General features: G+C 71.7%; 55 protein-coding genes, 1 tRNA gene and 1 pseudogene (1 of these 57 cut by a window edge). 34 read left to right on the forward strand and 23 right to left on the reverse strand.

The annotated features are described in order from the left end of the window. A partial coding sequence (locus N798_RS08635; protein ID WP_035947806.1) for a PD-(D/E)XK nuclease family protein occupies positions 1–1,479 on the forward strand: 1,479 nt, incomplete at its 5' end. Next, the gene (locus N798_RS08640) at positions 1,476–4,778 is read left to right on the forward strand and encodes an ATP-dependent helicase (RefSeq protein WP_035947867.1); all 3,303 of its coding nucleotides are present in this window, start codon (positions 1,476–1,478) and stop codon (positions 4,776–4,778) included. The genes N798_RS08635 and N798_RS08640, both read left to right, overlap by 4 nt. Here the strand turns inward: N798_RS08640 and N798_RS08645 are convergent. Beyond that, positions 4,744–6,273 (reverse strand): macrolide 2'-phosphotransferase, encoded by a 1,530-nt coding sequence (locus tag N798_RS08645; protein ID WP_084100359.1) that lies wholly within the window; start codon positions 6,271–6,273, stop codon positions 4,744–4,746. The two genes, N798_RS08640 and N798_RS08645, sit on opposite strands and share 35 nt — an antisense overlap. A gap of 41 nt (positions 6,274–6,314) precedes the next feature. Between N798_RS08645 and nudC the strand changes: the two genes are divergently transcribed. Continuing rightward, complete coding sequence (nudC, locus tag N798_RS08650) at positions 6,315–7,256, forward strand: NAD(+) diphosphatase (protein ID WP_035947807.1); 942 nt, start codon at positions 6,315–6,317, stop codon at positions 7,254–7,256. 30 nt (positions 7,257–7,286) lie between these two features. On the opposite strand, the gene N798_RS08655 is transcribed toward nudC, so the two are convergent. Further along, complete coding sequence (locus tag N798_RS08655; RefSeq protein ID WP_035947808.1) at positions 7,287–7,547, reverse strand: mycoredoxin; 261 nt, start codon at positions 7,545–7,547, stop codon at positions 7,287–7,289. Positions 7,548–7,604: 57 nt separating this feature from the next. Between N798_RS08655 and N798_RS08660 the strand changes: the two genes are divergently transcribed. From N798_RS08660 to N798_RS08685, 7 genes are all read left to right on the forward strand, one after another. Further along, positions 7,605–9,800, forward strand: a complete 2,196-nt coding sequence (locus tag N798_RS08660) for an ATP-dependent DNA helicase UvrD2 (RefSeq protein ID WP_035947809.1) — start codon at positions 7,605–7,607, stop codon at positions 9,798–9,800. Between the two features lie 130 nt (positions 9,801–9,930). Then, entirely contained in the window at positions 9,931–10,152 is a 222-nt protein-coding gene (locus N798_RS08665; protein ID WP_035947810.1) for a hypothetical protein, read from the forward strand. Positions 10,153–10,294: 142 nt separating this feature from the next. Then, positions 10,295–10,582: a WhiB family transcriptional regulator gene (locus N798_RS08670; RefSeq protein WP_035947812.1), complete on the forward strand. Its 288-nt coding sequence runs from the start codon at positions 10,295–10,297 to the stop codon at positions 10,580–10,582. Between the two features lie 80 nt (positions 10,583–10,662). After that, a complete protein-coding gene (locus N798_RS18875) occupies positions 10,663–10,794 on the forward strand; it encodes a hypothetical protein (protein WP_268234554.1) in 132 nt (43 codons plus the stop codon). A 325-nt stretch (positions 10,795–11,119) separates the two neighbouring features. Beyond that, positions 11,120–11,617: a cysteine dioxygenase gene (locus tag N798_RS08675; protein ID WP_052117082.1), complete on the forward strand. Its 498-nt coding sequence runs from the start codon at positions 11,120–11,122 to the stop codon at positions 11,615–11,617. Next, positions 11,614–12,051, forward strand: coding sequence for a rhodanese-like domain-containing protein (locus N798_RS08680; protein ID WP_035947813.1), 438 nt, complete (start codon positions 11,614–11,616; stop codon positions 12,049–12,051). The genes N798_RS08675 and N798_RS08680 overlap by 4 nt, the downstream gene beginning before the upstream one ends. A 30-nt stretch (positions 12,052–12,081) precedes the next feature. Further along, complete coding sequence (locus N798_RS08685) at positions 12,082–12,657, forward strand: HhH-GPD-type base excision DNA repair protein (RefSeq protein ID WP_035947814.1); 576 nt, start codon at positions 12,082–12,084, stop codon at positions 12,655–12,657. Positions 12,658–12,723: 66 nt separating this feature from the next. Here N798_RS08685 and N798_RS08690 read toward each other — a convergent pair whose 3' ends face one another. The 3 genes from N798_RS08690 to N798_RS18355 form a co-directional block, all read right to left on the reverse strand. Next, complete coding sequence (locus tag N798_RS08690; protein WP_035947816.1) at positions 12,724–14,058, reverse strand: ABC1 kinase family protein; 1,335 nt, start codon at positions 14,056–14,058, stop codon at positions 12,724–12,726. Further along, complete coding sequence (locus N798_RS08695) at positions 14,055–14,702, reverse strand: TOMM precursor leader peptide-binding protein (protein WP_035947817.1); 648 nt, start codon at positions 14,700–14,702, stop codon at positions 14,055–14,057. The genes N798_RS08690 and N798_RS08695 overlap by 4 nt, the downstream gene beginning before the upstream one ends. A 135-nt stretch (positions 14,703–14,837) precedes the next feature. Continuing rightward, positions 14,838–14,999, reverse strand: a complete 162-nt coding sequence (locus N798_RS18355) for a DUF5679 domain-containing protein (RefSeq protein WP_009775774.1) — start codon at positions 14,997–14,999, stop codon at positions 14,838–14,840. 294 nt (positions 15,000–15,293) lie between these two features. Here N798_RS18355 and N798_RS08700 point away from each other — a divergent pair, with 294 nt between their 5' ends. Continuing rightward, positions 15,294–15,836: a M48 metallopeptidase family protein gene (locus N798_RS08700; RefSeq protein WP_052117092.1), complete on the forward strand. Its 543-nt coding sequence runs from the start codon at positions 15,294–15,296 to the stop codon at positions 15,834–15,836. Positions 15,837–15,983: 147 nt separating this feature from the next. Here N798_RS08700 and N798_RS18695 read toward each other — a convergent pair. Next, positions 15,984–16,274, reverse strand: a pseudogene (locus tag N798_RS18695) (NUDIX domain-containing protein); the annotation flags it as partial. Between N798_RS18695 and N798_RS18700 the strand changes: the two are divergent. Further along, positions 16,206–16,457 carry a hypothetical protein gene (locus N798_RS18700; RefSeq protein WP_229708333.1) on the forward strand — a complete coding sequence of 84 codons (252 nt, stop codon included), beginning with the start codon at positions 16,206–16,208 and terminating at the stop codon, positions 16,455–16,457. The pseudogene N798_RS18695 and the gene N798_RS18700 overlap by 69 nt on opposite strands. 8 nt (positions 16,458–16,465) lie before the next feature. On the opposite strand, the gene N798_RS08710 is transcribed toward N798_RS18700, so the two are convergent. After that, the gene (locus N798_RS08710) at positions 16,466–17,923 is read right to left on the reverse strand and encodes a zinc-dependent metalloprotease (RefSeq protein WP_052117083.1); all 1,458 of its coding nucleotides are present in this window, start codon (positions 17,921–17,923) and stop codon (positions 16,466–16,468) included. Between the two features lie 88 nt (positions 17,924–18,011). Here N798_RS08710 and N798_RS08715 point away from each other — a divergent pair, with 88 nt between their 5' ends. Together N798_RS08715 and N798_RS08720 are read left to right on the forward strand one after the other, a co-directional pair. Next, complete coding sequence (locus tag N798_RS08715; protein ID WP_052117084.1) at positions 18,012–18,467, forward strand: molybdenum cofactor biosynthesis protein MoaE; 456 nt, start codon at positions 18,012–18,014, stop codon at positions 18,465–18,467. Beyond that, positions 18,464–19,594 (forward strand): YlbL family protein, encoded by a 1,131-nt coding sequence (locus N798_RS08720; protein WP_229708330.1) that lies wholly within the window; start codon positions 18,464–18,466, stop codon positions 19,592–19,594. Before N798_RS08715 ends, N798_RS08720 begins: the two co-directional genes overlap by 4 nt. 15 nt (positions 19,595–19,609) lie before the next feature. Here N798_RS08720 and N798_RS08725 read toward each other — a convergent pair whose 3' ends face one another. After that, the gene (locus N798_RS08725; RefSeq protein ID WP_035947820.1) at positions 19,610–20,146 is read right to left on the reverse strand and encodes a PPA1309 family protein; all 537 of its coding nucleotides are present in this window, start codon (positions 20,144–20,146) and stop codon (positions 19,610–19,612) included. A gap of 93 nt (positions 20,147–20,239) precedes the next feature. Here N798_RS08725 and N798_RS08730 point away from each other — a divergent pair, with 93 nt between their 5' ends. Together N798_RS08730 and N798_RS08735 are read left to right on the forward strand one after the other, a co-directional pair. Next, positions 20,240–23,359 (forward strand): UPF0182 family membrane protein, encoded by a 3,120-nt coding sequence (locus N798_RS08730; RefSeq protein ID WP_035947822.1) that lies wholly within the window; start codon positions 20,240–20,242, stop codon positions 23,357–23,359. A 208-nt stretch (positions 23,360–23,567) separates the two neighbouring features. Next, positions 23,568–23,644 (forward strand) — tRNA-Met (locus tag N798_RS08735). An 85-nt stretch (positions 23,645–23,729) separates the two neighbouring features. Here the strand turns inward: N798_RS08735 and N798_RS18095 are convergent. Next, entirely contained in the window at positions 23,730–24,347 is a 618-nt protein-coding gene (locus N798_RS18095; protein ID WP_156971677.1) for an SRPBCC family protein, read from the reverse strand. Between the two features lie 117 nt (positions 24,348–24,464). On the opposite strand from N798_RS18095, the gene N798_RS08745 reads away from it, so the two are divergent. From N798_RS08745 to N798_RS08755, 3 genes are all read left to right on the forward strand, one after another. After that, positions 24,465–25,865 carry an NAD(P)/FAD-dependent oxidoreductase gene (locus tag N798_RS08745; RefSeq protein WP_052117087.1) on the forward strand — a complete coding sequence of 467 codons (1,401 nt, stop codon included), beginning with the start codon at positions 24,465–24,467 and terminating at the stop codon, positions 25,863–25,865. Between the two features lie 79 nt (positions 25,866–25,944). After that, a complete protein-coding gene (locus N798_RS08750) occupies positions 25,945–27,231 on the forward strand; it encodes a M16 family metallopeptidase (RefSeq protein WP_035947823.1) in 1,287 nt (428 codons plus the stop codon). Further along, a complete protein-coding gene (locus N798_RS08755; protein WP_035947824.1) occupies positions 27,228–28,586 on the forward strand; it encodes a M16 family metallopeptidase in 1,359 nt (452 codons plus the stop codon). The genes N798_RS08750 and N798_RS08755 overlap by 4 nt, the downstream gene beginning before the upstream one ends. Positions 28,587–28,673: 87 nt before the next feature. Here N798_RS08755 and hisN read toward each other — a convergent pair whose 3' ends face one another. Then, positions 28,674–29,456 (reverse strand): histidinol-phosphatase, encoded by a 783-nt coding sequence (gene hisN / locus N798_RS08760; RefSeq protein WP_052117093.1) that lies wholly within the window; start codon positions 29,454–29,456, stop codon positions 28,674–28,676. 195 nt (positions 29,457–29,651) lie between these two features. Between hisN and N798_RS08765 the strand changes: the two genes are divergently transcribed. The 5 genes from N798_RS08765 (at position 29,652) to N798_RS08785 (ending at position 35,699) form a co-directional block, all read left to right on the forward strand. Then, entirely contained in the window at positions 29,652–31,310 is a 1,659-nt protein-coding gene (locus tag N798_RS08765; RefSeq protein WP_035947826.1) for a peptide ABC transporter substrate-binding protein, read from the forward strand. A gap of 276 nt (positions 31,311–31,586) precedes the next feature. Continuing rightward, positions 31,587–32,516 carry an ABC transporter permease gene (locus tag N798_RS08770; protein ID WP_035947827.1) on the forward strand — a complete coding sequence of 310 codons (930 nt, stop codon included), beginning with the start codon at positions 31,587–31,589 and terminating at the stop codon, positions 32,514–32,516. Further along, positions 32,509–33,432 (forward strand): ABC transporter permease, encoded by a 924-nt coding sequence (locus N798_RS08775; protein WP_035947828.1) that lies wholly within the window; start codon positions 32,509–32,511, stop codon positions 33,430–33,432. The genes N798_RS08770 and N798_RS08775 overlap by 8 nt, the downstream gene beginning before the upstream one ends. Continuing rightward, a complete protein-coding gene (locus N798_RS08780) occupies positions 33,395–34,480 on the forward strand; it encodes an ABC transporter ATP-binding protein (protein ID WP_371870443.1) in 1,086 nt (361 codons plus the stop codon). Before N798_RS08775 ends, N798_RS08780 begins: the two co-directional genes overlap by 38 nt. Then, on the forward strand, positions 34,473–35,699 hold the full coding sequence (locus N798_RS08785) for an ABC transporter ATP-binding protein (protein ID WP_035947829.1): 1,227 nt from the start codon (positions 34,473–34,475) through the stop codon (positions 35,697–35,699). Before N798_RS08780 ends, N798_RS08785 begins: the two co-directional genes overlap by 8 nt. A gap of 92 nt (positions 35,700–35,791) precedes the next feature. Here N798_RS08785 and rsgA read toward each other — a convergent pair whose 3' ends face one another. Genes rsgA through N798_RS08800 form a run of 3 tightly spaced genes read right to left on the reverse strand, consistent with a single transcriptional unit; the run spans position 35,792 to position 38,644 of the window. Then, positions 35,792–36,820, reverse strand: coding sequence for a ribosome small subunit-dependent GTPase A (gene rsgA, locus N798_RS08790; RefSeq protein WP_035947830.1), 1,029 nt, complete (start codon positions 36,818–36,820; stop codon positions 35,792–35,794). Beyond that, the gene (aroA, locus tag N798_RS08795) at positions 36,820–38,118 is read right to left on the reverse strand and encodes a 3-phosphoshikimate 1-carboxyvinyltransferase (RefSeq protein WP_035947832.1); all 1,299 of its coding nucleotides are present in this window, start codon (positions 38,116–38,118) and stop codon (positions 36,820–36,822) included. The genes rsgA and aroA overlap by 1 nt, the downstream gene beginning before the upstream one ends. After that, entirely contained in the window at positions 38,105–38,644 is a 540-nt protein-coding gene (locus tag N798_RS08800; RefSeq protein ID WP_035947833.1) for a DoxX family protein, read from the reverse strand. Before N798_RS08800 ends, aroA begins: the two co-directional genes overlap by 14 nt. Before the next feature lie 105 nt (positions 38,645–38,749). Between N798_RS08800 and N798_RS08805 the strand changes: the two genes are divergently transcribed. Then, positions 38,750–39,592, forward strand: coding sequence for an SOS response-associated peptidase (locus tag N798_RS08805; RefSeq protein ID WP_035947835.1), 843 nt, complete (start codon positions 38,750–38,752; stop codon positions 39,590–39,592). Next, positions 39,589–40,221: an alpha/beta hydrolase family protein gene (locus N798_RS08810; protein WP_052117089.1), complete on the forward strand. Its 633-nt coding sequence runs from the start codon at positions 39,589–39,591 to the stop codon at positions 40,219–40,221. Before N798_RS08805 ends, N798_RS08810 begins: the two co-directional genes overlap by 4 nt. Here the strand turns inward: N798_RS08810 and N798_RS18880 are convergent. After that, a complete protein-coding gene (locus N798_RS18880) occupies positions 40,218–40,550 on the reverse strand; it encodes a ferritin-like domain-containing protein (RefSeq protein WP_084100370.1) in 333 nt (110 codons plus the stop codon). The two genes, N798_RS08810 and N798_RS18880, sit on opposite strands and share 4 nt — an antisense overlap. A 161-nt stretch (positions 40,551–40,711) precedes the next feature. Between N798_RS18880 and N798_RS08820 the strand changes: the two genes are divergently transcribed. Beyond that, positions 40,712–41,338 (forward strand): sigma-70 family RNA polymerase sigma factor, encoded by a 627-nt coding sequence (locus N798_RS08820; protein ID WP_035947879.1) that lies wholly within the window; start codon positions 40,712–40,714, stop codon positions 41,336–41,338. Continuing rightward, on the forward strand, positions 41,335–41,640 hold the full coding sequence (gene rsrA, locus N798_RS08825; RefSeq protein ID WP_035947838.1) for a mycothiol system anti-sigma-R factor: 306 nt from the start codon (positions 41,335–41,337) through the stop codon (positions 41,638–41,640). The genes N798_RS08820 and rsrA overlap by 4 nt, the downstream gene beginning before the upstream one ends. Before the next feature lie 181 nt (positions 41,641–41,821). Here the strand turns inward: rsrA and N798_RS18985 are convergent, their stop codons facing one another. Further along, a complete protein-coding gene (locus N798_RS18985; RefSeq protein WP_009775747.1) occupies positions 41,822–41,896 on the reverse strand; it encodes a 50S ribosomal protein bL37 in 75 nt (24 codons plus the stop codon). Positions 41,897–42,054: 158 nt separating this feature from the next. On the opposite strand from N798_RS18985, the gene N798_RS18885 reads away from it, so the two are divergent. From N798_RS18885 to N798_RS08835, 3 genes are read left to right on the forward strand one after another with little or no spacing between them, the layout of a single operon-like run. After that, positions 42,055–42,186 carry a hypothetical protein gene (locus N798_RS18885; RefSeq protein ID WP_268234553.1) on the forward strand — a complete coding sequence of 44 codons (132 nt, stop codon included), beginning with the start codon at positions 42,055–42,057 and terminating at the stop codon, positions 42,184–42,186. Between the two features lie 19 nt (positions 42,187–42,205). Next, positions 42,206–43,453 carry an HD-GYP domain-containing protein gene (locus tag N798_RS08830; RefSeq protein ID WP_229708438.1) on the forward strand — a complete coding sequence of 416 codons (1,248 nt, stop codon included), beginning with the start codon at positions 42,206–42,208 and terminating at the stop codon, positions 43,451–43,453. Next, the gene (locus N798_RS08835) at positions 43,450–44,742 is read left to right on the forward strand and encodes an HD-GYP domain-containing protein (protein ID WP_035947840.1); all 1,293 of its coding nucleotides are present in this window, start codon (positions 43,450–43,452) and stop codon (positions 44,740–44,742) included. The genes N798_RS08830 and N798_RS08835 overlap by 4 nt, the downstream gene beginning before the upstream one ends. Positions 44,743–44,833: 91 nt before the next feature. Here the strand turns inward: N798_RS08835 and sodN are convergent, their stop codons facing one another. Together sodN and N798_RS17780 are read right to left on the reverse strand one after the other, a co-directional pair. Then, positions 44,834–45,235 carry a superoxide dismutase, Ni gene (gene sodN / locus N798_RS08840; RefSeq protein ID WP_035947842.1) on the reverse strand — a complete coding sequence of 134 codons (402 nt, stop codon included), beginning with the start codon at positions 45,233–45,235 and terminating at the stop codon, positions 44,834–44,836. A gap of 61 nt (positions 45,236–45,296) precedes the next feature. Continuing rightward, positions 45,297–45,662, reverse strand: a complete 366-nt coding sequence (locus N798_RS17780) for a S24/S26 family peptidase (RefSeq protein WP_198030729.1) — start codon at positions 45,660–45,662, stop codon at positions 45,297–45,299. A gap of 175 nt (positions 45,663–45,837) precedes the next feature. On the opposite strand from N798_RS17780, the gene N798_RS08850 reads away from it, so the two are divergent. Further along, entirely contained in the window at positions 45,838–47,001 is a 1,164-nt protein-coding gene (locus tag N798_RS08850) for an NAD(P)-dependent malic enzyme (RefSeq protein WP_035947845.1), read from the forward strand. Between the two features lie 29 nt (positions 47,002–47,030). Here the strand turns inward: N798_RS08850 and mmuM are convergent, their stop codons facing one another. Beyond that, a complete protein-coding gene (mmuM, locus tag N798_RS08855) occupies positions 47,031–47,915 on the reverse strand; it encodes a homocysteine S-methyltransferase (protein ID WP_035947846.1) in 885 nt (294 codons plus the stop codon). Positions 47,916–47,964: 49 nt separating this feature from the next. Between mmuM and N798_RS08860 the strand changes: the two genes are divergently transcribed. Next, a complete protein-coding gene (locus N798_RS08860) occupies positions 47,965–48,933 on the forward strand; it encodes a zinc-binding dehydrogenase (RefSeq protein WP_035947848.1) in 969 nt (322 codons plus the stop codon). Between the two features lie 18 nt (positions 48,934–48,951). Here the strand turns inward: N798_RS08860 and N798_RS08865 are convergent, their stop codons facing one another. From N798_RS08865 to N798_RS08880, 5 genes are all read right to left on the reverse strand, one after another. Next, positions 48,952–49,644: a GDSL-type esterase/lipase family protein gene (locus tag N798_RS08865; protein WP_035947850.1), complete on the reverse strand. Its 693-nt coding sequence runs from the start codon at positions 49,642–49,644 to the stop codon at positions 48,952–48,954. Positions 49,645–49,647: 3 nt separating this feature from the next. Further along, entirely contained in the window at positions 49,648–49,824 is a 177-nt protein-coding gene (locus tag N798_RS18360; protein ID WP_188450360.1) for a DUF6104 family protein, read from the reverse strand. A 73-nt stretch (positions 49,825–49,897) separates the two neighbouring features. Further along, positions 49,898–53,803 carry a multifunctional oxoglutarate decarboxylase/oxoglutarate dehydrogenase thiamine pyrophosphate-binding subunit/dihydrolipoyllysine-residue succinyltransferase subunit gene (locus N798_RS08870; protein ID WP_035947853.1) on the reverse strand — a complete coding sequence of 1,302 codons (3,906 nt, stop codon included), beginning with the start codon at positions 53,801–53,803 and terminating at the stop codon, positions 49,898–49,900. Positions 53,804–54,051: 248 nt separating this feature from the next. Then, positions 54,052–54,852: an ABC transporter permease gene (locus N798_RS08875; protein ID WP_035947855.1), complete on the reverse strand. Its 801-nt coding sequence runs from the start codon at positions 54,850–54,852 to the stop codon at positions 54,052–54,054. Continuing rightward, positions 54,852–55,829, reverse strand: a complete 978-nt coding sequence (locus N798_RS08880; protein WP_035947856.1) for an ABC transporter ATP-binding protein — start codon at positions 55,827–55,829, stop codon at positions 54,852–54,854. Before N798_RS08880 ends, N798_RS08875 begins: the two co-directional genes overlap by 1 nt. A gap of 164 nt (positions 55,830–55,993) precedes the next feature. Here N798_RS08880 and N798_RS08885 point away from each other — a divergent pair, with 164 nt between their 5' ends. Next, on the forward strand, positions 55,994–56,467 hold the start of the coding sequence (locus N798_RS08885; RefSeq protein ID WP_035947857.1) for a hemolysin family protein. It continues 867 nt past the right edge of the window; the window shows 474 of its 1,341 coding nt (coding positions 1–474); it begins with the start codon at positions 55,994–55,996; its stop codon lies beyond the right edge, outside the window.

Genomic DNA, 56,467 nt, shown 5'->3' on the forward strand with positions numbered 1-56,467 from the left:
CTCGCGGGTGGGGCGGCGGGCGCCCGCGCCGACCGTGACCTCGACGCGGTGCTCGCCATCCTGCGCGCGGCCGCGACCTTCGGCGAGCGCCTGCCGGGCTCCTCGCCGGAGGCCTTCCTCGAGCACGTCCTCGGCCAGGCCGTCCCCGGCGACACCCTGGCCGCACGAGCGCCGGCTGGTGACGCCGTCTCGCTCCTCACGCCCCAGGCGGCCGCCGGTCGTGAGTGGCCGCTCGTCGTCGTCGCCGGTGTCCAGGAGGGGAGCTGGCCCGACCTCCGGCTGCGCGGTTCGCTCCTCGGCTCGACCGACCTCGTCGACGTCTGCCGGGGGCGCGCCGGCGGGCACCGCGCCGCCCTCGCCGCCGTCCGTCACGACGAGACCCGGCTCTTCCACGTCGCAGTGTCGCGGGCCACCCGTCGACTCCTCGTCACCGCCGTCCGGAGCGAGGACGAGCAGCCGTCGCCCTACCTCGACGTCGTCGACCCGCTGCCCGACGAGCTCGAGCGGCGCGAGGTGAGCGACTGGACGCGGCCGATGACCCTCCCGTCGCTCGTCGGCACGCTGCGCCGCGACGTCGTGTCGGACGACCCGGGACGGCGTGGGGCCGCCATCACCGCCCTCGCTCGCCTCGCCCGTGAGGGCGTCCCGGGCGCCGACCCGGCGACGTGGTGGGTGCTGCACGGGCTGTCCGACGACCGCCCGCGCCGGGGCCCCGGCGACACCGTGCGCGTGCGTCCGTCGACCATCGACGCCTTCGGCTCGTGCCAGCTCAAGTGGGCCCTCACGACCGCGGGCGGCGACGGCCCGATGATTGGGCAGCGCGACGTCGGCACGCTCGTCCACGAGATCGCCGCCGAGGGTGACGCCGACGCGGCCACGATGCGCGGGCTGCTCGACGAGCGCTGGTCCCGCCTCGGGCTGCCGCCGGGCTGGGCGACCGATCTCAAGAAGCGCGAGGCCGGCAAGATGCTCGACCGGCTCGCCCGCTTCTTCGACGAGAACACCGCCGCCGGGTGGCGACGGCTCGCCGCCGAGGAGTCGATGCGCGTCGAGCTCGGACGCGTCCAGCTGCGAGGCAGCGTCGACCGGCTCGACGTCGGCCGGGACGGTGGCGTGCGCGTCATCGACTACAAGACCGGCTCGAGCAAGCCCCGGACCGACGACGTGCCCCGTCACGCCCAGCTCGGCGCCTACCAGCTCGCCGTGACGTCGGGTGCCTTCGGGCACCTCGGCGTCGAGCCCGTGTCCGCCGGTGCTGCCCTGCTGCACCTCGGCAAGGCGGCCAACCAGAAGACGACGATCCAGGTCCAGCCACCGCTCTCGCGCGACGAGGACCCGGGGTGGGCTGAGGAGCTCGTCCGCGGGACGGGAGCGGCGATGGCCGGCGCGACGTTCACGGCGACCCCCACCGACGAGGTGTGCCGCACGTGTCCGGTGCGCAGCTCCTGCCCGGCGCAGCCCGAGGGGAGGGCCCTGTGACCCTCGCACCCGCAGCGGTCCGCTGGTCGGCCGTCGACGTCTCGCGCGCCATCGGGCTGCCGCACCTGCCGACGCCGGAGCAGACGGCCGTCATCGAGGCGCCCCTGCGGCCACTGCTCGTCATCGCGGGCGCAGGCTCGGGCAAGACCGAGACGATGGCCGCTCGAGTCGTGTGGCTCGTCGCCAACGGGCTCGCCCAGCCCGACGAGGTCCTCGGACTCACCTTCACGCGCAAGGCGGCGACCGAGCTCGCCGAGCGCATCGGCAACCGGCTCGCCCAGCTCGAGCGGGTCGGCCTCTGGACCCCCGCCGCCGAGGACGGGGCCCCCGCGCTCGGGGCTGCGGTCTCCGTCTCCACCTACCACTCGTATGCCGGCCGGCTCGTCCGCGAGCACGGCCTCCGCCTCGGCTACGAGGCCGACACCCGGCTCCTCTCGGAGGCTGCTGCGTGGCAGACGGCCCACGAGGCGGTCTCCCGCTACGACGGACCGATGGACGGCGTCGAGAAGGCGGAGTCGACGGTGACCGCCGCCGTCGTCGACCTCGCCGGCGAGATGGCCGAGCACCTCCAGTCCCCGGAGTCGGTCGCCGCGCACCTCGACGAGGTGATCGCGCACCTCGAGGGCATGGAGCGCGGGGACACGAGGAAGAAGGTCCACCCCGCGCGCGGCGAGCTCGACAACCTGAGGCTGCGGCGCGCGGTGGTCCCGATCGTCGAGGACTACGCCCGGCTCAAGCGGTCCCGCGACGCGATGGACTTCGCCGACCAGATGGCCCTCGCCGCCCGGCTGGCCATGACCTTCGACGACATCGGCGCCATCGAGCGCGCCCGCCACCGCGTCGTGCTGCTCGACGAGTTCCAGGACACGTCCGAGGCCCAGCTCGCCCTGCTCAAGGCGCTCTATGCCGCACCGGGCGAGACCTCCGCCGTCACGGCCGTGGGTGACCCGCACCAGTCGATCTACGGCTGGCGGGGTGCGAGCGCGACGACCCTGACGAGGTTCGCCGACGAGTTCGCCGACCCCGAGCCCGCTCGCCAGTGCGACCTCTCGACGAGCTGGCGCAATGACGCGGCGATCCTCGACGTCGCCAACCACGTCGCGGGCCCGCTGCGCGCGACCTCGCGCGTGCCCGTGGAGCCGCTCGCGGCCCGTCCCGCAGCGGGCGTCGGGTCGGTCGAGGCAGCGCGCCTGCTCACCTCCGCGGACGAGGCCGACCACCTGGCGCAGTGGCTCCTGGCGCAGCGCGCCCGGGGCCCGGTGAGCGCCGCGGTCCTGTGCCGCAAGCGTGCCGAGTTCGCCACCGTCACCGCAGCGCTCGAGGAGCACGACATCCCGCACGAGGTCGTCGGTCTCGGTGGCCTCCTTCTCACGCCCGAGGTCGAGGACGTCGTCGCCCTGCTCCACGTCGTCCAGGACCCCTCCCGAGGCGACCACCTCGTGCGACTGCTGTCCGGACCGATGATGCGGCTGGGCATCGCCGACCTCGATGCGCTCGCCGCCTGGTCGCGCGAGCAGCAGCGGCGCCGTGGCGGCTCCGTGGCCCGCCACGAGCGCGACCTCGCACCCGACGCCGCCGACGCGCCCAGCATCGTCGAGGCGCTCGACTCGCTGCCTCCCGCTGGCTGGGTGGGAGACGAGGGGGAGCGGCTCTCCGACGTCGCGACCGCCCGGCTCGCCGGTCTCGCGTCGACGGTCCAGCGGCTCCGCGGGCTGACCTTCCTCCCGCTCGCCGACCTCGTCCTCGAGGCCGAGAAGGCACTCGGTCTCGACATCGAGGTCCTGGCGCGGCCCAACTACACCCCGGCGACCGCCCGGGCCCACCTCGACGCCTTCGGCGACGTCGCCGCACAGTTCTCGAGCAGCGCCGACCGGCCCACGCTCGGTGGCTTCCTCGACTGGGTCAAAGCAGCCATCGACGAGGAGCGCGGGCTCGACCGCGGCTTCGCCGACTCGACGCCCGACGCCGTCCAGGTGATGACGATCCACGCCGCGAAGGGTCTCGAGTGGGACGTCGTCGCCGTGCCCGGCATGGTCGAGAGCACCTTCCCGGCCCACAGCCTGCACACCTCGTCCTTCAAGGACGGCACGTGGCGGATCTCGGATCCCAAGGACAAGGGCTGGCTCGCGGGACTCCAGGACGGAGGACTGCCCTACGCCCTGCGCGGGGACCGTGACGGCCTGCCGGACCTCGGCTGGCGCAGCGCCGACGGCTGGGACGAGCTCGCCCGCCGGCTCGAGGACTTCGCTGTCGCCGGCGGACGCCACGCGGTCGCGGAGGAGCGGCGCCTCGCCTACGTCGCGGTGACCCGGGCCCGCCACGCGCTGCTGCTCACCTCGAGCGTCTGGGGCCGGCCGAAGACGCCGCGCGTGACGTCGCGCTTCCTCGACGAGGTGGTCGAGGTCGCGGAGTCGGGCACGGCCGGTGACGCGGTCCGTCGTGGACCGTGGGCCGAGATGCCGGAGCCGCCCGACGACGGCACGGTGCTCCTCAAGCCCGGGTCCGAGGACGGCGCCGAGTTCCACTGGCCTCTCGACCACCTTGCTCACCGTCGTCGCCGCGCCGAGCCTGCGGCCAGAGCGGTCCGTGACGCCGTCGAGCGGGGGCCCGAGCCGGCCGCCGACGGGCCCTGGGGGCGTGAGCTGCGCGTGCTCCTCGCCGAGCGCGCCGCCCGGGCCGCCCGTCACGGTGACGCCGTCGAGCTCCCGTCGCACCTGTCGACCTCGGCGCTCGTCTCCTTCGCGGCCGACCCCGAGAGGTTCGCCTCCGAGCTCCGGCGCCCGATGCCCTCGGCGCCTGCGCAGGCAGCCCGTCGCGGCACCGCGTTCCACGCCTGGGTCGAGGAGCACTACGCACGAGCGGCGATCGTCGACATCCTCGAGCTCCCCGGAAGCGCCGACGAGGACCCTCTGGGTGACGACGAGCTGCCGGCCATGCGGGCGCGCTTCCTCGACAGCCCGTGGGCGACCCGCGAACCGGCCGAGATCGAGACCTCGCTCGAGACCGTCATCGACGGGGTCGCGATCCGTGGCCGCGTCGACGCGGTCTTCCGCGACGTCGAGGGCGCCGAGTGGGTCATCGTCGACTGGAAGACCGGAAGCCGGCCGACCGGTGAGGTGGCGCGCGTCCGCGCGCTCCAGCTCGCGGCCTACCGGATCGCGTGGGCGCGTCTGCGGGGGATCGAGCCCGAGCGGGTGCGCGGCGCGTTCTACTACGCCGGCACCGGCGAGACGGTCTGGCCGGACCTCGCCGACGAGGCCGGGCTCAGCGCAGTTCTGGAGGCAGTTCCTCGTCGGTGAGGTCGTCGTCGTGGGTGACGTCCGCGTCGTCGACGGGTCGCACGGCAGGACGCTCGGTGAAGGAGCGGGGGGTCCACGCCACGTCGTCCTCGTCGTCCTCGTCGACGGGCTCGGCGGCGCCGGCCGGTGCGCTTACGGAGTCGTCGGAGTCGGCCGCAGCCTCGTCGCCGTCGTCCATGGCGTGCACGGATGTGTCGCGTTGGAACGTCCCGGCCGCGCCGGTCTCGGCGCCGTCGCTTCCGGTGCCGACTCCGGGGTCGCTTCCGGCGTCCTCGCTCGCAGGACCGTCCGGCCGGGTCGGTGCGGTTTCCGCATCGACGCTCTCGGAGACAGTGGCCTCCGGCTCGTCGGTCGCGGTGTCGTGAGCAGGGTCGTCGAGCTCGACGTCGTCGGACCGCGCGCCGTCCGACACGGTGTCGACCGATGCGGGGTCGTCCGTCGAAGATGACGTCGGGGGAGTGATGTCGGTGTCGTCGTCGTCCTCCTCCGCGACGACCGGCGGTGGGGTCGTGCGGCCGCGCAGCGCCACCGGGGTGAGCGAGCCACGGTGGTAGTCGTCGCCGGGTTGCTCGGCGTGGACCTCGTCATCGAGCCTGCGCAGACGTCCCGAGAGCCCCTCGACCGCCGCCGCGTCGCCCCGGGCGTCGGCACGCATGAGCTCCGCGAGGATGCCGAGCTCGGAGGCGAGCCGCGCCCGCACGACGAGGTTGGCGTCCGGGCGCTCGACCCGAGCGTGGGCATAGGCCTCGAGCACCGTCTCGAGGGCGGCGGGGTCGGCCTCCTCGACGAGCGCGGCGAAGTCGTCGGCAGGGTCCGCGACCTTGGCGTCCTCCCAGCCGGTGATGCCCCGGATGCGCCCGGTCGAGGAGTCGCTGTCGTCCTCGAAGACCGCGAGCACCTGGTCGCCGGTGAGGTCGCCGTGCACGCACGTCGGCGCGAACCGCCACAGAGCGACGTCCTCGAGTGCGCGCTCCCACCTCGCGAGCAGCGCGGTGGGGACCCGTCCCGACTCGGCCGCGCGGTCGAGCTCGGTGAGGCGCCGCCGTCGGTAGGAGTCGGTGTCGTAGGTCGGCATCCCGGCCTCGTCGAAGAGCCGGACGTCGGTGTTGTGCAGCGCGGCGAGCGCCCGGCCCAGCTCGGCCGCCGGCCCCGGCCCCGCCGGGAGCTCGTCGAACGCGAGGTTGTGGCCCGGCAGGTAGGGATAGATCATCGCCCGGCCGCCACCCTTGAGCTCGACGAAGCCGCGCGGCGACGGAATCGTGAACGGCAGTCGGCGGGCGAGCATCTGGAGCAGGGTCACGGTGAGGTCCATGCGGGCGCCGGCGGCCTCGCTGCGAGGGGCGCGAACGACCCACCGACGGTGCTCACTGTCCTGCACGAAGGCGACGTCGTAGTCCTGGTCCGGGACGCTTGGCAGCGCCTCGACGCTCACCGGGTTCAGCCCCGGCACGCCGGCACTGGCCAGGGCTGCCAGGAAGGTCGGTGTGCGCTCCACCCGTTCACCGTATGCCGTGGGCGCGCTCTAGGGTGGGCAACGTGGCCCGAGCAGCGAGTCTTCCGTCCCTGGCCCTCTCCCGCGGCAGCCTCGAACGCCGGAGCGACCTCCGCTCCGAACCCGGCCTCCTCGAGACCCTGCTCGGCGACCCGTCGACCCGTGTCGTCGAGCTCGTCGACGGTCGTGCGCTCGTCCGTGAGGACGCGGACGGACACATCGCCCTCACCTACCGGTCACCAGTGCCCGCGGACGCAGGCCGGTTCGTCGCCTATCTGGGGCACGACGCCGAGGTGGGCGGGACGGCATACGTGCTCTCGGTCGCGGAGGCGGCCGACGCGAGCGGTGACGACTCCGCGCGGCACGGGCTCCGCAGCGTCGGCGCGCAGATGGGCGACCTCGACGCAGGCGTGCTGACGACGGCCACCGGGCTCGCGAACTGGCATGCGCGACACCGCTTCTGCCCGCAGTGCGGGGCTCCGACCGAGCCCGCACAGGCCGGCTGGATCCGGGTGTGCCCGAGGGACGGCAGCGAGCACTACCCGCGCACCGACCCCGCCGTCATCATGTCGGTCGTCGACGAGCACGACCGCCTGCTGCTCGCCCGTGGTGTGGGCTTCGCGGCCCAAGGGATGTCGGTGCTGGCCGGGTTCGTCGAGCCGGGTGAGAGCCTCGCCGCCGCCGTCGCCCGCGAGGTCCACGAGGAGGTCGGCGTGCGGGTCACCGACGTCACCTACCTCGGCGACCAGCCGTGGCCGTTCCCGTCCTCGCTCATGGTCGGCTTCACCGCGCGCGCCCTCTCGACCGACCTCGTCCTCCAGGAGAACGAGATCGAGGAGGCGCGGTGGTTCGACCGCGACGAGCTGGCCCGCGCGGTCGCCGACGGGTCGTTGCGGATCTCGCGGCGGATCTCCATCGCGCGTCGGCTCATCGAGCACTGGTACGGCGAGGAGATCGACGCCCCCGAGGTGACGTTGCGGGGCTGACGCCCGTCGGCGGGCCCGGAACGCGGGCGCTCAGGCGCCGAGGCGCTGCTTGACCTCGCCGATCGAGGGGTTCGTCGCCGCCGAGCCGTCGGGGAAGACGACGGTCGGGACGGTCTGGTTGCCACCGTTGACCTGCATGACGTAGACAGCCGCGTCCTCGTCGCGCTCGATGTCGACGACGTCGTAGGCGATGCCCTCGCGGTCCATCTGCGAGGAGAGGCGCCGACAGTAGCCGCACCAGCTCGTCGAGTACATCGTCACGGTGCCCGCAGCGGGGGTCTGGGTGCTCATGGGTCTCCTGTGGAAGGCGTGGACGGACGGTCGGTCCCGACACCTAGGATCGCACCGATGTCCTCCCTGCCCGCATCCCCGTCCGCCGACGCCGTCCTCGACGGCCTCGACCCGGAGCAGCGCGAGGTCGCCGCCAACCCGACCGGCCCCATGGTCGTCCTCGCGGGCGCCGGCACGGGCAAGACCCGCGCCATCACCCACCGGATCGCGTATGCCGTCCTCTCCGGCGCGCAGCAGCCGCAGCGCACGCTGGCGGTCACCTTCACCGCGCGTGCGGCAGGGGAGATGCGCACCCGCCTGCGCGACCTCGGGGTCGGCGGCGTGCAGGCGCGCACCTTCCACGCGGCCGCGCTGCGGCAGCTCCACTACTTCTGGCCGCAGGCCATCGGCGGGGCCGCCCCCGAGGTGATGCCGCACAAGGCCGGTGCCGTCGCCGAGGCCGCCGGGCGGCTGCGGATGCGCTTCGACCGCACGGGTATCCGCGACCTCGCCGCCGAGGTCGAGTGGGCGAAGGTCAGCATGCTTACCTCCGAGACCTACGCGGCGGCGGCCCGCGCCGCGGGCCGAGAGGCCCCCGGTCTCGACCTCACCGCCATGGCCCGCGTCCTCGCCGCCTACGAGGAGGTCAAGGCCGAGCGCGGGGTCATCGACTTCGAGGACGTGCTCCTCGTCCTCGTCGGGATCCTCGAGGAGAACGACACCGTCGCGCGGGCGGTGCGCGAGCAGTACCGCAGCTTCGTCGTCGACGAGTACCAGGACGTCAACGCGCTCCAGCAGCGGCTGCTCGACCTCTGGCTCGCCGACCGCCACGACATCTGCGTCGTCGGTGACCCGGCACAGACGATCTACTCCTTCACGGGTGCGTCGCCGGCCCATCTCCTCGGGTTCCGCTCGCGCCACCCCAAGGCGCGCCAGGTCGAGCTGGTCCGCAACTACCGCTCGACTCCCGAGATCGTGGGGCTCGCCAACCTCGTGCTGCGCTCGCCCTCGGGTGGTCGGCGCAGCGGCTCGGTCGTCCTCGAGGCACAGCGCGAGACCGGCCCGGCACCGACGCTCGTCAACCACGACGACGACCCCGCCGAGGCAGCGGCGGTGGCCGCGCAGATCGCCGACCTCGTCTCCGGCGGCACGGCCCCCGCAGACATCGCCGTCCTCTTCCGCACCAACGGCCAGTCCGAGGTCGTCGAGTCGGCTCTCGCCGAGCGCGGCATCCCCTACCTCGTCCGCGGGGGTGAGCGCTTCTTCCAGCGCAAGGAGGTGCGTGACGCCGTCGTCCTCATCCGCGGCGCCGCGCGCTCCGACGACGGGTCGGTGCCCCTCCCCGAGCTCGTCCGTGACGTCCTGCTCGGCGCCGGCTGGTCGCGCGAGGTCCCCGTCGCCGGGGGAGCGGCGCGCGAGCGGTGGGAGTCGCTCGCCGCCCTCGCGGCCCTCGCCGACGACCTGCACTCGGCCGACCGTGAGGCGCGCATGCCGGCGTTTGTCCGCGAGCTCGACGAGCGCATGGCCGCGCAGCACGCACCCTCGGTGCAGGGCGTCACCCTCGCCTCGCTCCACGCGGCCAAGGGCCTCGAGTGGGGCACGGTCTTCCTCGTCGGCTGCTCCGACGGCTACCTGCCGATCACCATGGCCGACACCCCCGAGGCGATCGAGGAGGAGCGCCGCCTCCTCTATGTCGGCGTCACCCGGGCTCGCGACCGGCTCGTCCTCTCGTGGGCCGGCGCCCGCACGCCCGGCGCCCGGGCGACGCGTCGTCCCTCCCGCTTCCTCGACGGGACGGCGAGCATCCTCGGCGAGGGCGCCCGCTCCCAGCCCAAGCGCTCCTCTCGCGTCGGCGGATCGGGCGGGTCCGGCGGCCGGGGAGCCAAGGTCGTGCGGCGCAGCACCTGCCGAACCTGTGGCAAGGACCTCGAGTCCGCGGGCGAGCGCACCGTCGGTCGTTGCTCGACGTGTCCCGCGACCTACGACGAGGCCGTGTTCGAGAGCCTGCGTGAGTGGCGTCTGGCGACCGCGCGGGCGGCGAGCGTGCCGGCATACGTCGTCTTCACCGACGCGACGCTCACCGCGATCGCCGAGCAGGCGCCGAGCGACGTCGCCGGCCTCTCCGCGATCAGCGGCGTCGGGCAGCGCAAGCTCGACCTCTACGGAGCCCAGGTGCTCGCGATCCTCGGTGGCGCCACTCCCGCCGACGCCATCGACGGTGCAACAATTTTTACGGACCAATCCGGTTCTGCCGCAACGGAATCCGGCGCCTGACGGCACTTCCGGGGAAATCAACTCATTAATTCCGTTGCACGCCCTCCGAGCGCTCCCCTAACCTGATCTCACATAGCACGACGAACGTCGTGCCCAGACAGACCTACTGAGTGAAGGAGGGTTGGCCGCTATGGAGACCACGAAGAGCATCGCGACGGACTACACCGTCCCGTTCCGCACGCGTGAGCGCCAGGGCGCACTGCCGACCCTTGCCCCCATTGCCTCGGTTCAGGGGACCACTGTGTCCGCTGCCGGCATGGGTGCCCCGCTCGGCGCCGGTGTCCGCGCCGATGCCCCCTTCGGCTTCACCACGGGTGATCTGTCCGCCTCCTGTCAGGCGTCGCCGCTGTAGTCCACAGCGCGATTGGCCTCCAGGCCGCGGAACCCACCCGGGATCCGCGGCCTTTTTCGTTGTCCGTCGATCCACCGACCACCACACAACCGACGCAACACAACCCCCACCCCGACCGGGTGGGAGAAGGAGGTGACACCCCGTGCAGCTGACCGACCTCATCGACGCGCAGGAGTGCACTGCAGAACTCGGTGACTCCGTGCCCTGTCGCGAGAACGACGCGGAGATCTGGTTCGCCGACACCCCCGCCGGAGTCGAGTTCGCCAAGGCGCTCTGTGCGACCTGCCCCATCAGGGAGGCCTGCCTCGCGGGTGCCCTCACCCGGCAGGAGCCCTGGGGCGTCTGGGGAGGCGAGCTCTTCGAGCAGGGCGTCGTCATTCCCCGCAAGCGGCCCCGTGGCCGCCCGCGCAAGGAGACCGTCGCCGCATGAGCGGCAACCCGCAGCACCCGATCGACACCGTCGACCGGCCCCAGACCTCATGACCACCCACCTGGATCCTTGGAGGAACCATGTACCGCAGGCGAATGCACCAGGTTCGTCGCCAGCTGCACGAGCGCAACGTGCACGAAGCACAGCGCAAGGCGCAGGCGCACCTCGAGCGCGAGCGGATGCTCGCCGAGGTCCGCATGATCGTGCGATGAACGACCAGGATCGGCGCCGCTCCCACGCCGGGGGCGGCGTCGTTCCATGTCCGGACCCGGCGTGGCCGACTCCCACCCCCGTCGTATGCCGTCCGCTGACCACGTCCTGAGACGCGCGCCATCCGTGGTGGACGCGTCGGTGCCGCCGTGGTTCGCTCGTCCCATGTCGTCGACCGCAGCCGCCCGGACCCTCCCGGTGATGCCCGCTGCCGTCATGTGCTGTCGCTGTTGCCGCTGACGCGTTCCCTCGTTCGACACCCGTCACCCGCACCCAGCACCCGGTCGCCCCCGCCCGCGACCTCCGACGACATCCCCGGAGACACCCATGACCCTCGCCCGACCCGCCTCGGCCCTGCCCGGCGTCAACACCTTCACGCCCGTCCAGCTGCTGCGCGTCGCGCGGCTCTTCGCCGCCGACCCCGAGCTGCCCGACCTGCTGCCCGAACGCGCCGAGGAACCCGGCGGGCGCCGGTGGCACCAGCTCGCGCAGACCCACCACCTCCAGCTCTGGGTCATCGAGTGGCCCGTCGGTGCCGGCACCGGCTTCCACGACCACGGGGGCTCGCGCGGCGCCTTCACCGTCGTGCGCGGGGCGCTCACCGAGCGCCAGCTCGTCCACGGCGACCTCCACGAGCGGATCCTCACCGAGGGGGAGGGACGTGCGTTCGGTCCCAAGCACCTCCACGACGTCACGAACGAGGGCGAAGTCACCGCGCTCAGCGTCCACGCCTACTCGCCCCGGCTCGACCAGATGACGCACTACGACCTCGTCGACGGCGCCCTCGTGCCGTCCGGCGTCGAGCAGCGGGGAGTGGGCTGGTGACGGCCCAGCAGGCGACCCACCAGCCGGGGACGGGCATCGACGAGCTCCTCGCGCAGGCGCGCAGCCGGCTCGACCGGCTCTCGGCGCGCGACGCCTGGCGCGAGGTCCGCTCCGGCGAGGCATGGCTCGTCGACATCCGGCCCGCGGCGCAGCGGGCGGAGGAGGGCGAGGTCGCAGCTGGCCTGTCGCCGCTCGTCGTGGAGCGCAACGTCCTCGAGTGGCGCTTCGACCCGCGTCAGGACGTCGCGCTGCCCGGGGTCGACTTCGACACCCGCGTCATCGTCCTGTGCCAGGAGGGCTACACCTCGAGCCTCGCCGCCCATGCCCTCCGCTCGCTGGGGCTCGACCGCGCGACCGACGTCGTCGGCGGGTTCGCGGCGTGGCGCGGCGAGGGCCTGCCGGTCGCCCGCACCGCCCACCGCATCGGCGCCTGACCCCGTCGACCCGCGTCCTAGGCTGGGGCCATGCCCACGCTGACGATCGCCCAGGACCCGGCCGCCGACAAGGTGCTCAGCGAGGACCCGTTCGCGCTCCTCACCGGCATGCTCCTCGACCAGCAGTTCCCGATGGAGCGCGCCTTCGCCGGACCTGCCAAGGTGCTCGAGCGGTTCGGCACCCTCGACGTCTCCGAGATCGCCGCCGCCGACCCCGAGGGCTTCGCGGACCTCTGCGCCACCCCGCCGGCGGTGCACCGCTACGGCCGGTCGATGGCCGCCCGCATCCAGGCGCTCGCGACCGTCGTCCGCGACGACTACGCCGGCGACGCCAGCCGCATCTGGTCCGACGCGTCCTCCGGTGCCGAGCTCCTCGCCCGGGTCAAGGCGCTCCCGGGCTTCGGCGAGCAGAAGGCCAAGATCTTCGTCGCCCTCCTCGCCAAGCAGCTCGGCGTCCGTCCCGAGGGCTGGGAGAAGGCCGCCGGTGCCTACTCCGAGTCCGGCAGCTTCCGCTCGGTCGCCGACGTCGTCGACGCCGAGTCGCTCCAGAAGGTGCGCGACTTCAAGAAGTCGGCCAAGGCGGCGGCCAAGGCCGCAAAGGCCTGAGCCGAGCCGGTCCCGCGAACGCGGGCCACCGGCATACGCGCGTCATTCAGACGGTATGCCGTCCGCTCACCGAGGCGGTGGCAGCGCGTCCTCGTCGACGCCCGGCACGTGTGCGAGGACCATCTCGCGCATCGGCACCGTCCCGCCGACCTGGCAGAGGACGCCGATGCAGCCCAGCCACACCCGGTGGATGAGGAGGTACTCGGGCGGCAGGTTGAAGCGCAGCCCGACGAGGAACTCCTCGCGTCGCGGGTCCTGGATCGTCGCCGACACCGAGCGCAGCCAGCTGCGGCTGAAGGTGAACGACTCGTGCTCGAGCGGCTCGACGAACGTCTGGAGGTAGTGCAGCAGCGCGGTGTCGGAGACCTCGACGCCCGGACGGATGAAGCCGGCCCGGCGGAGGACTGTCCCGAGCGCGGCCTCGTCGCCGGCGAGCGTGTGGGTGATGAGCTCCCCGAGGGAGTCGGGCATGCCGTTCGGCAGCCGGTTGACCGCGCCGAAGTCGAGGACGCCGAGCCGGCCGTCGGGCGTGATGCGGAAGTTGCCGGGGTGCGGGTCCGCGTGGAGGAGGCGTGCCCGGTTGGGGCCCCGGAGGAGGAACTCGAGGTAGAGCGAGGCGGCCTGGTCGCGCTCGGCCGGCGTGCCGTCGGCGATGACCTGCGACAGCGGCCGCCCCTCGACCCACTCGGAGACGATGACCTGCGACGAGTGCGCGAGGACGTCGGGGACGAACGCCTCCTCGTCGTCGCGGAAGGCCCGGGCGAACGCCCGCTGATGGGTTGCCTCGAGGTCGTAGTCGAGCTCCTCGCTCATGCGCTCCTTGACCTCGTCGAGGATCGGGCCCATCGCGATGCCGGGGATCCAGGCCCCGGCGAGCCGCGCCACGCGCGAGAGCTGGTTGATGTCGGAGAGCAGCGCCTCGCCGGCCCCGGGGTACTGCACCTTGACGGCGACCTGGCGCCCGTCGCGCCACACGGCCCGGTGCACCTGCCCGATGGACGCGGCGGCGACGGGGCGGTCCTCGAAGGACTGGAACTTCGACGTACGCCAGCGCGGGCCCAGCTGGTCGGCGAGGATCGCGTGCACGCGCTCACCCGGCATCGGGGGGGCGGCGTCCTGCAGCTTGGTGAGCGTCGCGCGGTAGGGCCCGGCGAGCTCCTCGGGCATCGCGGCCTCCATGACCGACAGGGCCTGGCCGAACTTCATCGCCCCGCCCTTGAGCTCGCCGAGCACGGCGAAGAGCTGCTCGGCCGTGCGCGCCTGGAGCTCGGCCGCGATGGCCTCCGCCGGTGCGCCCCCGACCCGTCGACCCAGGCCCACGGCGGCCCGACCGGCGTGCCCCAGCGGCAGGCCGACGAGCTTGGCCGTGCGGGAGAGGGAGCGTCGGGGGATGTCACTCACCCCGCCATTGTGTCGTGACCCCCTGACGCCCGTGCGCGGACTCCCGAACCCGTGCCCGATGAGGACGGCCTGCGCGCCCGCGACGGTGAGCAGGACGCGCACAACGGGTGGCGCTCCCAGTGCCGGTGGGTCACGGTCGGGCCGGCGACCTCGAGCTCGGTCGACACCCCCACGAGTCGCGTGGCACCGGCGACGGCACCGAGCGCGACCGTCGCCGTCACTGCGGCGGTGAGGACGCCGAGACCACCGGGCGGGAGGGCGACGGGGTCGAGGGCGAGGCGGCTGCTCGGCAGGGCGCCCACGGCGTCGAGGTCGTGGGCGGTGAGGGCGTGACAGCGCCAGCACGCGCCGCCGCCCGGCGCGACGAGGGGGCCCACCGTGGCGACGTCGCCGTCGCACGTCACCGGCAGGTGCAGGATCCCGGCCCGGTGCCATGGCGCGGTCGCCTCGACGTTGACCGTGCGGGTGGCCACGAGCACGACCGCAGCCGGGCGCTCGCGAGGGCTCGTCGCCATGAGGGCCTCGGCCGCGTCGGCCGCGAACGGCCCGCCGTGGACCCGGGCCGCACCGGTCAGGCGCAGCTGGCGGCTGATCTCGTCGGGGAGGCCACCTCGGCCGTCCACGACGATGAGCGGCTGTGGCATCGGTGCCTCCGGATCGTGGGGTCCGGCCAATCTCGCACAGCGCCGGTCCCGCGCCGATCCGTCATCCACAGGGCCCGGACGCGCTGCGGCCCCCGGTGACGAACCGGGGGCCGCGAGAACGAGAGGGCGGGAGGGTCAGGCCTTGCCGAGGATGCGGTTGAGGTTCGTGCCGCACACGGGGCACTTGCCCTTGGCCATCCGGCGCCCGTTGTCGGAGACGACGACGTTGCCCTCGGCCTCGCGCTTCTCCTTGCACTTCACGCAGTAGAACTCGCCCTTGTAGGTCTCGTCAGCCATTGCAACTCCTTGGTCGTGGTGCCGCGGATCAGCGGCGATGACGGTTTCACCCTAGACCGCACGAGCACGCATTCGTGCTGAGCGACGCTCGTCCCACGCGGGCGTGGCGGGGGGTTTGTCGCAGGTCAGACGCCTCATGCGTCTCTCCGGCCACACCCGCCTCAGTGGCCCCACCGGCGGCTCGCGGGCACGCTCCCGACGACACCGAGCGTATGCCGTCCGGCCCGTGCCCGAACAGCCGCCTCACCGCGCGCCACCGGGGCGTTGTCAGGTCCAGGCCCTACCGTGGTGCGCGTGAGCACCGAGGACATCGAGGTCCGGCGCAGCCACCGACGCCGCCGCACGGTGAGCGCGCGCCGTGAGGGCGACCGTGTCGTCGTCCTCATCCCGGCGTCGATGTCGCGCGCCGAGGAGCGCGTGTGGGTGGCCCGCATGGTCGAGCGCCTCGAGGCAGGGGAGCGGCGCCGCCGTCCGAGCGACCTCGACCTCATGGCCCGCGCCACCGAGCTGTCCGAGCGCTACCTCGGGGGACATGCGCGTCCGCGAAGCATCCGGTGGGTCAGCAACCAGCGCTCGCGATGGGGCAGCTGCACACCGTCCGACGGCTCGATCCGGCTCTCCGACCGGCTCCAGGGCATGCCCGGCTACGTCGTCGACTACGTCATCCTCCACGAGCTTGCGCACCTGCTCGTCGCGGGTCACAACCGCGACTTCTGGACGCTGTTGCGCTCCTACCCCAGGCTCGAGCGTGCCCGCGGCTTCCTCGACGGGGTCGCCCTCGCCAAGGGGATCGACGTCTCCGACGAGGACGACGACGTCGAGGGCGCCACCGCCTGACCGCCGCGGCCCAGGACCCTGCTCAGAGGCCGAGTGTGCGCCGCGTCGCGGCGACGAGGGTGGAGATCTCGGCCCTCGACCCTGCGGGAGCCCGTCGGTCGGCCACCAGGCCACGTCGAGCGACTCGGCGCTCGTCACCGGGACGGCCTCCCGGTCGACGACGGCGGCGAAGCGCACGTCGAGGTGCGACCGGCACCAGTCGAAGTTCCCGCTCAGCTCGTGGTGGTCGAGCTGCACGACGACGGGGTGCGGCGTCACGTCCGCGATCCCCGACTCCTCGCGCCCCTCGCGGGTCGCGGCGGCGAGCAGGGTGGCGTCCGTCGACTCGAGGTGCCCACCGAACTGGAACCACTCGCGTGCCCTCCGGTGGTGCGTGAGCAGCACGTGGCCGGCGTCCGGCGTGATGACGAGGCAGCTCGCGGTGAGGTGGTCCCGCACCCCCGCCTTGGCGACCGTGGCCGGCCCGTCCTCGAGATGCGCGAGGTATGCCGTCCGCAAGGCTTCCTGCCCCGCGTCCGGGGGAGTCCACGCAGCGAGCACCCGGACGACGTCGGCGTGGAGGTGGGCGAAGTCCCGCACCACATCGGTGTCCTGCGAGGCCTGCTCCTGCTCGGTCGGTGAGCCGCCCGTCATGAGGTGAGGGGCCCGCCGGGCTCACCCTTGCCGGGCTCGCCGTTGCCGGGCTCACCCGACCCGGTGTCGCCGCGCAGGAGTGCGTCGAGCTCGGCGTCGAAGTCGTCGCCGGCACCGGACGCCTTCTGCCGCTCGACGTAGCCCAGCGGGTCGTCGAGGTCGGCCGCGTCGGGGGCGACGTCGGGGTGGGCCCACGCCGCGTCACGCGCCTCGGCCCCGCCGGAGGCCTCGAGCGCCGCGAAGAGGTTGGCGGCGTCGCGCAGCCGGCGCGGTCGCAGCTCGAGCCCGACGAGGGCCGCGAAGGTCTTCTCGGCAGGGCCGCCGCTGGCACGCCGACGACGGATCGCCTCACCGAGCGCCTCGGCCTGGGGGAGGTGGGGGGAAACCGCCGCAGCGGTGACGACGTCGACCCAGCCCTCGATGAGGGCGAGGAGGGTCTCGAGGCGGGCAAGCGCCGCCTTCTGCGCCGGGGACTGCTGCGGGGCGAAGAGACGGCCGGCGAGTGCCTGCTGCATCGCCTCGGCGTCCGTCGGGTCGATGGAGCGCAGGCCCTCCTCGATGGCGTCGGTGTCGATCGTCGTGTCGCGGGCGTAGTCGCGCACGGCCGCGAGGACCTGCGGGCCGAGCCACGGCACGGCATGGAAGAGCCGGGTGCGGGCGGTCTCGCGCACGGCGAGGTGGAGGCGGGCCTGCGGCTCGTCGATCCCGAGTCCCTCCGCGAACGCGGCCACGGCCTGCGGCATGAGGACGACGTCGGGGGCGGGCACGAGGGGCAGCGAGACCTCGCCACCGGTGAGGACCTCGCCGGCGAGGGCGCCGACGGCCTGACCGAGCTGGACCGAGAACATCGAGCCCTGCATCCGCCGGAGCATCGGCGCCATCTGGCCCATCATCGCGGCCGGGTTGGTGCCCGGCGGGACGAGGCCCTCGGGCAGCCCGCCCTCGCCGAGGTTCCCGAGCTGCTTGGTGAGAGCGGCGCCCATGGCGTCACCCACACCCACCGCGATGGGGTCGACGAGCTCGCGCCAGACCGGCATCGTCGCCTCGACCCACTCGGCGCGGCTCCAGGCGCGACCGACGAGACCGGAGTGGTCGAGGTCGGTGACGCTGTCGAGCCAGAGGTTGGCGACGTCGACGGCCTGACGGGCATCACTAGCCACCTCGCGCGTCACCGACGGGTCGCCCTCGGCCGCGATCGTCCTGCGCGCGATGTCGGTCGCCACGGTGGCGTCGACCGAGCCGCTCTCGTCGGCTCCGGCGAACATCGCCTGCACCTGGCCGGCGACCATCTGCAGCATCTGCGGGTCGACGTCGGCGAGCCCCATGGACCGCATCATCTCGACCATCTGGGGGTCGAGGTCGCCCCCGCCGGTGAGGCCGCGGAGGACCTGCTCCAGCTCCGGCGGGAGGCCCGTGCCCTCGGGGTCGTCGGGGCGGTCGTGCGATTCGGTCAAGGCGGGGCTCCTGGGGCGGCAGTGAGAGGATGTGGTCTCATCAGTACCCAACCACGGATGGCCCGGGGATAGTTCCGAGGAGGAGCGCGTGCAGCACGAGGTCAGGAGCGACAGCACCGCAGTCGGCGTCGTCGCCCTCGCCGAGATCCGCGAGTCCGCGCTGTCGCTGGACGAGGTCGTCGAGAGCGTGCGCCACCCCTCCTGCGGTGGCATCACCGTCTTCCTCGGCGTCGTACGCGACCACGACCGCGGGCAGGAGGTCTCGGCGCTCGACTACTCCGTCCACCCGAGCGCCGAGGAGCGTCTCCGCGAGGTGACCGAGACCGTCGCGGCGCGCTCCGGCGCGGTGCGGCTGGCTGCCCTGCACCGCAGCGGCCACCTCGACATCGGCGACGTCGCCGTCGTCGTCGCCGCGTCCGCGGCCCACCGCGACGCGGCCTTCGGCGCCTGTCGCGATCTCATCGACACCCTCAAGGCCGAGGTGCCGATCTGGAAGCACCAGCACCTCGGCGACGGAGGCACCGAGTGGGTCGGCCTTCCGTGAGCGGTGACGATGTCGCCGCGCCAACGCGCGGCGACGACCAGTACGCGCCGCACGAGCTCGGCGCGGCCACCTCGTCGAACCCGTATGCCGTGAGCCGCCGCAGCTCGGGGATGCTCACCACGCTCTTCCTCGCCATCGTCGTGGGAGCGGCCCTGTCGTGGATCCCGCTTCCCTACGTCGTCTTCAAGCCCGGCCCGATCGTGAACACCCTCGGGCAGATGGACGGCAAGCCGATCATCGAGATCAAGGGCGCCACGGCATACCCCGCGAAGGGCCAACTCGACTTCACGACCGTGCGCGTGAACGGGGGGCCGGGGGTGCGCGTCAACGTCTTCGACGTGCTCAAGGCCGCGGTCCTCGAGGACCAGGAGGTCTACGACCGCAAGGAGATCTATCCCGAGGAGTCGACGGCCGAGCAGGTGCAGCAGGAGAGCGCCGCCGAGATGGTGGACTCCCAGGAGGTCGCCGCCGCGATCGCCTTGCGCGAGACCGGACGCGTCGTGCCCGAGCGGGTCGTGGTCTCCGAGGTGCCCGACGGTTCGCCGGCCAAGGGCGTGCTCGAGCCGGGTGACGAGATCGTCTCCGTGGCCGGGACTCCGACGCCGGACGCGGCCGCGGTCCAGGCGGCGGTGCGGGCACAGAAGGCCGGGACCTCCCTGTCCGTCGTCGTGAGGCGCAAGGACGAGCAGAAGACCGTCTCGGTGACGACCCGTGACGTGCAGGGCAGGACGGTCGTCGGTGTCCTCCTGGGCCGTGACTACGAGCTCCCGGTCGACGTCACCATCACGGCGGGTGATGTCGGCGGACCCTCGGCGGGGACGATGTTCACCCTGGCGGCCTACGACCTGCTCACCCCGGGCGACCTCACGGGAGGCAAGCGCATCGCCGGGACGGGCACGATGGAGGCCGACGAGTCGGTCGGCCCGATCGGTGGCATCCGGCAGAAGCTCCACGGCGCGCGGGACGGGGGTGCGGACTACTTCCTCGCGCCCGCCGACAACTGCGACGAGGTGGTGGGACACGTCCCCGACGGGCTTGAGGTCGTCAGGATCGGGTCGTTCAAGGATGCGCTTGGCGCCGTCAAGGCCATCGCGGCAGGCAAGGTCGACACGCTCCCGCGCTGCTGAACCGGGGCAGCGGCGTCAGTCGGTGAAGGTCGAGCGCAGCGCCGCCACGAGTCCGGGCGCGATGTCGCTGCCGGTCGCGACCCGGTCGTCGCTGTCGTGCTCGCGCTGGCGCAGGAGGCAGATGCTGCGTCCGTCGCGAGTCACTGCGGCGAGCAGCCGCACGTCGCGACGGTCGGGGTGGGCGGCCAGTGCGGACACGGCGGCGTCGCGGTCCTTGGGCAGGTCCCGCTCGGCCTCCGGCGGGACGACGAGCCGCTCGACGACGATGGCGCAGCCGAGGACCGTGTCGGGCCAGGCGATCCGGCCGAGCAGGTTCTCGATCGACTCGGACTCGGGCAGGTCCTCCTGCTCGATGGCCGTGAGCGCCCCGTCTATCTGGTCCGAGACGGACAGACCCGCCGCGAGCTGCGGCTCGCGAGCGACGAGGTCGGCCGTCGACACGAGCGCGAAGAGCCGCGGCGGCTGGTCCCAGCCACCTGACGCGACGTGCCGCTCGGTGTCGAGCGCGGCCAGGGAGAGCGGGTCGGTCACGGGCTGCGAGGGGCGGGTCACGGACCCATCGTGCCGCACTCAGACTCGGGAGATAGGTTGGCCCCTCAGCCCGGGTGCGCCCGGGGCGGTTTCCCGAGCTGGAGTCAACGAGCAGTGAGCCGGCCAGAGTGGTTCGACGGCATCGACCCCGACGATGCAGACAAGCAGGCGGGCGGGTCGGGTCCGCGTGAGCCCGGGGGTCCGGCTCGCGGCGCCGGTCCCGGTGGAGGAGCCGGGGGACGCATCCGCCGGCCCGGCGGTCCCGGCGCCGGTGGTTCCGGGTTGCCGCCAAGGAGAGGGCCGCTCGGCACCACCCTGTTCATCCTCGGCGGTCTCGCGATCCTCGCCCTCATGGCGGCGGGCGTCCTCACCGACGTGTGGTGGTACGACGCGGTCGGCTTCCGCGACGTCTTCGTGACCCAGCTGGGCACGCGCGTCCTGCTCTTCGTCGCGGCGTTCGTCCTCACCGCTGGTGCCGTCGGCTCGAGCCTCGTCGTCGCCTACCGCTCGCGCCCGCGCCGCATCCTGCCCTCCCCGTCGGCCCAGGTCCTCGACCAGTACCGCCAGGTCCTCGACCCACTGCGCAGGCTCGCGACGATCGTCGTCCCGTCGGTGCTCGGGCTCCTCGCCGGTGCCGCCGCGATGGGCGCCTGGCGCACCTTCCTGCTGTGGCGCAACAGCGTGCCGTTCGGCACCAAGGACCCGCAGTTCGGGCTCGACGTGGGCTTCTTCGTCTTCACGCTGCCGTGGCTCCGGTTCCTCGTCAGCTTCTTCACCGTGGTGCTCCTGCTCGCTCTGCTCGCGGCGGCCTTCACCCACTACGTCTACGGCGGGCTCCAGCTGCCCGGCCGGGGTGAGACGACCCGCGCGGCGTTCATCCAGATCGCCACCCTCGCCTCGTTGCTCGCCCTCGTGCGCGCCGCCGCCTACTGGCTCGACCGCTACAGCCTCACGACCCACGAGTCACGGCTCATCACCGGCATCACCTACACCGACGCCAACGCGGTCCTCCCGATCAAGGCGATCCTCGCCGTCGCCACCGTCATGTGTGCCGGTTTCTTCATCGCCTCGATCTGGACCCGCAGCTGGCGCCTGCCCCTCATCGGCGTCGGGCTGCTCACCGTGCTCTCCGTCGTGGCGGGCGGGCTCTACCCCGCGGCGGTGCAGTCGCTCAAGGTCCGCCCGTCGGAGAAGTCCCTCGAGGCCCAGTACATCCAACGCAACATCGACGCGACCCGGGTCGCCTTCGGCATCGACGGCATCGAGAAGACGCCCTACTCCGCGACGACCGACGCCGAGCCGGGGCAGCTGCGCGAGGACGCCGAGACGATCCCCGGCATCCGCCTCGTCGACCCCAACGTCGTCTCGCCGACCTTCCGCCAGTTCGAGGGCCTGCGCCAGTACTACGCCTTCCCCGACATCCTCGACGTCGACCGCTACTCGATCGACGGCAAGAAGAGCGACTCCGTCGTGGCCGTGCGCGAGCTCAACCTCGCCGGCGTTCCCGAGGGTCAGCGCAACTGGCTCAACGACCACACCGTCTACACCCACGGCTTCGGCTTCATCGGCGCCTACGGCAACAGGCGCACGAGCGAGGGCGACCCGCAGTTCTTCTCCAGCGGCTTCTCGACCAAGGGTCCGATGGGCGTCGACTACGAGCCGCGCATCTACTTCGGCGAGGAGTCGCCCCGCTACTCCATCGTCGGCGCGCCGGAGGGCGCCACCCCGCGCGAGTTCGACTACCCGGACGACCGCGGCGCGGGCGGCCAGGCCAACAACACCTACGAGGGCAGCGGCGGCGTCGCGATCGGCTCCTTCTTCCGCAAGGTCGCGTATGCCGTGAAGTACCGCGAGCCCAAGTTCCTCCTGTCCGACGCGGTCAACGAGGAGTCGCGCCTGCTCGACCACCGCGGTCCCCGTGAGCGCGTCGAGCGCGTCGCGCCGTGGCTCACCGTCGACGGCAACGCCTACCCCGCGGTCGTCGACGGCCGGGTCAAGTGGATCGTCGACGGCTACACGACGACCGCGCGCTACCCCAACAGCCGGCTCACGGACCTCTCAGAGGCGACGTCCGACTCGGTGAGCGAGCGCTCCTCGAGCGTCGTCGTCGCCGGCTCGGAGCAGGTCAACTACATCCGCAACTCGGTCAAGGCCACCGTCGACGCCTACGACGGCCAGGTCAAGCTCTACGGCTGGGACACGAAGGACCCGATCCTCAAGGCCTGGAGCAAGGCGTTCCCCGACGCGGTGTCCCCGATGTCGGAGATGTCGGCCCAGCTCATGAGCCACGTGCGCTACCCGCAGGACCTCTTCAAGGTCCAGCGTCAGCTGCTGGCGAGCTACCACGTCGCCGACGCCAACTCGTTCTACGGCGGTGGCGACTTCTGGCAGGTCCCGAAGGACCCGACGCACGCGACCCAGGACCAGCCGGTCTACTACCAGTCGCTCGCGATGCCGGACCAGACCGCGCCCGCGTTCTCGCTGACGACGACGTTCATCCCCAGGGGTAGCGGTCGCGAGATCCTGCGCGGCTTCCTCGCCGTCGACTCCGACGCAGGATCGACTGCGGGCAAGCCGGCCGAGGGCTACGGGTCGATGCGGCTCCTCGAGCTGCCACGCAACTCCGCGGTCGACGGCCCGGGCCAGGTCCAGAACCAGATCGAGGTGTCGACCGCCCGGTCGCAGAGCCCGAGCGAACCGCTCAACCTCAGCCAGTTCATCGCCCAGAACAGGCAGTCGGGCAAGCAGCTGACCTACGGCAACCTGCTCACCCTGCCCGTCGGCGAGGGCCTGCTCTACGTCCAGCCGATGTATGTCCAGGCGTCGCGCGAGGGCGGGTCGTTCCCGCAGAACAAGGCGACTGTCGCGGTCTTCGGCAAGCGCATCGCCTGGGGCGAGACGCTCGACCAGGCCCTCGACGGGCTCTTCGGAGGCAACTCCGGGGCGAGCGCCGGCGACAGCGGCTCGGACTCGGGTGGCACTCCGCCGTCCACCGGCGGTCAGCCGCCGACCCAGACGCCGAGCACCCAGCTCGCCGCGATCATCCGTGAGATCGAGGCGGCCAACGCCGCCGGACAGGCAGCGCTCAAGAAGGGTGACTTCGCGGCATACGGGGTGGCCCAGAAGGACCTCCAGGACGCCATCGCCCGTGCGGCCGCGATCAGCCCGCAGCTGGCGACCCCGGCCCCCAGCGGCTCGGCCAGCCCGACGCCGACCCCGACCCCGTCGCCCTGACGGGGACGGCACCCCGGAACCAGCGACGTCGGAACCGCCGCGCTCACTCCCGGTGGGCACGGCGGTTCGTCGTGGTCGGGCAGCGGAGGGCGACGACGGCACGGACCGTCTCGGACGGGCGCGAGAAGGGTGTGGCCACCCCGATTTGGTCCCGCGGTCGTGGTCACGTAACCTAGGGGTACCGAGCGACCGCAAGGTCCTCACTCGACGCGGGGTGGAGCAGCTCGGTAGCTCGCCGGGCTCATAACCCGGAGGTCGCAGGTTCAAATCCTGCCCCCGCTACCACGCAGAAACGCAGGAACCCCGGACCTCGAAGGTCCGGGGTTCCTGCGTTTCCGGAGCTGGCGGAGCCGGGTCAGCGCTCCTTTTGTCAGACTCCGGCGCCGGGGCTCCCGGCGCCCCCCGTGCGCGGCGGCTCGTCGAGGATGATGGCGTCGTCGACCCGCGTCTCGTCGTCGAGCGGGGTGTCGCGTCCGCCCGAACCGGACTTCTTGGCTGCCGCGGCGGCGGCGACCCCGGCAGCGGCTGCGGCCGCGGCGCCCGCGACCTTCGCCGTGCCCGAAATGCCCGCCTTGCCGCTGTCGCCCTGAGACGTGGCGCTCTCGACGCCCGGTGTGCCGGCGGTGGTGCCCTCGACCTCGCCGCGCCAGGCTCCCGTCTCGGTCATGCGATTCTCGATGAAGGTCTTGAAGGACTCGACGTCCTTCTCCGCCTGGCGCTCGATGACGTTGGCAGCGTCACCGGCCTTTTCCACGAGGCCCTCCGGCGCGTACTCGAGCTCCAGCGTGACCTGGGTCTGCCCCGCACCGACGGGGGAGAAGTAGACCGCCCCCGCGTTGGTTGCACCCTGGGTGGCCGCCCAGGCGATCTTCTGGTCCTGACGCTGTTCCAGGATGGTGGCGTCCCACTCGCGCCTGACGCCCGCGATCTCGGTGACCCGGTGCCCCGGAACAACCCGCCCCGGCAGGCGGTTAGGATGAAGTGAGATGGGACGAGCCGAAGGGCTCGACCAGCGGTCGACAACGGCGGGTCGTCATGGACGGCCCGCCGGTTTTGTCAGTGGTGGGCCGGGTAGGTCACCCGACCACTTTCGAGGAGGCACAGTATGGCCACGCACAGGGTCGTCGTCATCGGTTCCGGCTTCGGCGGGCTCTTCGGCACGCAGGCTCTGCGTCGCCGCAAGGACGTCGAGGTGACGCTCGTCGCCAAGACGACCCACCACCTCTTCCAGCCGCTGCTCTACCAAGTGGCGACCGGCATCCTCTCGGAGGGGGCGATCTCGCCGAGCACGCGTGAGATCCTCGCCCGGCAGAAGAACGCCCGGGTCATCCTCGGCACGGTCGTCGCGATCGACCTCGACGCCAAGACCGTGACGAGCGAGGTTCTCGGCCGCGAGACGGTGACGCCCTTCGACACGCTGCTCGTCGCCGCCGGCGCGGGCCAGTCCTACTTCGGCAACGACCACTTCGCCGAGTACGCGCCGGGCATGAAGAGCATCGACGACGCCCTCGAGCTGCGCGGCCGCATCTTCGGCTCCTTCGAGTGGGCCGAGCTCGCCACCGCGCCGGCCGAGCGCGACCGCTACCTCACCTTCGTCGTCGTCGGAGCCGGTCCCACGGGCGTCGAGATGGCCGGCCAGATCGCCGAGCTCGCGCACCGCACCCTCAGACGCGACTTCCGCGCGATCGACACCCGGCAGGCCCGCATCATCCTCCTCGACGCCGCGCCCAAGGTGCTGCCGTCCTTCGGTGACCGGCTCGGGGGCGACGCACGTGAACGGCTCACCAAGATGGGGGTCGAGGTCGTGCTCGGCACCAAGGTCGTGGGCGTCGACTCCACCGGCATCGACATCGAGACACCCGAGGGCACCCGCGACCGCATCGAGTCGGCGACCAAGGTCTGGGCGGCCGGCGTCCAGGCCTCCGAGCTCGGCACCATGCTTGCCGAGCAGTCCGACGCAGAGCTCGACCGCGCCGGGCGCGTCAGGGTCAACCCCGACCTCACCCTGCCCGGCCGCCCCGACGTCTACGTCGTCGGCGACATGGCCGCGCTCGACAACCTGCCCGGCGTCGCCCAGGTCGCCATCCAGGGTGCGCGCTACGCCGCGAAGCACCTCAAGGCCCGCCTCGACGGCAAGCCCGCGCCGGAGAAGTTCTCCTACTTCGACAAGGGCTCGATGGCGACGATCTCGCGGTTCAGCGCGGTCGCAAGTGTCGGCAAGCTCCGCTTCTCCGGCTTCCTCGCCTGGTTGCTGTGGCTCGCGATCCACATCGTCTACCTCATCGGGTTCAAGCAGCGCATCACGACGCTGCTGCACTGGATGGTGAGCTTCATCGGCCGCGGCCGCTCCGAGCGCACCGTCACCGCGCAGCAGATCCTCGCGCGCAACATCATCCGCAGCATCCCGCCCGAGGACCTGCCCAAGCTCCCCGTCGTCGAGTCCGACCACGAGCCGGCACCCGCGCCGCGGACCGACGACGCGGCCGAGGTCGAGCGCGTCGGCTGAGCGGACGGCATACGCGGTCGTCAACGCTGGACCACCGCGGCACGGGAGCATCGACGGCGGCGCCACGTAGGGTGACGCCATGCCGCTCGACTACCCGGTCCACGAGCGCACCCTGCCCAACGGGCTGCGTGTCGTCGTCTCGCCGGACCCCAGCGTCCCCAACGTCACGGTCAACATCTGGGTGGGCGTCGGCTCACGCCACGAGTCGCCGGGGCGCACGGGCTTCGCGCACCTCTTCGAGCACCTCATGTTCCAGGGCTCGCGCAACGTCGCGAGCGGGGAGCACTTCGAGGCGCTCATGAGCCAGGGCGGCCGGCTCAACGCGACGACGTGGTTCGACCGCACCAACTACTTCGAGACCGTGCCCAAGGGCGCCCTCGAGCTCGCGCTCTGGCTCGAGGCCGACCGCCACGGCCACCTGCTCGACGCCGTCACGCAGGCCAACCTCGACAACCAGCGCGACGTCGTCAAGGAGGAGAAGCGCCAGCGCTACGACAACCAGCCCTACGGCAACGCGCTCATCGACGTCTATGCCGCGACCTTCCCCGAGGGGCACCCGTACCACCACCCGACGATCGGGTCGATGGAGGACCTCGACGCCGCCAGCCTCGACGACGTCCACGAGTTCTTCCGTCGTCACTACGCACCCGACAACACCGTGCTCACCCTCTGCGGCGACGTCACCCCAGAGGACGGGTTCGCCCTCGTCGAGCGCTACTTCGGCTCGATCGAGCCGCGGGAGGAGCAGCGTCGCGGGCCGGTCGAGCCGCTCGTGCCGCTGACCGAACCGGTGCGCGTCGAGCGACGCGAGGAGGTCCCCAACGACCGGCTCCACGTCGCCTTCCGGCTCCCCGTCGACGAGACGCCGGAGTTCGACGCGGTGAGCCTCGCGCTCGACGCCCTCGGTGGGCTCGCGTCCTCGCGCCTCGTCCGCCGGCTCGTCCGCAAGGAGCAGAAGGCGCTCGGCGTGCACGCGACGTCGTGGGGCTTCGTCGACGGCGTCTCGCTCGGGTTCTTCGTCCTCGACGTGGCCGACGAGTCCGACACCGAGGCGGTCGAGGCGGTGCTCGTCGAGGAGCTCGAGCGGTTCGCCGTCGAGGGCCCGACCGAGGCCGAGATGGACGCCGCGCTCGCCCAGGCGGAGCGCGCCTGGCTGTCGATGCTCGCGAGCCAGGAGGAGCGGGCCGACGCCCTCTCGCACTACGCCTCGCTCCACGGCGACCCCGGTCTCGTCAACACCCACCTCGACCGGCTGCGCGCGGTGACACCCGAGCAGGTGCGCCAGGCCGCGTCGGTCTGGCTGCGTCCGGAGAGCCGGGCCGTGGTCGCCTACCGCGGCGACGTCGAGACCGAGGAGGTCGCATGAGCACCACAGCCGTCTCTCGCCCCGAGGTCGCGCCGCCCGAGCCGTGGGCCTTTCCTCTCCCCGACGAGTCGGTGACCCAGAACGGCATACGCCTTCTCTCGTATGCCGTCCCCGGCCAGTACGTCGTCTCTTTGCGTCTCGTCGTGCCCCTCTCGCTGACCGACGAGCCGGCCGACCGCGAGGGCGTGGCCGCGATGACTGCCCGGTTGCTCGACGAGGGCACCACCCGGCACTCGAGTGAGGAGTTCGCCGAGCTCATGGAGCGCACCGGCATGGCGCTCGGTGCGTCGGTGACCGACGGTGGCCTCAGTGTCGACGTCGACGTGCCGCAGCGGCTGCTGCCCGAGGCGCTCGACCTCCTGCGTCAGGCGCTGTCCGAACCGGCCTTCCCCGAGGCCGAGGTCCGCCGCATCCTGCGGAGCAGGCTCGCCGAGATCGAGCAGGAGCGCGCCTCCGCGCCGCACCGCGCCGCCCGTGAGCTCGGTGCCACGTTGTGGGCGCCGACCGAGCGCGCGTCGCGCCCGGCTGCCGGCCGTCCGGAGACGATCTCGGCGATGGGCCGCGACGACGTCGTTGACTTCCACCGCCGCCACGTCGGCCCGCGCGGAGCCACGCTCGTCGTCGCGGGTGACCTCGACGGCGTCGACGTCCCGGTCCTCGTCGAGGCCACGCTGGGGCAGTGGACCAACCCCGACCACGAGGTCGCGACGTCGCCGCGGGCACCTCGCCCCGCCGGAGGGGGCCGCCGCGTCGTCCTCGTCGACCGCCCCGGCTCCGTGCAGAGCGAGCTCACCGTCGCGGTCCCCGGACCGGACCGGTCGGTGGCGACCGGGTGGGCGCCCTACCCAGTGCTCAGCTTCGTCGTCGGTGGGTCGCCGAGCGCTCGCGTCGATGCGGTGCTGCGCGAGGACAAGGGCTACACCTACGGCATCCGCTCGGCGTTCCGCCCGAGGGCGCGCGGCGGCTCGTTCGTCACCTCGGGGTCGGTGCGGGCAGACTCGACCATCGACGCCCTGAGGCTGCTCGTCGAGATCCTCGACCGGGCGCGTGAAGGGTTCTCCGAGAGCGAGATCCGCGGCGGGGTCGACTACGTCGTCCAGACCGCGCCGGGTCGCTACGCGACCGCCGACGCGGTCGCGGACGAGGCCTCTGCACTCGCCCTCGAGGGGCTCCCGCTCGACTTCCAGACGACGACCCTCGCCGCGATGCGCGAGCTCGACGCGGAGCGGCTGAGGACGGCATACGCCGAGGTGGCGACGGGGGAGTGGGTCGTGGTCGTCGTCGGTGACGCGGCGACCCTGCGCGAGGGCATCGAGGGGCTGGGCCTGGGGCCGGTGACGGTCGTCCCCAACTGAGCCGCGACAGGTGCGACCCACCGCTCCTTCGACCGCCGGGTCGCGCCTCGGTGCGGGAGGGGTGTGGTGGCCTGGGCGGCTTCCCGCTCAGAGACCGATGCGGCCGAGCACCTCGTCGTGCAGCAGGCCGTTCGTGGCCACCGCGTTGCCGCCGAAGGGGCCGTTCTCGCCCTTGAGCGAGGTGAAGCGGCCGCCCGCCTCGGTGACGATGGGGACGAGCGCGACCATGTCGTGGAGCCCGAGCTCGGGCTCGGCGGCGATGTCGACGGCGCCCTCGGCGAGGAGCATGTAGGACCAGAAGTCGCCGAAGGCGCGCTCGCGCCAGCAGTCGCGGGCGAGGTCGAGGACCGCCTCCTGGCGACCGACGGCCTCCCAGGAGGTGGCGGAGCTGTAGGACAGCGATGCGTCCTCGAGGCGAGACACCTTCGACACCGAGATGCGCGACGCCGAGGTGAGGCTGCGCCCGGCCCAGGCGCCGCTTCCGACGGCCGCCCACCACCGCCGGTTGAGGGCGGGGGCGGCGACGAGGCCGAGGACCGGACGGCCGTTGTCGATGAGGCCGATGAGGGTCGCCCAGACCGGCACGCCGCGGACGAAGTTGTGGGTGCCGTCGATGGGGTCGATGACCCACTGGCGCGGACCGTGGCCCGTCGGCTCCATCTCCTCACCGATGACGGCGTCGCGCGGACGGGTCCGCTTGAGCTGGGAGCGGACGAGCTCCTCCGCGCTGCGGTCGGCGTCGCTCACGAGGGTGAGGTCGGGCTTGGACTCGACATGGAGGTCCTCGGAACGGAAGCGGGAGACCGTCACCCGCTCGACGGCGTCCGCGAGGACATGGGCGAGTCGCAGGTCGTCGTCGTAGGTCGGCACGTCCGTCACCGTAGCCCCTCGGGAGGGTCACAATCGGGTCTCGGGTCGGTCACGCCCCTCCCGCATGTCGCCGATCTGGTCTTACATAAGGACCGCGTGCCTTCCAGGGCATGCGGGGGCCACCCGACCGGGTCCGGCTCTCACTTGATGTCCGTTCACTTTCCCTGGGACGGATCGACACGTAGGAGGACATCCATGCGAGGAACCACTCGCACGGTGGCCGTTGCCGGTATCTCGGCAGCAGCGCTGCTGCTCGCCGGTTGTGGTGGCGGCGGCGACGAGGGCGGCGACACGACCGACACCGCGGCCAAGACCGGTGGCGCCATCACGGTCCGCGGTTGCAACCCCGAGAACCCCCTGATCGCGGGCAACACGTCCGAGACGTGTGGTGGCAACGTTCTCGACGTCGTGACGGCCAAGCTCGTCAAGTACAACGTCGACACCGCCGCCCCCGAGAACGACATCGCTGAGTCGATCGAGACCTCGGACAACCAGAACTTCACGGTCAAGCTCAAGAAGGACTACAAGTTCCACGACGGCACCGTCGTCAAGGCCAAGAACTTCGTCGACGCCTGGAACTACACCGCTTACGGTCCCAACGCCCAGCTCGGCTCCTACTTCTTCGAGCCCATCGAGGGCTACGGCGACCTCCAGTCGGAGGACCCGGACGGCGAGGAGGGCCCCCAGAAGGCTCCCGCGCCCAAGGCCAAGGAGATGACCGGCCTCAAGGTCGTCGACGACACCACCTTCACCATCAAGACCACCGAGAAGGTCTCGAACCTCCCGGTGCGCCTCGGTTACACCGCCTTCGCGCCGCAGCCCGACGCCTTCTTCGCCGACCCCAAGACGTTCGGTGACAAGCCGATCGCGGCCGGCCCGTACAAGGTCGACAGCTGGACCAAGAACGCCGAGATCAAGCTCTCCAAGTTCGCCGACTACAGCGGCGAGAAGAAGGGCAACCTCGACAACATCACGTTCAAGATCTACCAGGACAGCAACGCGGCCTACGCCGACGTCCAGGCCAACCAGCTCGACGTGACCGACGAGGTCCCGGCCAGCGCCCAGATCGACGACAAGTACAAGACCGACCTTCCGGACCGCAACCTCCAGAAGCCGGTCGGCGTCATCCAGACGATCACCACGGCCCCGGCCAAGGTGGACCCGAACTACGGTCCGGAGATCCGCAAGGCCATCTCGATGGCGATCAACCGCGAGGCCATCATCAAGGCCATCTTCAACGGCTCGCGTGAGCCCGCCACCGGCTGGGTCTCCCCGGTCGTCGACGGCTACAAGGCCGACGTCTGTGGCGAGTTCTGCAAGTACGACCCGGCCAAGGCCAAGGAGCAGCTCGCGAAGGCCGGCGGCTTCAAGGGCGGCAAGATCACCCTTTCCTACAACGCTGACGCGTCGCACAAGGAGTGGACCGAGGCCACCTGCAACAGCATCAAGCAGGCTCTCGGTGTCGACTGTGTCGCCACCCCCGTGGTCGACTTCTCCACCTTCCGGACCCAGATCCACGACCGGAAGATGAAGGGCATGTTCCGCACCGGTTGGCAGATGGACTACCCGTCGATCGAGAACTTCCTCGCGCCGCTCTACGGCACGGGCGCCTCGTCCAACGACGGTGACTACTCCAACCCGGAGTTCGACGCCAAGCTCAAGGAGGCCGCTGCGGCCACCGACCCGGCCGAGTCGAACAAGCTCTACCAGGAGGCGGAGGCCATCATCGCCAAGGACATGGCCACCATCCCGCTGTGGTACTCGACGGCCACCTTCGGCTGGTCCGACAAGGTCACCAACGTCAAGTCCACGCCGTTCGGTGTCCCGGACTACGCCAGCATCTCGCTGAAGTGACCCCCCACGTCGGGTGAGCATCTGACCCGGCAAGAGCAGGCTGTCGGCCTGCCGGCACTCGCCGGCAGGCCGACAGCATGCCGGGGGTACATTTCCCCCTCGGGGCACCCTGGCCCCACCGGGGCTGCGGCCCATACTGAGCGCTTCCCGCGTCAGGTATGTTGCAGTTCTGGCCGGCTTCACAAAGCCAACCCCAACTTCTCGAGATGAGCGCACGCCGTCTCGTCGTGCCCCTCCGCCACCGCGGACTGGGCCGCAGATGACCCAGGAGGTGACATGGGCAAGTACATCGTCAGGCGGCTGTTGCAGATGATCCCAGTGGTGCTGGGAGCAACCTTCATCATCTTCGCCATGGTCTTCGCCCTGCCCGGAGACCCGACCGCAGGCAAGTGTGGTGAGCGTCCCTGCTCGCCGGAGTACGTCGCGAAGTTCCGCGAGGAGCACAACCTCAACGACCCGCTGCCCGTCCAGTACGGCAAGTACCTCGGCAAGTTCGTCCAGGGCGACCTGGGCACGAACTTCTACGGCATCCCCGTCAAGGAGGACCTCGCCCAGCGCTACACCATCACCGGTCGTCTCGCGCTCATGGCGATCGCCTTCGAGGCGGTCATCGGCATCCTCGCCGGTGTGCTGGCCGGTGTGCGCAAGGGGAGGTTCATCGACAACCTCGTCACCGTGAGCACGCTCTTCGTCATCTCGATCCCGGTGTTCGTCATCGGCGTGCTGCTCCAGTACCTCTTCGGCATCAAGTGGGGGATCTTCCCCGCCACCGTGCCGAGCCTGGACGCGCCGACGAGCTCGCTCATCCTGCCGGCGTTCGTCCTCGGCTCCCTCTCCATCGCCTACGTCGCGCGCCTCACGAGGACCAACCTCGTCGAGAACCTGCGCGCCGACTACGTGCGCACCGCCGCCGCGAAGGGCCTCAAGAAGTCCCGGGCCGTCGGCGTGCACACGCTGCGCAACTCGCTCATCCCCGTCGTCACCTTCATCGGTGCCGACTTCGGCGGACTCCTCGGTGGGGCCATCGTGACCGAGCGCATCTTCAACATCCAGGGAGTGGGTGGCTACATCTGGAAGGGCATCAACTCCCGTGACGGTGTCGCCGTCGTCTCCGCGGTGACCGTGCTCGTCATCGTGTACCTGCTCGTCAACCTGCTCGTCGACCTTCTCTACGGCGTGCTCGACCCGAGGATCAGCCATGACTGACTCGCTTGCCGTCAGCGTCCAGCCCACGGCCGGCGACGACGTGGGCGAGGCCCGCTCGCTCGCCCAGGACGCGTGGCGCTCCCTGCGCAAGAACAAGCTGTTCTGGATCTCGGTCGCCCTCATCACGGTCTTCGTGCTCATGGCCATCTGGCCCTCGCTCTTCACCAGGACCGACCCGACCTTCGGCGACATCAACAACGTGCGTGCGACGCCCAGCGGGGACGCCTGGTTCGGGACCGACACCCAGGGCTACGACATCTTCGCCCGCACCATCTACGGTGCGCGCGCGTCGATCATCGTCGGCATCCTCACGTCGCTGACCACGCTGCTCGTCGGCGGAGCGATCGGCATCATCGCCGGCTTCTACGGCGGCTGGATCGACGCGGTCGTCTCGCGGATCACCGACATCTTCTTCGCGATCCCGCTGCTCCTCGGCGGCATCCTCTTCATGTCGAGCTTCCCCAACAACCCGCAGTCGACGCCCTACTTCGTCATCGTCGGCAAGGTCGTCCTCACCCTGACGATCTTCGGGTGGCCCTCGATCGCGCGCCTCATGCGCTCGAGCGTGCTCCAGGTCAAGCCCAACGAGTACGTCCTCGCGGCCCGCGCCCTCGGTGCCAGCCCGTGGCGGATCATCCGGTCGCACATCCTCCCCAACGCCCTGGCCCCGGCGATCGTCGTCTCGACGATCAACCTCGGCGCCTACATCGTGGCGGAGGCGACCCTGTCGTTCCTCGGCATCGGCCTCACCCCGCCGGCGATCTCGTGGGGTGTGGCCATCAGCGACGCCCTCGTGGCCGTGCGCACCTACCCGCACATCCTTCTCTTCCCCAGTCTGTTCCTCAGCCTCGCGGTGCTGGCGTTCATCCTGCTCGGCGATGCCGTGCGCGACGCCTTCGACCCGAAGTCTCGATGAGCAGGAAGGCAGCTCAGTGACCACCACCACCAAGTCAGTGGCGCCCGCCTCGGAGTACAAGCCCGGGGCTGACGGACGCCTCCTCCAGGTCGACGACCTCTACGTCGAGTTCCACACCGCCGAAGGCGTCGCGAAGGCGATCAACGGCGTGTCGTTCGACCTGCGCCAGGGCGAGACCCTGGCCATCCTCGGCGAGTCCGGCTCGGGCAAGTCCGTGACCGCGCAGGCGATCATGGGCATCCTCGACATGCCGCCCGCCGTCATCCCGTCCGGCGCCATCCGCTACTGCGGCCAGGACCTCCTGACGATGCCCGACGAGCAGCGTCGCAAGATCCGTGGGCCCGAGATCTCGATGATCTTCCAGGACGCGCTCAGCTCGCTCAACCCGACCTTCCCGGTCGGGTGGCAGATCGGCGAGATGTTCCGCCAGCACCGTGGGATGAACAAGTCCGACGCCTACGCGCAGGCCGTCCGCCTCATGGAGCGCGTCGCCATTCCGGGTGCCAAGGACCGGGTGAAGAACTACCCGCACCAGTTCTCCGGCGGCATGCGCCAGCGCATCATGATCGCGATGGCGATCGCGCTCGACCCGGCGGTCCTCATCGCCGACGAGCCGACCACCGCCCTCGACGTCACCGTCCAGGCTCAGATCATGGCCCTGCTCGCTGAGCTCCAGGAGGAGCGTCAGATGGGCCTCATCCTCATCACGCACGACCTCGGCGTCGTGGCCGACGTCGCCGACCGCGCCTCCGTCATGTATGCCGGTCGCATCGTCGCGCAGGCGGGGATCGAGGACCTCTACGCCCGTCCCGCACACCCCTACACCCGCGGTCTGCTCGAGTCGATCCCGCGCCTCGACCAGAAGGGCCAGACGCTCGCTGCGATCGGTGGCCTTCCGCCGAACCTCACCCGGATCCCCCCGGGCTGCACCTTCAACCCGCGCTGCCGCATGGCGCAGGACATCTGCCGTACCGAGGAGCCCGCCCTGCGCGTCATCGGCAACCAGGAGTCGCGCTGCCACTTCGCCGAGGAGGTCCTCAATGGCTGACGTCATTCTCAAGGCCGACAACCTCTACAAGCACTACCCGATCAAGGGTGGTGTCCTGCGCACGACGGTGGGTCACGTCAAGGCCGTCGACGGGGTCTCGTTCGAGCTCCAGCGCGGTGAGACGCTCGGCATCGTGGGCGAGTCCGGCTGTGGCAAGTCGACCCTCGGCCGCGTCCTCATGCGCCTCGAGGAGCCCACGTCGGGCACCGTGAACTTCGACGGTGTCGACATGTACTCCCAGGGTGGCTCGGCGATGCGCAAGCTCCGCCGTGACATCCAGATCGTGTTCCAGGACCCCTACACGTCGCTCAACCCCCGCAAGACGGTCGGCGACATCATCGGGGAGCCCTTCGAGATCCACCCCGACGTCGTGCCGAAGGGCGGCCGCAAGAAGGCCGTCCAGGAGCTGCTCGAGATGGTGGGTCTGAACCCGGAGCACATCAACCGCTACCCGCACCAGTTCTCCGGTGGCCAGCGCCAGCGCATCGGCATCGCCCGCGGCATCGCGCTGCGGCCCAAGGTGCTCATCTGCGACGAGCCGGTCTCCGCGCTCGACGTCTCGGTGCAGGCGCAGGTCATCAACCTCATGGAGAAGCTGCAGGACGAGCTCGGCCTCTCCTACATCTTCATCGCGCACGACCTCTCCGTCGTCCGGCACATCTCCGACCGCGTCGGTGTCATGTACCTCGGGCGCATGGTCGAGCTCGGCACCGAGGAGGAGATCTACCAGCGGCCGACGCACCCCTACACGCAGGCGCTGCTCTCCGCCGTCCCGGTCCCGGACCCGACGATGCGCGGCAAGCGTGAGCAGATCGTGCTCACCGGTGACGTGCCCTCGCCGGCGAACCCGCCGTCGGGCTGCCGCTTCCACACGCGCTGCTTCAAGGCGCAGGACCGGTGCAAGGTCGACGACCCCGAGCTGGTCAACCGTCCCGACGGAGCCGGCGAGCACCGCTCGGCCTGCCTCTTCGCCGAACCGCGTGTCATCGTCGAGACCGTCGACGTCTCCGACGTCGAGGTGGACACCCGCTTCGCGACGACCGACGTCGTCGACATCGACGCGTTCGGGGACGACGAGGGTGTCCTGCCGGCCGACGCCACCACCGTGCAGCAGCGCTCGCAGGTCGTGGGCGAGTCGGAGGGGCCGCTCGACCGGCCCACTGACACCACCCGCCTCGTCGACGACGAGCCGGCCGAGCACCGCGACCCCCGGGTCTGACGCCTCGTTCACGACTTATTGCGATTTTGGGACGGTTCAGCGGTCGTTACGACTGCCGGTTCGTCCCAAAATCGCAATAGGTCGCGGTGGGCTCAGTCGCCCTTCTCGGGCGTGCGCGCGCGCAGCAGCCGGCGCAGCGACTCCAGCCGGGAGGGCCCGGCAGGACCGGCGTGTCCCTCGGCGACCCACGCGTCGAGGGCGCACTCCTCCTCGTCGTGGCTGCAGCCGCGTGGGCAGTTGTCCGTTCCGGCCTCGAGGTCGGGGAAATGGGTGATGATGCGCTCCGGCTCGACGTGCGCGAGCCCGAACGAGCGGATGCCGGGGGTGTCGATGACCCAGCCGTCGCCTCCGGGCAGCCGGAGCGCGACCGCGGACGTGCTCGTATGCCGTCCGCGCCCGGTGACGTCGTTGACCACCCCGGTGGCGCGGTACGCGTCGGGGACGAGGGCGTTGACGAGGGTGGACTTGCCGACACCCGAGTGGCCCACGAGGACGCTGACCCGCCCCCGGAGGGCGTCGCGCAGTCCGTCGAGGCCGTCGGTGCCGGCGGGGCCCCGCGTCGCCGTCACGACCGCCGGAACCTCGAGCGGGGCATAGCTGCTGAGGAACGGTCCCGGGTCGGCGAGGTCGGCCTTGGTGAGCGCGAGCAGGGGTGACATGCCCGCGTCGTAGGCAGCCACGAGGCAGCGGTCGATGAGGCGTGGGCGAGGCTCGGGGTTGGCCAGGGCCGAGACGACGACGAGCTGGTCTGCGTTGGCCACGATGACGCGCTCGACGGGGTCGGTGTCGTCGGCGGTGCGGCGCAGCAGCGTGCGCCGCGGCTCGACCCGCACGATGCGGGCGAGCGCGTCGGGGCTGCCCGAGACGTCGCCGACGAGGGCGACGTCGTCGCCGACGACGATGCCCTTGCGGCCGAGCTCGCGGGCGCGCATGGCGAGAACGACGCGCTCGTCGTCGTCGGTCCCCATGAGGACGGTGTAGCGGCCACGGTCGACCGCGGTCACCATGCCGGGGACGGCGTCGAGGTGGGCGGGCCGGTCCTTCGAGCGAGGGCGGCTGCCCCGCTTGTTGGGACGGATACGGACGTCCGACTCGTCGTAGTCGCGGGGGGAGCGCGCCATCAGGCGGTGCGCCCCTGGGCCGTGGTCTCACCGAGCATCGTCGTCCACAGGTCGACGAACGTCGGCAGCGTCTTGGCGACGGTCCCGGGGTCCTCGAGGACGAGGCCCGGCACGGCGAGACCGAGCACCGCTCCCGCCATGACCATCCGGTGGTCGCCGTAGGTGGAGAACCGGGCGGGGGAGAGCGGCCGGGGCGCGATGTGCAGCCCGTCCTCGGTCTCGTCGACCTCGACCCCGAGGGCGCCCAGCTCGCGAGCGAGGGCGGCGAGGCGATCGGTCTCGTGGCCTCGGATGTGGGCGACCCCCCGGATCCGGGTCGGGCCGTCGGCAAGGGCGGCCAGGGCGGCGACGACGGGGGTGAGCTCGCTCGCGTCGTGCAGGTCCAGGTCGACACCCGTGAACCCGTCGACGGCGCTGACCGTGAGCCCGTCGCGGGCGAGGACGACGTCGGCGCCCATCTCGTCGAGGATGTCGCGGATGTCGTCGCCGGCCTGGGTCGTGTGCTGGGGCCAGCCGGGGACGCGGACCCGGCCGCGGGTGACGAGGGCGGCGGCGAGGAAGGGCGCGGCGTTGGAGAGGTCGGGCTCGACCTGCACGTCGAGGGGGTTGAGCGGTCCCGGCTCCACCCGCCACGTGTCGGGCTCGCCGTCGTCGACGTCGGCACCGACGTCGCGCAGCGCCTCGACGGTCATCTCGATGTGGGGCTGGCTCGGGACGGGCGGCCCCGCGTGGCGGATCGTCACGCCGTCGTCGTAGTGCGCGCCCGAGAGGAGCAGGGCCGAGACGAACTGCGAGGAGGCCGACGCGTCCAGGGTCACGTCCCCGCCGCGGACTGACCCGGTGCCGCGGACCGTGAAGGGAAGGGTGCCGCGCCCGTCGTCGTCGACGTCGACGCCGAGGGCGCGCAGGGCGCCGAGGGCCGGACCCATCGGGCGGGTGCGTGCGTGCTCGTCACCGTCGAAGGAGACGGCGCCGTCGGTGAGGGCGGCGAGCGGCGGGACGAAGCGCATGACGGTGCCGGCGAGGCCGCAGTCGATGCTGGCACTCCCGCGGGCGGAGCCGGGGGTGACGAGCCAGTCGCCTTCGTCGACGTCCTCCACCGAGACGCCGAGGGCGCGGAGTGCGTCCGCCATGAGCAGGGTGTCGCGGGACCTCAGGGGAGCCCGAAGGCGCGAGACACCCCCAGCCCGGGCGGCGAGGACGAGGAAGCGGTTGGTCAGCGACTTGCTCCCGGGGAGCGCGACAGTGGCGTCGACCGGCCCCTCGGCCGTCGGGCAGGTCCAGTCAGCCGAGGGCATTCTGCGCCTGGGCCGCCTTGAGTCGGGCCTCGCGTCGGGCGGCCCTGGCGGCGTGCCGGGCCTCGCGCTTGGTCGTGTGGACGGTGCGCTGCGCGCTCGCCCCGGCCTTGCGGGCGCGGTAGGCGAGGCTGGGCCGCCCGTCGGTGTCGACGGCGGCGAGAAGGAGGCCGCCGAGGAGCCCGAGGTTCTTGAGGAACTGCACGCGCTGCTGGGCGCGCTTCTGCGGGTCGGACTCGTTCCAGAAGGGGTGCGCCGCGAGGGTCGTCGGCACGAGGGAGCCGGCGAGCAGAGTCGACGCGATTCGCGGGACGTGACCGGTGGCGAGGAGCGCGCCGCCGCCGACCATGGCGACGCCGTTGGCTCGCACGAGCAGCTCGGGGTCGTCGGGCAGCCCCGCCTTCGAGGCCTGGTCGAGCAGCGGCCGGGCGGCCTTGACCTTGGCCCCGGGGTGCTTGAGCTGGTCGAGCCCCCCGACGACGAACATGGCGGCGAGCATGGGACGGGCAACACGACGCACGAGCGACATGCGTCCTCCTCACGGGTCGGGACGGATCTGGACCTGCTCCTACCGTAGTTGGTGCCCCTGCCTCCGTGTCGTTGCGTGTCAGCGCTGCTGCGTAGATTGAGCAGCATGTGCGGGCGCTACGCGGCCACGGCCAACCCAGACGAGCTGACCCTCGAGTTCGCGGTCGACGAGGACCGCACGGCCGACCCCACCCGCAGCGTGCTCGCCAATCCCCAGTCCCCGGCGCCCGGCACGCCCGACCACAACATGGCGCCGACCAAGCAAGCGCCGGTCGTCCTCACCCGCGCGCCGAGGGGGGAGGAGGGTGGCGCCCCCACTTGCCAGCTGCGGCTGCTCACGTGGGGGCTCGTCCCCAGCTGGTCCAAGGACCCGAAGGCGGGTGTCCGGATGATCAATGCCCGCGCCGAGTCGGTCCTCGAGAAGCCCGCCTACGCCAAGGCGGCCGCCCGTCGCCGCTGCCTCGTCCCGGCTCGGGGGTGGTACGAGTGGCAGGTCTCTCCGACCGCGACCGACGCCAAGGGGAAGCCGCTCAAGCAGCCCTTCTTCACCTCGCGCGACGACGGAGCCAGCTGCGCGTTCGCCGGTCTCTACGAGTTCTGGCGCGACCCCGCCGTTGTCGACAGCGACGACCCCGACGCGTGGCTCACGACCTTCACGATCCTCACCACCGAGGCCGAGCCGGGTCTCGACCGGATCCACGACCGCCAGCCGCTGGTCCTCGAGCCCGGGCAGTGGGCGGACTGGCTCGACCCCGAGCTCACCGACCCCGGGCACGTCGCCGACCTCCTGCGTGGTGGGCCGCCCGGACGCTTCACGGCATACCCCGTCTCGCGGGCGGTGAGCAGCAACCGCTCCAACGGTCCGCAGCTCCTCGACCCTCTGCCCGAGTCGGAGCTGCGCGGTGTCGTCGACCCGATGACCGGCGAGATCATCGGTGGGACGGCGTGACCGGCCGACGGCTCGTGGAGGTCGAGACACCCCTCGGCCCCGCGCACGCCCACGTCGAGCGCCCGGTGCGTGCGCTCGGCACGGTCGTCCTCACCCACGGCGCGAGCGGCCGGCTCACCGGGGGCGACCTCCTGGCGGTGCGCGACGGCCTCGTCGCCGCCGGATGGGCGGTCGCCTTCGTCCAGCAGGCGTGGGGCGTCGCAGGACGTCGTATGCCGCCGCGTCCCGTCCCACAGGACGAGGCCTGGCTGCCGGTGGTCGAGGCGCTGCGCACCGGTCGGGGACGCCTCCCGGGCCCGCTCGTCCTGTCGGGCAAGAGCAACGGCGCCCGGGTCGCGTGCCGGACCGCGTCCGACCTCACGACAGACGGCGTGTTGTGCCTGTCGTTCCCGCTCCACCCCCCGGGGCGCCCCGACGTGTCCCGGGCCGGCGAGCTCCGCCTGCCGGTCACCGCGGGCATCCCGCTCCACGTCGTGCAGGGCGAGAGCGATCCGTTCGGCACCCCGGGTGAGGTGCGCGCGGCGCTCGACGACCCGGCATACGTCACGGCGGTGAAGGGTGAGCACACGATCAGGGCGACGGGTCCGCTCGTCGAGGCTGCCTGCGCGTTCGTCGCGACGGTTCTCTAGCCGGCGCTGAGCATGCCGCCGGCGACCTCCGGTGCACGCGCGTCGTCCGGGTCGTCCTGCGGCTCACGCGCGAGGTGCTCCTCGACCTGGAACCAGTCGGTGCCGGTCCGCTTGGTGATCGTGACGCTCCAGTCGGGGTCGAGCATGTAGCGGACCATCATCATCGCGTGGTTGCGCTCCTCGACGCTCTGGGCGTAGAAGCGCTCCGCGAGGCGGGGGAGGTCGAGGTCGTCGAACCACACGGCGATGGCGATGTACTGCTGGCTGGCCGTGAACTCGTGGCGGACCTGCTCGCCGAGGAGGGTGATGAAGGAGGGTTCGGCTCGCATGCGCATGAGCGAACGGTTCCCAAGGGAATGGCGCCGCCCGTACACATGTTGAATCGTGCGTCCACGTGCCACCCCAGTGGCGCACCCACGTGTCGAGAGGTCTGCCCGTGCTCGTGCTGCACACGACGTCCCCCGCCGAGACGGGTCTAGGCTGGAGTGCGATGACGACACCACAGACGACATCGGACGACATGACCGTCGACGTCGCGACCGAGACCCCCGCCGAGCGCCAGGCCCGCTTCGAGGCCGAGGCGCTTCCGCTCCTGGACCAGCTCTACGCCGCGGCGCTGCGCACGACGCGCAACCCCGCCGACGCCGAGGACCTCCTCCAGGAGACGTACGCCAAGGCGTTCGCGGCGTTCCACCAGTACAAGCCGGGCACCAACCTGCGCGCCTGGATGTACCGCATCCTCACCAACACCTACATCAACACCTACCGCAAGAAGCAGCGCGAACCCCAGCAGTCCGACGCCGCCGACGTCGAGGACTACCAGCTCGTGCGCGCCGAGTCGCACACGAGCTCGGGCCTGAAGTCGGCCGAGGCCGAGGCGCTAGACCACCTCCCGGACTCCGAGATCAAGCGGGCCCTGCAGGACCTGCCCGAGGACTTCCGGATGGCGGTCTACCTCGCGGACGTCGAGGGCTTCGCCTACAAGGAGATCGCCGAGATCATGGGCACGCCCATCGGCACCGTGATGTCGCGGCTGCACCGCGGCCGGCGCCAGCTGCGCGAGATGTTGACCGAGTACGCCGCCGAGCGCGGCTTCGGCAAGGAGGTCTCGTCATGAACGAGAGGCACCAGGAGGTCGCGGACCCCGGCCCGACGTCGCACGTCGAGTCGCACGCCGAGTGCTCCGAGGTCCTGCACCGGATCTACGAGTACCTCGACGGCGAGATGCAGCCGGCCGACGTCGCACGGGTCGCGCAGCACCTCGAGGCGTGCGGACCGTGCCTGAGCGAGCACGACCTCGACCGGGCCGTCAAGGAGGCCGTGCGACGCTCGAGCGTGAGCGAGCAGGCCTGCCCGGACGCGCTCCGCGTGCAGATCCGCCAGCGGATCACGATGGTCCGCCTCGAGCTCGACGGCTGACGGACCGGAACCCGGTCGGTCGCGGCGGCGCCTCGGACCGGCCGGACCGAACGCCGGGTCGACCCGGCGCCGCCTCGCGGCGTGAGGACGGGCTGGCCCGTTCGGGCTGGTCACGAGGCGGACACGACGAAGGGGCGACCACCAAGCGGTGGTCGCCCCTTCGTCGTCTGGTGCGCTGTGCTCAGGCGTTGGGCTTGCGGCCGTGGTTGGCCTTGTTGCCCTTGCGCGAGCGGCGCTTGCGGGCGCGCTTGCTCATGGGAGCTCCTCGAGATCGGGGGTGAGGGCGTGAACAGAGGGCCTCACGGACCCTCGGAAATCACTCGTCTGCTCCATTGTCGCACATGCGGTCACAGTGGGAGACTAGACTGATATGACTAGCCGGCTTCCCTGGTCGGCTTCCAGAAAGGTCTCCCCATGCGCACTCTCCGTCTCGTCGTCGCGGCCGTCGTCGTCGCTGCCGTCTCCGCCCTCGGCGCCAACGCCGCTCAGGCCGAGGCCGCTCCCTCCCGTGGCACCGTCATCCAGCTCGACGGCTGGCAGTGGTAAGCCGCATCCTCCTCGAGTGATGCCGGAGTCTTCGACTCCGTTGCTGGCGCGGTACGGCACGCCGATCTACATCGGCGTGACCGTACTCGGCGCCGTGGGTCTGGCCCTGGTGTGCCACCACCTCTACGGGTGGCCTCCTGAGTGGCTCCCTCTCGGCCTGCTGGCGTTCATCGGGGCACTGACCTGGTGGCTGCCGTCGACGTCGAGTGACGGGCTGATCCATTTCACCGCCGACAACGTCGTCGTCCTGGCCGCGATCCCCATCGTGGGCCCGGTCGGCGCCGGTGTCGTCGGGCTTGTCATGGCCGCACTGGCGCGCCGTCGTATCGCCCTGCATCGACGCGTTTTCAACATGGCCATGGCGTCCGCGTCCGCGATGGTCGGGGGCATCGCCTACGACCTCGCCGGCGGGTCGCTGTCCGTGGGCGAGCTCCATGGGGTCATGCCCCTCATCCTTCACGTGGGCCTGCCTATCGTCGTGGCCGACGCGGCCAACCTGCTCGCCAACGCGGGCCTCGTCGCGGGCGTGGTCCGGCTCTCGGCCGGCGTGCCGTTCCGCCTCCAGCTGCTCGACATGCTCACGAGCTCGGGTCTGACCCAGTTCGCCTACGGTGTCGTCGCGTTCGTCGTCATCGTCATGTGGCTGCCTGGCGACCTCGGTCCCGTCGCCGTCCTCGTCGGGCTCGCCCCGCTCGCCGGTGCCCGCTGGGCGCTGCTCCAGTACGGCGAGGAGCGCGAGGCGCGTGAGCGTGCGCTCGGCGCCCTCGTCGCCGCGATCGAGACGCGGGCACCCGAGCTCGAGGGCCACAGCGCCCGGGTCTCGGCCATGGCCGCGGGCATGGCTCAAGAGCTCGGGCTGCGGCCGAAGGAGGTGGCCGACGTGCGCACCGCCGGGCTGCTCCACGACCTCGGCACGGTCGTCGTCGCTCCCGGACAGGAAGGCGCGGACCACGAACGCAGCGCCGTCCTGCGCGGTGCGGCCATGCTCCAGGACCTGCCCTTCCTCGCGGGCGCGTCCGCCGTGCTCGAGCAGGTCGCGCACGCCGGGCCCCACCAGGCAGCACCGACGCTCGCCGCCGAGGTCGTCCGGGTTGCGGACGACTTCGACCTCCTCATGCACGGTGACGGGCTCGGCCCGGCCGAGGCGATGGAGCTGCTGCGCTCCCGCCCGACCATGGTCGAGGCCGACCGCGTGCTCGCGGCCCTGTCACGGACCCAGCGCGCCCACGACGACGGGCCGGCGCCCGACCCGATGGTGGCGACATGAACCGTCACCGGCTCGAGTCCCTCGTCCTCGGCCTCGGTGCCCTCGCGCTCCTCTGGTCGGTCGTCAGCGCGAGCGACGAGCTGCTCGAGGCGCTCGGGCAGCACACGGCGGTCATCGTCGCCTTCCTCCTCGCGATCACCGTGGGGGAGCTCTTCCGCGTCGGTATGCCGTCCGGCCGGATCGCTGCCCCCGTCGCCACCGGCTCGGGCATCGCCCTCGCCGTCCTCGGCCCTGTCTGGGGTCACGACGTCTTCGACGTGCCGGCCGGGGTCGTCACCCTCGTCGTCGCGACCGGCCTCGGGCTGGCCCAGGTCCTGCGCGCCGCGATGCGGCGCCCGACGCAGTGGTACCTCGTCGCCGCCCGCACCGTCGGTGTCGCCATCACCGCGGCGCTCATGCGCGTGGGCTTCATCGACGGCGAAGGGGTGTGGGCCTGGCAGCTCGACAGCGAGCGCGAGGCCTGGCTCATCGCCGTCGTCATGATGGGCGCCGCGGCCGCCGGCCTGTACGCCGACATCGTCCTCACCGCGCTCGTGCAGTCGGAGCGGTGGGAGCTGCCCGCCGCGACGACGCTGCGCGACGAGCTCGGCGAGGCGCAGGCGCTCACCGTCGGTGTCATCGCCGCCGGCCCGCTCGTCGCCTTCCTCGCGCCCGTCATCGGGCTGGCCGCGCTCCCTCTGGGCCTGTTGCCGATGGTCCTCACCTACATCGCCGTGCGGCGCTACGCCGCCAACCGCGCGACCTACCGGCAGACGATCGCGGCCCTCTCGCGACTCACCGAGGCCGCGGGCTACACGCCCGCAGGGCACGCCTCACGGGTGGCCTCCCGCTCGGTCGCCATCGCGCGTTCGATGGGGCTGCATGCCGACGCGATCCAGCAGCTCGAGTACGCCGCGCTGCTCCACGACCTCGGACAGGTCGGCCTGCGCTCGCCGATCCCCGACGGCGCCACCGTCCTCGCCGCGCCGGACGACCAGCGGCGCATCGCGTCCGAGGGGGCGCGCATCGTGCGGCGCACCGAGGTCCTCGACACCGTCGCCGACCTCATGGAGCGGCAGACCACGCCCTTCCGCCACGTGCGTGAGTGGGGCGAGGAGGTCCCGCTCGCGAGCCGCATCATCAAGGTCGCCAACGCCTTCGACGACTTCTCCCACGGCCGCGCCGACGCCCCCTCCGTCGAGGCCGCACTCGAGCGGATCCACCTCGGGCTCGGCTACGAGTACGACCCCGAGGTCGTCGAGGCACTCATCCGCACGATCCCCGCGCCGAGCGCGCTCACCCTGCGCTAGGGGACGGCACCGTCGGGGACGGGCGGACGGCATACGAGAGGGCCCCGGCGCGCGGCGCGCCGGGGCCCTTCGTTCGTGCTGCGGAGGGGCGTCAGCCCTTCTTGGTCTCCTTGAAGATCGCGTCGATCTCGTCGATCTTCGCGAGCAGCTCGTCGGCCTTGCCGGCGTCGAGCTCACCCTTGGTGCCCGAGGCGCCCGCAAGCTTGGTCGCCTCGTTGATGAGGGTGTGCAGGTTGGGGAACTTCTCGAAGTGCGGCGGCTTGAAGTAGTCGGTCCACAGCACCCACAGGTGGTGCTTGACGAGCTCCGAGCGCTGCTCCTTGATGAGGATGGCGCGGGTCCGGAAGTCCGGGTCGTCGTTGTCCGCCACCTTGGCGATGATCGCCTTGATCGACTCCGCCTCGATGCGGGCCTGGGCGGGGTCGTAGACGCCGCAGGGCAGGTCGCAGTGGGCGCTGACGTCGGTGACGCTGAAGAGTGCGGGGAAGCGCATGAACGGTCCCTTTCGTTGGGCGGGTGTTCGGCCACTTCCCAACCTACAACGCGGTGCTCACCTATCGAGCGGGCGTATGCCGTCCGCCCACCCGGCGCGGTCGCGGGCGCAGCCGTGCGCGCACCACCGCGACGACGTCTTCTTCGGCGATCGAGCCGACGTCGAAGGACGTCACCCCCTCGCGCGGGTTGTCGGAGTCGAGCCACCACCGGGTCGGATCGCCGGGGTCGGTGCCCGTCACGCGCTTGACCGACAGCGGGCGCGGGCGGCCCCAGGAGTCGTTGGGCAGGCGCACGACCGCGACGTCCCCGGCCTCCACGCGGGCACCCCACAGGGCCAGGAGGACGTCACCCTCGTGGAGCGTCGGCTCCATCGACCGGCCGCTCACCCGCACGAGGCGGGGGCGGGGGAGGCGCGGTCGGGACACGCGCCGATTGTGGCACTGCACACGCGGCAAGCCGCTGTCGCGGTGCCGGGGACCGTGCGAGGATGAGCGGGCGCGGCACACCTCCCGCCCCTCGCCGTCCCGCACCTGGGACGTGGTTCGACCCGCCGGCCCCGCGCCGGTCGTGGCACCTGTTCCGAATGTTGGGAGTTCCCTCATGTCCGCGTCCCCGCTGTACCCGAGCTTCGACTTCGAGGGCCCGGTGTTCCGTGCCCACGAGGGCGGCAAGCTCGGCGTACACGCCACGCAGCCACTGAGGGACAGGGACGACCTGTCACTGCTCTACACCCCCGGCGTCGCCGACGTCTGCCGCGCCATCGCCGAGGACCCCTCGCTGTCGGCGCGCTACACCGCGCGGCGCAACACCGTCGCGGTCGTCACCGACGGCACCGCGGTGCTGGGGCTCGGTGACATCGGACCGCTGGCCGCGATGCCGGTGATGGAGGGCAAGGCGATCCTCTTCAAGCACTTCGGCGAGATCGACGCCGTGCCCGTCTGCATGGAGACGGGCAGCGTCGACGAGCTCGTCGAGGCCGTCGCGCGGATCGCTCCGTCCTACGGCGGCATCAACCTCGAGGACATCTCGGCGCCGCGCTGCTTCGAGATCGAGGAGCGGCTCAAGGAGCGCCTCGACATCCCCGTCTTCCACGACGACCAGCACGGCACCGCCATCGTCGTCCTCGCCGGGCTCATCAACGCCGCCACGGTCGTCGACCGTCCGCTCGCCGACCTGCGGGTCGTCGTCGCGGGTGCCGGTGCGGCCGGCGTGGCGGTGACCGGGCTGCTCCAGCGCGCCGGTGTGCGCGACGTCGTCGTGTGCGACTCGCGCGGCATCATCTCGCCGTCGCGGGCCGACCTCACCGGCCACAAGCACCGCATCGCGGCCTCGACCAACCCGCGCGGGCTCTCGGGCCAGCTGTCGACTGCCCTCGTCGACGCCGACGTCTACATCGGCGTCTCGGGCGGGACGGTGCCGGAGGCCGACGTGGCTCGGATGGCGCCGCGCTCGATCATCTTCGCGCTCGCGAACCCCGACCCGGAGGTCCACCCCGACGTCGCGCACCGTCACGCCGCCGTCGTCGCCACCGGGCGCTCCGACTTCCCCAACCAGATCAACAACGTCCTCGCCTTCCCCGGGATCTTCCGCGGCGCGCTCGACTCCGGCGCGAGCCAGATCACCGAGGCGATGAAGATCGCCGCGGCCGAGGCGATCGCCGCGATGGTGCCGAAGCCGACGGCGGAGGAGATCGTGCCGAGCGTTTTCGCACCGGGGGTGGCCGCCACCGTCGCCGCCGCCGTCGCGCGTCTCGCCGGCGGCTGAGGGTGCCCGCGGCGGTCCGCTGCCGCTGCTCAGGCGCTGACGGCGTCCGCGATGCTGCGGACGCCGTCGGCGTCGATGCCGCAGCACCCGCCGACGAGCGAGGCGCCGCTGTCGCGCCATCCCTGCACCGTCGCCGCGGGAAAGGTCGACGTGCCGTCGGCGGTCCAGGCCTTGATGCGGGCGTCGTAGGTCGCGCCGGCGTTCGGATAGACGACGAAGGGCACGCTCGCGCTCGCCGACTCGAGGAGGGCGTCGACGTGCTGCGGCGCTGTGCAGTTCACGCCCACGGCGACGGCGCTCGGGCCGACGACGGTGGCCGCCTCGGCGAAGGGTGCGCCGCCGGTGACGCGCGCGCCCTCGGTCGCCGAGAACGAGACCCAGTAGGGCAGCTCAGGTGCCAGCTCCTCGAGGAGCTCGACCACCACCTCGGCCTCGAGGACTTCGGGGATCGTCTCGACGGCGACGACATCCGGCTCCGCGGCGACGAGTCGCTCGAGACGCCGCCCGTGGAAGTCGCGCAGCCGCGCACGGCTCACGTCGGGGTAGCCGGTGTACTCCGAGCCGTCGGCGAGGTGCGCGCCCCACGGCCCGACCGACGCAGCCACGAGCGCGCGGTCGCCGGCGGCCTCGCGGGCCAGATGCACCGAGGCGTCGAGGTCGGCGTCGCACTGCACGTCGGTGAGGCCGGCGGCGCGGTAGCCGGCGTGGCTCGCCTGGTAGGAGGCGGTGATGACGACCTGCGCCCCGGCATCGACGAAGCCTCGGTGCGCGGCGACGATCTCGTCAGGTGCCTCGCGCAGGAGCCGGGCCGACCAGAGCAGGCCGGAGAGGTCGTGTCCCCGCGCCTCGAGAGCGGTCGAAAGGCCACCGTCGAGGACGAGGGGACCGACGGCGAGCTGCTCGACGATGGTCATCGCCACATCGTCTCACCAGTGGCAGGAGCGTCTGGATAGGGTCGAGCCCATGCTCGCCGCCTACGCCGTGTCGCAGTCCTCCGACGACCCTCTGTCCGGTCTCGAGGTGGGGGAGCGCCCCGACCCCGAGCCCCGCGAGGGATGGACCGTCGTCGACCTGAGGACGAGCGCCCTCAACCACCATGACGTGTGGTCGCTGCGCGGCGTCGGACTGCCGGCAGACCGGCTGCCGATGGTGCTCGGGTGCGATGGCGCAGGGACCGACGAGGACGGCAACGAGGTGCTCGTCCACGCGGTCGTGCCCTCCGACGGGTGGCGCGGCGACGAGACGCTCGACCCTCGCCGCACGCTCCTCTCCGAGCTGCACGACGGCACCCTCGCCACCAAGGTCGCCGTCCCGCGCGCCAACCTCGTGCCCAAGCCCGCCGAGCTGAGCTGGGAACAGGCCGCGTGCCTCCCGACCGCATGGCTCACGGCATACCGGATGCTCTTCACGAACGCGGGGGTGCAGCCCGGCGCGACGGTCCTCGTCCAGGGAGCGGCCGGCGGCGTCGCGACCGCGCTCGTCCAGCTCGGCGCCGCTGCCGGACTGCGCATGTGGGTGACGAGCCGTGACGGCGCCAAGGGCGAGCAGGCGGTCGCGCTCGGCGCAGACCGCGCGTTCGGCTCGGGGGAGCGGCTGCCCGACCGCGTCGACGCCGTCATGGAGACCGTCGGCGCCGCGACGTGGTCGCACTCGGTCAACTCGCTGCGTCCCGGCGGGACGATCGTCATCTCGGGTGCGACGTCGGGCGACGCCCCGGCCAAGGCCGAGCTGACGAAGATCTTCTTCAAGCAGCTGCGCGTCGTCGGCTCGACGATGGGCACCCGCGACGAGCTCGAGCGGCTCGCCGCGTTCGTCGTCGCCAGCGGCATCGAGCCGCTCGTCGACTCGGTGATGCCGCTGGCGGACGCGCGCGAGGGCTTCGCTCGCATGGTCGAGGGTCAGGTGACCGGCAAGGTCGTCTTCACGAGCTGAGCCGGTGCCCGGGCGGGCTCAGATCTGCAGCCACTCGTTCCAGCCGTTGTGCAGGACGAGCCAGGCGATGAGCCCGTAGCCGGCCTGTCCCGGGTGGTGACCGTCGCGGCTCGCCGCGAGCTCTGCGCGCCACTGGTCGTGGCCGAGGAGCGGCCGGTAGCAGTCGACGAACGGCACCGAGCGCCGCGAGCACACGTCGGCCTGCGCCTCGACGAGGATCGCCAGCTTCTCGTTGAAGGCCGGGTCGCTGCTCGGCGGCGGGCTCACGACGAACGTCGAGACGCCGTTGCTCGCCGCCTCGTCGAGGATGTTGGCGAGGTTGAGACGGTGGCGCGCGAGGGTCACGCCGGCGGCGATGTCGTTGGCGCCGACCGAGACGACGAGGCGGCGCTCGCCCCGGTCCTTCCAGCGCGGCGGGCACTCGGTGTGCCAGCGTGTGAGGACGTCGCCGCTCGTCTGTCCGCGGACGCCGAGGTTGTATGCCGTGAGCTCGAGGTCGGGGTGCGACGTGCGTCCCACGACCCGCGTCACCCAGCCCTGACCCTTGGGGTCGCCGACACCGGCGACCATCGAGGCACCCATGAAGACGACGGCGACGTCGCGCGGGCCCTCGCTGGGGACGCTGAAGGCTGCGCTCGGGCGGAACTCGAGGTCGGAGCCGTCACCCTCCTCGGGGGCCGTCTGGCCGGGGGCGGTGTGGTCGTTGCTCATCGGTCACTCGTCCTCGTCGTCGAGCCGGGCCAGCCAGGTCGCGAGCCGTTCGACGGGGGTCTCGAAGTCGGGGTTGAGGTCGACGAAGGTCCGCAGCTGCTCGGCGAGCCAGGCGAACGTGACCTCCTCGTCGCCTCGCCGCGTCTCGAGCTCCTCGATCCCTCGGTCGGTGAAGTACACGTCGAAACCCTAACGCGCAGCAGCGGCCCCGTCCGTGAGGACGGGGCCGCTGCGGGCGTGCTGTGTCAGACGGTCAGCGGGTGAAGGCCGCCGCCACGAGCTCGGCCTGCTCGGCCTGGTGCTTCTTGGTCGAGCCGGTCGCCGGCGACGCGGACGCCTTGCGCGAGAGCACCCGCAGCGGGCGCTGGACGCCGAGGTCGGCGAGTGCGGTCGGCAGGTTGAGCGCGAGGAACGGCCAGGCGCCCTGGTTCTGCGGTTCGTCCTGCACGACGACGAGCTCGGCCTCGGGGTACTTCTCGAGCTCGGTCGCGAGCTCCTGCGCGGGCAGCGGGTAGTACTGCTCGAGCCGCAGGATGGCTGTGCGGGTGTCGCCGCGCTTGGTGCGCTCGGCCTCGAGCTCGTGGACGGCCTTGCCGGCGGCGAGGAGCACCCGGTCGACGTTGCCGCTCGTCGCACCCTCGCGGTCGGGCAGGACCGGACGGAAGCCGCCGGTCGTGAAGTCCTCCGGCATGCTCGACGCGGCCTTGAGGCGCAGCATCGACTTCGGCGTGAAGACGATGAGCGGGCGGCGAGGACGCGCGTAGGCCTGGCGGCGCAGCAGGTGGAAGTACGACGCGGGGGTCGACGGGTAGGCCACCGTCATGTTGTCCTCGGCGCACATCTGCAGGAAGCGCTCGATGCGGGCCGACGAGTGGTCCGGACCCTGCCCCTCGTAGCCGTGGGGGAGGAGCAGGACGACCGAGCTGCGCTGGCCCCACTTCTGCTCCGAGCTGCTGATGAACTCGTCGACGATCGTCTGCGCCCCGTTGAAGAAGTCGCCGAACTGCGCCTCCCACAGCACGAGCGCGTCGGGGCGCTCGACGGAGTAGCCGTACTCGAAGCCCATCGCCGCGAACTCGGAGAGCAGCGAGTCGTAGACCCAGAAGCGGCCCTGGCCCTCGCCGAGGTAGAGCAGCGGCGTCCACTCGAGCGCGGTGTTCTTGTCGATGAGGACGGCGTGGCGCTGGACGAAGGTGCCACGGCGGCTGTCCTGACCGGCGAGGCGGACGGGCGTGCCGTCCTTGAGGAGCGAGCCGAAGGCGAGCAGCTCTCCGGTGGCCCAGTCGATGCCGCCTTGGCTGATGCTCGCGACCCGCTTCTCGAGCATCTGCTGGAGCTTGGGGTGCACCGTGAAGCCCTGCGGCGGGTTGGCGAAGACCTCGCCGATCGCCTTGAGCTCCTCGGGCGAGATCGCCGTCTCAGTGGACGAGCCGGTCGTCGCGTCCGCGGTCTGCGCGGTCGGCGGCTCGAGGCCGGTGTGACCCTCGACGTCGGTGCCGGTGTAGCTGTCGTCGGCGGCCTTGGCGGCCTGCGCCTCGCTCTCCTTGAGCGCCTCCTTTGTCTCGACGAAAACCCGCTCGAGCTGCTGCTGGTAGTCGCGCAGCGCGGCCTCGGCGTCCTCGACCGTGATGTCGCCACGGCCGATGAGGGACTCGGTGTAGAGCTTGCGGACGCTGCGCTTGGCCTCGATGAGGTTGTACATGAGCGGCTGCGTCATCGACGGGTCGTCGCCCTCGTTGTGGCCGCGGCGGCGGTAGCAGACCATGTCGATGACGACGTCCTTGGCGAACTCCTTGCGGAACTCGTAGGCGAGCTCGGCGACGCGGACGCAGGCCTCGGGGTCGTCTCCGTTGACGTGGAAGATCGGCGCCTGGATCATCCGGGCGACGTCGGTGGAGTAGGTCGACGAGCGGGACGAGCTCGGCGACGTCGTGAAGCCGACCTGGTTGTTGATGACGACGTGCACGGTGCCGCCGGTGCGGTAGCCACGCAGCTGCGAGAGGTTGAGCGTCTCGGCGACGACGCCCTGGCCCGCGAACGCCGCGTCACCGTGGAGGAGGACGGGCAGGACGGTGAAGTCCTCGCCGGCGAGGTCGAGGCGGTCCTGCTTGGCCCGGACGATGCCCTCGAGCACGGGGTTGACGGCCTCGAGGTGCGAGGGGTTGGCGGCGAGGTAGACCTTCGTCGTCGCGCCTCCCTCGGCGGTGAAGGTGCCCTCGGTGCCGAGGTGGTACTTGACGTCGCCGGAGCCCTGGACGGACTTGGGGTCCTGCTTGCCCTCGAACTCGCGGAAGATCTGTCCGTAGGACTTGCCCGCGATGTTGGCGAGGACGTTGAGACGACCCCGGTGCGGCATGCCGATGCACACCTCGTCGAGCTCGTCCTCGGCGGCGCGCGACAGGACGCGGTCGAGCAGGGCGATGACGGACTCGCCACCCTCGAGCGAGAAGCGCTTCTGGCCGACGAACTTCGTCTGGAGGAAGGTCTCGAACGCCTCCGCCGCGTTGAGCTTGCGCAGGATCCGCAGCTGCTCCTCACGGGTCGTCTTGGCGTAGCCGACCTCGATCTTGGACTGGATCCACTCGCGCTGCTCGGGGTCCTGGATGTGCATGTACTCGACACCGATGCTGCGGCAGTAGCTGTCGCGCAGGATGCCGAGGATCTTGCGGAGCTTGAGGAAGGGCTCGCCGCCGAAGCCGCCGGTCGCGAAGTAGCGGTCGAGGTCCCACAGCGTGAGGCCGTGGCTCGTGACGTCGAGGTCCTGGTGGCGACGCTGCTTGTACTCGAGCGGGTCGGTGTCGGCCATGAGGTGGCCGCGCACGCGGTAGGCGTGGATGAGCTCCTGGACGCGCGACACCTTGTTGATGTCGTCGTCGTGCGAGGCCGAGATGTCCTGGACCCAGCGCACCGGCTCGTAGGGGATCCGCAGGCTCTCGAAGATCTCGTCGTAGAAGCCGTTCTCGCCGAGGAGCAGCTGGTGGACGACGCGCAGGAACTCACCGGACTGGGCGCCCTGGATGATGCGGTGGTCGTAGGTGCTCGTCAGCGTGAGGATCTTGGAGACGGCGTTGCGGTTGAGCGTCTCGTCGCTCGCGCCCTGCCACTCGGCGGGGTAGTCCATCGCGCCGACGCCGATGATCGCGCCCTGACCGGCCATGAGTCGCGGGACCGAGTGGACCGTGCCGATGCCGCCGGGGTTGGTGAGCGAGATCGACGTGCCCTGGAAGTCCTCGACGGTGAGCTTGCCGCCGCGGGCCTTCTTGACCATCTCCTCGTATGCCGTCCAGAAGTGCGCGAAGTCCATCGTCTCCGCGGCCTTGATGGACGGGACGAGGAGCTGACGGCTGCCGTCGGGCTTCTCGAGGTCGATGGCGAGGCCGAAGTTCACGTGGGCCGGCGTGATGAGGACCGGCTTGCCCTTGTCGTCGGTGCCGAAGCCGGCGTTCATCGCCGGCATCGCGCCGAGGGCCTTGACGACGGCGAAGCCGATGAGGTGGGTGAAGCTCACCTTGCCGCCGCGCGAGCGGGCGAGGTGGTTGTTGATGACGATGCGGTTGTCGACGAGGAGCTTGGCCGGCACCGCGCGCACCGACGTCGCGGTTGGCACGGAGAGCGAGGCCTCCATGTTGGTGACGACCCGGGCGCTCGCACCGCGGATCGGGGAGGTCTCGGGAGCGTTGACCGCACCGTCGCTCTTCTTCGGGGAGGCGTCGCGCGGCGTGGGGGTCTCCGACCGCGTCCCCGCCTCGGGCGGCGTCTCCGCCTTGGCGGGCGCCACCTTGTCCTCGGCCTTCGGGGCCTCGGCCTTGGGCGTCGCCGCCGTCGGGGCCTCGGCCTTCGGCGTCTCAGCCTTCGGGGCCTCGGTCTTGGGCGTCTCTGCCTTCGGGGCCGCCTGCGTGGAGGCCTTGGCCTGGGGGGCCACCTGCTTCGGCGCCTCGGCCGTGCCGGACCGGGCCTCGGGCTTCTGCGCCTTCGGCGCGTCAGCCGCCTTGGCGGCTGCGCCGTTGGCCGCGCTGGGGTCGTAGTCCGCGAAGAACTCCCACCACGCCTTGTCGACCGAGTTCTTGTCCTTCTTGTACTGCTCGAAGAGCTCGTCCACCAGCCATTCGTTGGGGCCGAAGGCGGTCAGGGGGTCGCTCGAAGCGGGCTGGTCAGGCACGGCGTATACGCCTCTTTCTGCGGTGTCGACATCGACGTTCACGTGTCCGCCCAGCCTATCTCTCCACCGCTGCCGTGCGAGCGAGGGTCCACCGCCGCCGCGGACCCGTCACCGGAGGGCCCCGACGGCGAGAACGAGCCGGTATGCCGGGTGGCTCGCACCCGGCATACCGGCCCTGTCGCTTCCGTACCCCACCGCGGGGGGAGCCGGCCCCTGAACCCGGCCCACGCACCCGCGGTGGGGAGGTCCTAGGAGATGTCCTGCCGGACGGTCCGCCACGTGCCGAAGGCGCTGAGCGCCGCGGCGTAGGCCGTGAGCACGAGGGCCGCGGCCCACCAGCTGAGCGGCTGGGCCGCGTCGGGGCCGTTCTGGGTGACGCCGTCGACCATGGCGTTGGTCGCCTGGCTCGGGAAGTAGGGGACGACCCCCTTGAGCGCGTCGACGAAGGAGAGCCCGAGGCCGAGCAGCGGCTCGACGATCCACGCGACACCGACGCCGACGAGGATCGCCGCGACCTGGTTGGGGATGAGGATGCCGACGCCGAGCCCGATGAGCGCCCAGAGTCCGAGCGCGAGCAGGCTCAGCGCCAGCGTGCGCACGACCGAGCCGGAGGGGAAGGGGTCGATGTCGCGCAGCGACAGGACGATCGCCCCGACCGACACCGAACCGAGCAGGCTGACGAGGCCGTAGGCGGCGCCGATGCCGAGCAGCGCGACGATCTTGGCGCCCATCGCCTGGACGCGCCTCGGTGTCGAGAGCAGGGTCGAGCTGATGGTCTTGTGCCTGTACTCGGCGCCGATCTGGAGGATGCCCACGGTGAGGAGGAGCAGGTAGCCGACACTGAGCCCGGCCGTGTAGACGGAGTTGACGATCTGGGTGTCACTGCCCTGGATTCCGGTGGCGCCGGAGGCCATCGCCTCCTCGGAGGTGAAGGCCCAGCCGAAGAAGCCGGCGAAGAGGGCGCCGGCGACGAAGATGCCGATGGCCATGCCCCACCAGAGGCGGGTCGTGAAGAACTTGAGGAACTCGGACTTGATGGCGGCGCCCATCACTCGTTCGCCCCTTCCTGGCCGGAGACGGCATCGGCCTCGACCGGCGTCGCGCCGGCGCCGAGGTTGCGGTTGGTGCCCTCGGTGAGCTCGAAGTAGAGCGCCTCGAGGTCGGCCCTGCGGGGGCGGAGCTCCCAGATGGGGAGTCCGGCGCGCAGCGCGACGTCGCCGACGAGCCGCATGTCGGTCGTCTCGGCGACGAGCTCGCCGTCACGGCCCGGGGTGCTCGTGACGTCGGCGACACGCAGGGCGCCCGCGAGCTGGTCGGCGTCCGACGTGCGCACGATCGTCGACGGCGCACCGCGCAGCTGCGCCATGGGACCGGAGCGGACGAGCCGTCCGTTGGCGATGATGACGACGTCGTCGACGGTCTGCTCGACCTCCTGGAGGAGGTGGCTCGACACGAGGATGGTCTTGCCCTGGCTGCTGAGGTGGCGCAGGAAGCCGCGCAGCCAGCGGATGCCCTCGGGGTCGAGGCCGTTGGACGGCTCGTCGAGGATGAGGACGCGCGGGTCGCCGAGCAGGGCTGCGGCGAGGCCGAGGCGCTGGCGCATGCCCATGGAGTACTCACCGGCGCGCTTGCGTGCGGCCGCGGGGATGCCGGTGAGCTCGAGGAGCTCGTCGACCCGGCTCATCGGCAGGCCGCCGGCTGCGGCAAGCACGCGCAGGTGGTCGCGCCCGCTGCGGCCGGGGTGGAAGTTCGTCGCCTCGAGGGCGGAGCCGACCATCGACTGGGGGTGGTCGAGGTCGCGGTAGTCGCGCCCGTCGATCGTCGCGGTCCCCGAGGTGGCGTGGACGAGCCCGAGCAGCATGCGCAGGGTCGTCGTCTTGCCGGCGCCGTTGGGGCCGAGGAAGCCGGTGATCCGGCCCGGCTCGACGGTGAAGGAGAGGCGGTCGACGGCGGTGAAGGAGCCGAAGGTCTTGGTGAGGTCCCGCACCTCGATGGGCGCGCCCTGCGGCGTCGCGGCCGTGCTCATCGAGATCCACCCCCCGTGGTCAGGTGTGTGGCCATGCCCGAAGTCTTCCAGCCCCACCCGACGGGAGGGTCAACCGCACGGTGGAGTCGGCGTCCCTCCGGAGGATGACTCGCGTCGCCGCGGGTCGCCGGCGCGCGTCCGGCCCTGCCTAGGATGACTGCACTATGACCGAGTGGTTGCTCGTCCTCGCCGGCGTCGCGCTGACCCTGGGGACCGCCCTGTTCGTCGCCGCCGAGTTCGCCCTCGTCGCCCTGGACCGGCCGTCGGTCGAGAAGGCCGTCGAGCGCGGGGACGGTCGGGCGCGCACGGTGCTCACCTCGCTGCGCCGCCTGTCCACCCAGCTCTCGGCGTCGCAGGTCGGCATCACGCTGACGACGCTGGTCCTCGGCTTCCTCGCCAACCCCTCGATCGGTGCGCTGCTGCGCGGTCCGCTCGAGTCATCAGGTCTCGGTGAGCCGCTCGCCGCCCGCGTCGCCTCGGTGCTCGCGATGGTCGTCGCGACGGTCTTCTCGATGATCGTCGGCGAGATGGTGCCCAAGACCCTGGCGATCTCGACGCCGCTGTCGACGGCCAAGCTCGTGGCCACGCCGGTCCGGTGGTTCGCCCTGGCCTTCGCGCCCATGATCGCCGTCCTCAAC

The organism is Knoellia flava TL1, assembly GCF_000768675.1.
GTDB lineage: Bacteria > Actinomycetota > Actinomycetes > Actinomycetales > Dermatophilaceae > Knoellia > Knoellia flava.

Coding starts and splice junctions, on each gene's coding strand:
- N798_RS08655 (WP_035947808.1), bottom strand. CDS start 7,547: ATGAGCACCCAGACCCCCGCTGCGGGCACCGTGACGATGTACTCGACG.
- N798_RS08660 (WP_035947809.1), top strand. CDS start 7,605: ATGTCCTCCCTGCCCGCATCCCCGTCCGCCGACGCCGTCCTCGACGGC.
- N798_RS08665 (WP_035947810.1), top strand. CDS start 9,931: ATGGAGACCACGAAGAGCATCGCGACGGACTACACCGTCCCGTTCCGC.
- N798_RS18875 (WP_268234554.1), top strand. CDS start 10,663: ATGTACCGCAGGCGAATGCACCAGGTTCGTCGCCAGCTGCACGAGCGC.
- N798_RS08675 (WP_052117082.1), top strand. CDS start 11,120: ATGACCCTCGCCCGACCCGCCTCGGCCCTGCCCGGCGTCAACACCTTC.
- N798_RS08685 (WP_035947814.1), top strand. CDS start 12,082: ATGCCCACGCTGACGATCGCCCAGGACCCGGCCGCCGACAAGGTGCTC.
- N798_RS08695 (WP_035947817.1), bottom strand. CDS start 14,702: ATGCCACAGCCGCTCATCGTCGTGGACGGCCGAGGTGGCCTCCCCGAC.
- N798_RS18355 (WP_009775774.1), bottom strand. CDS start 14,999: ATGGCTGACGAGACCTACAAGGGCGAGTTCTACTGCGTGAAGTGCAAG.
- N798_RS08745 (WP_052117087.1), top strand. CDS start 24,465: ATGGCCACGCACAGGGTCGTCGTCATCGGTTCCGGCTTCGGCGGGCTC.
- N798_RS08750 (WP_035947823.1), top strand. CDS start 25,945: ATGCCGCTCGACTACCCGGTCCACGAGCGCACCCTGCCCAACGGGCTG.
- N798_RS08755 (WP_035947824.1), top strand. CDS start 27,228: ATGAGCACCACAGCCGTCTCTCGCCCCGAGGTCGCGCCGCCCGAGCCG.
- N798_RS08765 (WP_035947826.1), top strand. CDS start 29,652: ATGCGAGGAACCACTCGCACGGTGGCCGTTGCCGGTATCTCGGCAGCA.
- N798_RS08770 (WP_035947827.1), top strand. CDS start 31,587: ATGGGCAAGTACATCGTCAGGCGGCTGTTGCAGATGATCCCAGTGGTG.
- N798_RS08775 (WP_035947828.1), top strand. CDS start 32,509: ATGACTGACTCGCTTGCCGTCAGCGTCCAGCCCACGGCCGGCGACGAC.
- N798_RS08780 (WP_371870443.1), top strand. CDS start 33,395: ATGCCGTGCGCGACGCCTTCGACCCGAAGTCTCGATGAGCAGGAAGGC.
- N798_RS08785 (WP_035947829.1), top strand. CDS start 34,473: ATGGCTGACGTCATTCTCAAGGCCGACAACCTCTACAAGCACTACCCG.
- rsgA (WP_035947830.1), bottom strand. CDS start 36,820: ATGGCGCGCTCCCCCCGCGACTACGACGAGTCGGACGTCCGTATCCGT.
- aroA (WP_035947832.1), bottom strand. CDS start 38,118: ATGCCCTCGGCTGACTGGACCTGCCCGACGGCCGAGGGGCCGGTCGAC.
- N798_RS08800 (WP_035947833.1), bottom strand. CDS start 38,644: ATGTCGCTCGTGCGTCGTGTTGCCCGTCCCATGCTCGCCGCCATGTTC.
- N798_RS08805 (WP_035947835.1), top strand. CDS start 38,750: ATGTGCGGGCGCTACGCGGCCACGGCCAACCCAGACGAGCTGACCCTC.
- N798_RS18880 (WP_084100370.1), bottom strand. CDS start 40,550: ATGCGAGCCGAACCCTCCTTCATCACCCTCCTCGGCGAGCAGGTCCGC.
- N798_RS08820 (WP_035947879.1), top strand. CDS start 40,712: ATGACGACACCACAGACGACATCGGACGACATGACCGTCGACGTCGCG.
- rsrA (WP_035947838.1), top strand. CDS start 41,335: ATGAACGAGAGGCACCAGGAGGTCGCGGACCCCGGCCCGACGTCGCAC.
- N798_RS18885 (WP_268234553.1), top strand. CDS start 42,055: ATGCGCACTCTCCGTCTCGTCGTCGCGGCCGTCGTCGTCGCTGCCGTC.
- N798_RS08830 (WP_229708438.1), top strand. CDS start 42,206: ATGCCGGAGTCTTCGACTCCGTTGCTGGCGCGGTACGGCACGCCGATC.
- N798_RS08835 (WP_035947840.1), top strand. CDS start 43,450: ATGAACCGTCACCGGCTCGAGTCCCTCGTCCTCGGCCTCGGTGCCCTC.
- sodN (WP_035947842.1), bottom strand. CDS start 45,235: ATGCGCTTCCCCGCACTCTTCAGCGTCACCGACGTCAGCGCCCACTGC.
- N798_RS08850 (WP_035947845.1), top strand. CDS start 45,838: ATGTCCGCGTCCCCGCTGTACCCGAGCTTCGACTTCGAGGGCCCGGTG.
- mmuM (WP_035947846.1), bottom strand. CDS start 47,915: ATGACCATCGTCGAGCAGCTCGCCGTCGGTCCCCTCGTCCTCGACGGT.
- N798_RS08860 (WP_035947848.1), top strand. CDS start 47,965: ATGCTCGCCGCCTACGCCGTGTCGCAGTCCTCCGACGACCCTCTGTCC.
- N798_RS08865 (WP_035947850.1), bottom strand. CDS start 49,644: ATGAGCAACGACCACACCGCCCCCGGCCAGACGGCCCCCGAGGAGGGT.
- N798_RS08875 (WP_035947855.1), bottom strand. CDS start 54,852: ATGGGCGCCGCCATCAAGTCCGAGTTCCTCAAGTTCTTCACGACCCGC.
- N798_RS08880 (WP_035947856.1), bottom strand. CDS start 55,829: ATGAGCACGGCCGCGACGCCGCAGGGCGCGCCCATCGAGGTGCGGGAC.